This window comes from Mycolicibacterium novocastrense (assembly GCF_001570485.1).
Lineage (GTDB): Bacteria > Actinomycetota > Actinomycetes > Mycobacteriales > Mycobacteriaceae > Mycobacterium > Mycobacterium novocastrense.
Genome location: NZ_BCTA01000105.1, coordinates 1 through 57,671 on the forward strand (window position 1 = coordinate 1; position 57,671 = coordinate 57,671).

Consider the following 57,671-nt stretch of genomic DNA (forward strand, 5'->3'; position numbering starts at 1 on the left):
TCAATTTCCGCTGACGTGATGACGATCGCCACGTGACCGAAATATCAATCAGGAGTGGGCGATTGCGCTTTGGTTCATGTCGCCCCATTCGGCCCTGATCGGGGCGAGCCTGGGTGGCTAGTCGATGCGGGTGGCGACGACCGCCCACGCGGGCATGTGCACGACGTGGTTTTCCAGCATCGGCTCGATGACCGCAAGCCGTTCATGCACCGGCCTCAACCGCTCGGCGAATCCTGCATTCCCGGCGTTGGCGCCCATCGCTGCCAAATCCTTGGCGCTCATGTGGCTCTTGTAGGTGGTCGTTCCGAGGTAGTCGATGCGCCACCCGGCCGACGGCAGGACACGCTGGAAGTTTTCCGCGGTGAGCCCCATACCCGGGAGGCCATTGACGTTGTGCATTCCGAACTCGAACATGAACAGCCGCGCCCCGGGCCTGGTTGCGCGGTGCAACGCGTGTGCATAGGCGGACTGAATGTCCTCGCTGTCGCCGAAGACGTGATAGAAGGCACTGTCAACCACGGTGTCGAACCGGCCTTCCAGCCCATCGAGTTTCGTTGCGTCAGCGACCTGAAAGTCGACCGTGACGCCGGCACGCTCGGCGTTCAGTTGTGCGCGCTCGATGGCCGACGGTGACACGTCGATCCCGGTCGCCGAATATCCCTGCGATGCGTAGTAGATCGCGTTGTGACCCGGTCCGGTCCCGGGGTCGAGAACCTCACCGTTGACAGCGCCACACGCGACCAGGTGTTTCACCGCGGGCTGGGCCTCACCGATGTCCCACGGTGTCAGGGCAGGTAAACCGTCGGCGGTCTGCTTGTCGCTGTAGAGCTTCTCGAAGTTTGCACTGGGAGCACTGTTCGCCATGGGAGACCTCACTTTGTTCGGGGATGGCGGACGTCGCGGCCGGATTCACATATCTGCACCACCCACTAGGTACCGAGTACAGACTAACTATAGTAGTGTGTCAAGCATGAGCGGTGATTCCTCCGTCCACTCGGATCTCGTCGACGCTGCGTTGCGGGTTGCCAAAACCTCCGGGCGCGATGTGGCCGATGTGTCGTTGAACGCCATCGCACGCCAGGCCGGCATCTCCCGCAGCACGCTGCAACGCAGGCTGGGCGGATCCCGCAAGTCCCTCGACGACGCGGTCCGCGCTGCCGGCGTCGATCCCGGCGGCCGCCCACCCGTGCGCGAACGAGCAATCACCGCCGCCGCCACGTTGATCGACGAACACGGCCTCGCCGCCGTCACACTCGAGGCCGTCGCCATTGCGGCCGGATGCTCCGTGCCGAGCATGTACACCACATTTGGCGGGCGTTCCGAACTCCTCCTGGCCATCTTTGAGCGCTACAGCCCGGTCGTGGACACCGAGGACGTACTGGCCGCCTGCGACCATGACGACCTACGCGGCACCGTCCTGGCGCTCTACCGCGAGATGGCCCGCGTACTGTCACGAGAACCGCGCGTCACCCCCGCCATGATCGCCGAAGCCCTTGCGCGGCCACACGCATCCGACATCCAGGCCCTCATCGCGTATCAAACCCCGCGCGTATTCGGGGGCATCGGCGCATGGCTTACCGATCAAGTCGCCGCCGGTCGCCTGCGGGACCTGCCCATGCCGATCCTCCTGCACCAAATGATCGGCCCGTTGACACTGCACCTGCTGCTGCGTCCCGCCTTCAGTCACCTACCTCAGGTCGCCCTACCCGACATCGACCAAGCCTGCGAGATATTCGCCGACACGTTCGTCGCCGCCGTCGGCCAACGAGATAACGACCACGACAGCAGCATCGAATCGAAACCCGTGAATCAACAGACAGGAGCCGAAGCATGACTTTCGAACATCCCCGTGGCACACGGGGCATATCCAGAAACCCCTTGCTCACACCGATATCGAAGTGGTTCAACAAAATCATCGGCAGCCAGATCCGGCGGACCGGCAAGGCATTCGGCACCATGCCCTCACTCATCCTGACCACCATCGGCGCCAAGAGCGGCGCCGAGCGGACCAGCCCCGTCGCCTACTTCCCCGACCGAAACGGCAATTGGCTGATCGTGGCATCCAACGCCGGCGCGAAAACCAACCCCTCCTGGTACCACAACATCGCCGCGAATCCACAGCGTGTTCGCATCGAAGTCGACGGCCACACCCACAACGTCACCGCCGAAGAACTCCACGGCGCCGAACGGGAAGCAGCGTGGAAACGCATCGCCACGGAATCCACACGGTTCGCCGGGTATCAAGACAAGACCGACCGGCAGCTGCCGATCATCCGACTCACCGCGCTCCCGTAGTGGGCCCCAGCCCACACGATTCATTGGTTTCCGACACTGGGAACGACGCATTGCGCGGTCCGCATGCACGGGGTACGGGTAGTTCCCGACTGTGACCTCAAGTGGCGCAGGCCTTGCTGCCCACATGTCCTCCCGCTGTCGGCGTGGCGATAGCAGGCGGGAACCGTATCCATCGCAGCAAAAAATAAACGCTTGTACACTTTCACCGGAAGGCAGCATCGACTACGCGTCCAAGGAAACCATGTTGTCCACATGCCGGTTTTGGGCTGTGGCCGACACCTGTCTCGGCTGATCGCGGTTCTGGGCCCAGGACCGAGCTGGCTTCCACACCACGAAACAAACCGCCGGCTCTCCGTCGGGGCCAGAGAAAGGTTGACCCTACGATGGTTGCTGAACAAGTCGAGCTCAGCGCGACGGCCCATGCCGCATCGCGGTGGCCACACCTGTTGGCCAGATCAGTAACGGCGACGTTGGTCGTGGTGGTTATCGCCCAGTCCGCACTCGCCGGTAATTTTCTTGGTGGGCGCTACGACGCATTGATGTTGCATTCGGTGGGTGCCCGGGTCACCGAGGTGCTCGCCCTCCTACAGATCGTCGCGCTGGTCGCGCTACGTCGAGCCGGAGGCCCGAAATACCTGGTTCCCCTGGCCGTGAGCACCCTCGTCGTGGTGTTGGCGCAGTCAGCGACCGGACTCGAGCGGCTGACGGGCCTGCACATCCCGCTCGGAGTGATGCTGATTCTCGGCATCACTCAATTGACGTTGTCGGTATGGCGGTTGCCGCTACCCACGACCGAAGATCCTCAACGTTCGGTCATACAGCGATGAAACGACGAACCTTGTTGCAGCTGGGTGCTGCAGCGGTGGGAATCGGCGCTATCGGCGCCGGCTTTCCCCATCGGGTACTGGGTTCGGCGGAGCCGGGCCGGCTGCTGCGCAGCCAGGTGCACCTGCCACCGCCCTACCAGGTCCAGCTGCCCGTGCCGGCTGAGTTGCAGCCGGTGCGACAGGACGCCGCTGCTGACTACTACGAGGTGACGCAGAGCGTTGTCGAGCTGCAGATCTTGCCTGGTCTCACAACCCGGGCATGGACCTACGGCGGCAGTTTTCCCGGCCCCACGATTGTGTCGCGGTCTGGCCGACAGGCAGTTGTGCGACACCACAATGCGCTACCCGTTCCGGTCGCGGTGCACCTCCACGGAGGTCACACCCCGGCCGCCCACGATGGGTATCCGCTCGACCTGATCCTTCCGCACGAGGGGATGCCCAACGGAGACATGTCGCATTCCGGCATGTCGCATTCCGGCATGTCCGACCGAGAGATGATGCGCGATACCGTTGTCGGGCAACGCGATTACGTCTATCCGATGAACCAGCGAGCGTCGACATTGTGGTACCACGATCATCGTATGGACCACACCGGCGAATCCGTGTGGCGGGGCCTGGCCGGGTTTCACCTCATTCGTGACGCAGAGGAAGACGCCCTACCGCTGCCGCGGGGCCACCGTGATGTTCCTCTGATGATCGCCGACCGGTCATTTGCCGCCGACGGCTCGTTCCACTATCCGGTCGACAGCGACGGCCGGGTGCTCGCCGACTACATGAATGGTGTTCTGGGCGATGTCATCTTGGTCAACGGTGCGCCGTGGCCAGTCCTGCAGACCGACCCCGCACGGTACCGGCTCCGATTGCTCAATGCCTCCAATGCCCGCCGGTACCGACTCCAACTGGATCCGCCCCCGCCCGACGGCGCCGTGTTCACTCAGATCGGCAGCGATGGCGGACTTCTGGAGCGGCCCGTCCCACACAGTTCCATCGACATTGCCCCGGCCGAACGCTTCGACATCGTGATTGACTTTTCCCGCTACACACCAGGAACGCGCGTCCGCCTGGTCAATCGCCTGGGCGAGGGGCCAACCACCGAAGTGATGCGATTCGACATCGTCGGCCAGGACCGCAGCGACGACTCCTCGGTGCCGCAGCAACTCAGTTCCGGTGTGCAGCCATTACCCGTCGATCAGGTCACTACCACGCGCACCTTCAAGTTCGGCCTTGGCCCAGGTGGACTCTGGTCGATCAACGACGTGGCGTATCAACCGGGTCGGCCGTTGGCCCGACCCCGGTTGGGCGATGTCGAGATCTGGCGGTTCATCACTGATGTACATCATCCAATTCATGTCCACCTCAACCATTTTCAAGTACTATCGCGCAACAATCGCAGCCCGGGACCATACGACAGTGGCTGGAAGGACACCGTCGACGTGCAACCTTCGGAGGCGGTTGAAATCATTACCCGTTTTACCGATTACCACGGGACGTACTTGGTCCACTGCCACAACCTCGAGCATGAAGACATGGCCATGATGGCCGACTTCATCACGGCATGACACAGCCCACCCCGCGCCTGTCGCGGTGCAGCGCCCGGACGGACGAATCGCGCACGCGCGGCGGTGAACGTCACAGCGCGTGTCAGCATAGAAGCATGCGCCAGTTAGTCGATGAGCCGTTGGGTTACCTGCTGTACCGGTTGGTGGCGGTGTTGCGACCGCACCTTGCCGCTGAATTGAGTCCGCTGGGCATCAGCGTGCCTGAGTTCGTTTGCATGCGTATGTTATCCATGACCCCTGGGCTCACGAGTGCCGATATGGCACGCGGTACCAATGTGTCGGCGCAGGCGATGAACCAGGTACTCAACGGGCTTGAAGAACGCGGTGTGGTGACACGACCGCGGCCGACGTCGGCAGGCAAAGCGATGCCGGCGAAACTCACTCGTCAGGGGCAGGCATTGCTCAAGCAGGCGGAATCGGCCGCCCAGTTGGCAGACCAACGGGCCCTGAGCGGATTAGCTCCCGCTAAACAACGCCGGCTCAAACAGCTTCTCGTCGAGGTTGCGGATACCGCAGCGCAAGTGTCACCGTCGCGCAGGAGCACCTCGGCTCGTCAATGACCGCGCGTCGTGGGTTAATCACCTTGTTCCCAAGAAGTCTCAGGTCGACCTTCGCGTCCGGGCTTGGTGGAACTGGTGATCTACATGTGGGTGGCGGTGGCCGCGGGCTGCTGTGGACGAGCATTGATCGCCACGACGGAAACAAGCAAGCCCGCGAGGAAAAACACGGCCGATACCGCAAAGGCTGTGGTGTATCCGTCGGTCAGGGCACTGCTGGCTGACCGGATCAGCGCTGGGTCGTGCACCGCGAGTCCGCGGTAGAGCGCAGAAGCGGCATCGGGCATCCGGTGGTTGGCGACCGAGGTCGCAATGGTGGTCAGTATCGCCAAACCCAATGCACCGCCGACTTGTTGGGAGGTGTTGAGCAGTGCTGACGCAACTCCGGAATCTTGATCGCCCACCTTGCTCACGGCGCCCAGGGTCATCGGTACGAACACCAGCCCCAGCCCGGCCGCAATGACGAACATGGCCGGCATCAAGTGGGCGATGTAGCTTGACTCAGGCTGCAGGGTGCTCAGCCACGTCATTCCGCTCGCGGCGATCACGAGTCCGGTGCCGGCGAGGATCCGCGGTGCCACCCGCGCGACCAGTTTGGAGCTCACCGCGGCTGCGACGCCCATACCGATGCTGAACGGCAAGTACGCCAATCCGGTTCGGACCGGTGTGAGCCCGAGGATCTGTTGCATGTACAGCGACAGGAAGTAGAAGGTTGCGAACATCCCTCCGCCGATGCACAACATCGTGGCGTAGGAACCGGCACGGGACCGCTCACCGAACAACCGCAGCGGCAGCATCGGGTGCGTTGACTTTGTCTGCCACCACAGAAAGCCGCCGAGCAATACCGCTGCAGTGGCGAAACACCCCACCGTCAAGGCATCTGACCACCCATGCTGACCGCCTCGCGTGATGGCGTACACAAACGCCAGCAGGCCACCGGTTCCGGTGATCGCCCCGGGCAGGTCAAGACGTCCCTCATTGCGTCGGCCTTCGGCGAGGGTGACGGTGCCGGCCAAGACGAGCAGGCCGATCGGGATGTTGACGAAGAACACCCAGCGCCAGTTCAAATACTCGGTCAGCACTCCGCCCAGCAGGAGCCCGACTGTGGCACCGAGGCCGGCCATCGCGGCATATACCGCCATCGCCCGGTTCCGCGGCGCCCCTTCCGAGAAATTCACGGCGATCAGGGCGAGCGCGGTCGGCGCCGCGATCGCTCCTCCGATGCCCTGAATGACGCGCGCTGCGATCAGCCATTCCTGTCCGCTGGCACATCCCCCGAGCGTCGAGGCGATGACGAAAAGGGAGATACCGATGCGGAACATCCGCCGCCGGCCATAGAGGTCTCCCGACTTGCCGCCCAGCAGCAGCAACCCGCCGAACGCCAGGGCATACGCATTGACGATCCACGCAAGGTTGGCGGGTGCAACGCCCAGCTCAGTCTGAATACTGGGAAGGGCAATATTGACGATGGTGTTGTCCAACGTCACCATGAGTTGCGCCGCGGCGATGACGATCAACGCCAAGGCGGGATGGACGTTGGTGGCGTTCGCTCGTACCCGACCTGGCGCCATACTCGTGTCCACTGTTCCTACCTTCGAAAAGCTGCCTGATTCGTCAGGGAGCGACGAGACTGGAATGCCGTCGGATGTCGCAAGCTACTTGATACTGAGCAAGTGTGGGACACGGCCATGGCTCTGTGCAACTTCACCTGCCATGCGACTCAGAGCCGGCCACCGAACATCGAGGGACCGCGCGCTGACATCGACGGGCACCACCGGCGGCACGGATGCAATCGAGCGGCTGCGCGCGGGGGTCGGGCCGACACGATGAGAACGTGCCGGCCCGACCTGATGGTGGTATCTCTTCGCTGCGCGATGCAGCGAGTCTCAGTCCTCGGCCAAGACGCGGTGCAAGTCCTTCTTCGCCTCGGTGACGGCGTCCAGAATCTTGGTGCGCGCCTCAGCGAGCTCTGCCTTCTGCTCGTCGGTGCCGGACCAGACGATGGACCTGGCCAGGCCGGCCACCTCGAAGAGCTCCTTACGAATCTTGAACACATCGACGAACTGTGCGGCACGCTTGAAGAACACCGCTGCGGTTTCGCTGGTGACACCCCGCCAGGCCAGCAGATTGCGGCCCAATTCGGTCAACGTGGCCACACCGTCATCGACTGACACCAAGCCACGGGCAGCGAGCAATCCGATAGCGAGTTCAGCGATGTCCGCCGGAGGCGAAAACGCTCCTTCGGTCGCTTGCGACACACGGTCCACGATCTGAGCGGCGTTGGCCGGTCCTTCCAGGAGCACGACCGCCGTGCCGAATGCCGCACGCTTGAACCCCCATCCCGAACCAGGGCCGAAACCGGGCCCACCGAACCCCGGCCCCCCGGGGCCACCGAAACCGCCAAAGCCCGGCCCGCCAAAGCCCGGACCTCCCGGCCCACCGAATCCAGCCGAACCTCCGCATTCAGGTCCACCGAACCCACCAAACCCGGGGCCGCCGAATCCGCCGAATCCCGGCCCGCCAAAACCCGGCCCAGCCGGAAAACCTGCACCAAACATAGTTGTTTCCTTCCCATCGATCGATGCGACGGCCCGGTGCGGGCACGCCTACTCAACCATCAACTTCCTTGATACTTGTGGGAGTAGGTCGTGTCAACAATCGCGGTCCGCGGCGATGCCGCGCTCGAACGTGCGCAGGATCAGAGGTGCGGCAGTGTGCAGGGGCAACCCACATATGCTGACTTCTTGGCATCCGGCGAGAAGCAGTGTGAGAAGCCACCGCTGTACCCATCGAGGTGAGAAGTCCGAGTGGAACACCCCTTCGCGGTGGCCCCGTTGAATCAGGTGGGTCACCCGGCGATGGGTGGGCCGATCCCCAGGGGCGATGTTCTCCAACCCTTTCGGGGCGCCCAGCAGAAAGACAAGATGATCGCCCACGGGCACGAGTGCGAACACCAGCCGCCGCACAGCCTCCAGGGCCGGCCCTTGATCGGTAACCGCCTGGGCGACAACGTCGGTCACAACGGCGGCCGAGTTCATCGCGGCCGCGTGTAAGAGTCGGGTTCGGCTGGGAAAGTAGCGGTGCAACGTCGTGCGGCCGATGCCGGCAACGGCAGTGATCTCATCCAAGGTGGCCGTCGGGTTGGCGGCAAGAGCAGAAGCGGTCGCAGCGAGGATCGCCGCCCGTGTACGTGACCGCGCCGAGGACTCCACGCCGACCTGGCCTGACACGGCCCCCTGGCCGACGCTAGCTTCGCGTGGCCGTGACATATCCCATCACGTTGAACGCTTCCTTCGCATCACCTTCGACAGGTAGTGGAATATTCTGCGCAGCAATCAGTTCGGTGATACTCGTACCCGTAGTGCGCCATCCGCGGGCACTCAGGAAGTCGATGACATCGTTACGGTCACCGGGGTACCAGAGATCATCCATGTCGATGTCGAAACCGTGCCTGCGCCAGCTGTCGATGGCCTCACTCATGCGGCTCTGCAGCGTCGTCACGGTCTGAGCCGCGTTCGCGACATTCTCCGACGCCAGTCGACTGCCTGCGGCGCTCAGCTCGGTGATGTTGTCGAGCAGCTGATCTTGAGCTTGCGGCGGCAGGAACGGCAGCAGTCCCTCAGCGCTCCAGGCCACCGGAAGACTCGGATCGAAACCGGCCGATCGCAGAGCCGTCGGCCAGTCGTTTCGCAGGTCGACAGCGACGGCCCGACGGTCCGCTATCGGGACGGCACCCAGGTCATCGAGCGCCTTGGCTTTGAACTCGAGCACCCTGGGTTGGTCGATCTCGAACACGACAGTGCCCTGTGGCCACGGCAGCCGGTAGGCGCGGGCGTCGAGGCCCGACGCCAGGATGACCACCTGGCGGATCCCGTCGCGCACAGACTGCATGAAGAAGTCGTCGAAGAACCGGGTCCGGACCGCCATCATGTCCCGCATTCTGGCCATCCCGAATTCGACCCCGTCGTCAACGCTGGCCGGGTCGAGTTCACCAGTGGCCAAGCGCGTGAAGAAATCCACCCCGACTGCCCTGACAAGGGGCTCGGCGAACGGATCGTCGATCAGAGGATCCTCACCGCGGCTGGCGAGCGCGCGGCCGACAGCCACACCCGTGGCTGTCGCTCCCACGCTCGTGGCAAGGTCCCAACTGTCATTTTCTGTGCGAGCCATACTCCTCGCCTCCTGACCATTCTAGTTAGCCGGTATAACCAACCTGTCACCGACTGTACGCCTGCAACCTACGCAGTTGCTGGTGGCCGACTGCGCCGAGCGGGCGCGCCGGGATCGCGAACCGCAACGCAGTGGAGCCGGGACACGGTCCGCTATACCTGTTGACATACAGAGCTTTTCGTTATATCTGCGCTCCCTTGCCTCGACCCGACAGGTCCGCTATCGGTTGTCCAGCCTGCGAAAGTTAGGGGGCTCATACGGTGTGGTGTCGATGCCCCATGAACTGATCGTTTCCGGGACGATCTCGACCCACCGTGGCCCGAACCCGGGGGCCAGACGCTCGCCCCCTTCTTCATGGATGTGCGCCTTTCCGCGCACCGCTACGCCACGCGGAGTCCAATCCGGCTCGGTCGCGACATCGTCCACCACGAACGCCACGTACGGGTCCGCCGCGATATGCCTGAAGTAGAGGCGCCTTTGGCCGCGATCGGGCAGATTGTGCGCGCCGATCTCGAGTACCGACTTGCCGACGTCGAGGTGAAATCCGGTAGGGACCACGTGTGGGTGGCCGTGGCTGTCGACTGTCGCCAAACGTCCGAGCTGCTGGGCGTTGAGGTAAGCGATTTCCTTGTCGGTGAACGCTATTGCCTGCCGATCGGTCATCGTGGCTTGTGGGCTGTGAGCAGGAGTCCCGGAATCCTCAGGTGCCCCTCATCGTCTCGATCGACGTGGGCGGGAGGTGTTCCCGGGGCGCCCTGCAGATGTGCTTCGTTGGCATACAGTTTAGCCGGGCGGACGTCGTCAACCGCCCATACCTTCGAGACCGATTCGCGCAGTACGTCTTCGGTGAGTCCGGCAGGACCCGGTTGATCCGAGTGACCGAACGCTTCAGCAGAGAACGCAAGAATGAAGAGTGAGGCTCCGGGCGCCGCAGCGCGCAAGATGCACTGCAGGTAGTCCTGCCGCTTGTCCGGTGGCAATGCGTGGAACAACCCGCTGTCCATGATCGTGTTGAAGCGTGCGTCGTAACCGCCGAATGCGGTGACATCGGCCTGCGCGAAGGTCGTGGTGCGCAGCCCTCGCTGCTGGGCAGCCGACTCCGCGGCCGCGATAGCCGTCGCACTGGCATCCAGGCCAACGACCGTGTACCCACGGGCGGCCAATTCCAGGGAGAGTGCGGCATGACCACAGCCCGAATCCAGCACATCGCTGTGTACCTTGCCAGCGTCAATCAACGCAGCAAGCTCGGGTTGCGGCTGGCCAATACTCCACGGCGGCAGTGTTTCCTGCCGATAAAGACCGTCCCAGTCCATCGCGTCTCGACTCGGGTTCGTCATGGCGTCCTACCTCCTGATCGTTGTGTGGCCTCGCACCGGTCTGCATGGAGCCGACGCTCGAACTCGTCGACGGCGTCGTGAAGTTCATAGGTGCGCTGTATTTCCTCATCGAGGACCTGGAGAGCACTTGCCCGGTCACCCGCGGCGAGCAGCTCATAGAACGATGTCGTGAATGTCGCTGACAGCCCCGCCGGCTCAGGGCTCGCCGGGGCAGGCAGGCCGGCCACCCGGGTAATCCGGTCCCTGTCTGGCTGCCAATGGGCTCTGGAGTGGTGAGGCGTGAGCATATGCTCTACTCCCTTTCGAACGCTCATCGAGCGACGCCCTCGGGGTACCCAGTTTGGCGCGGCGTGCAATGCCCCCAGCGCAGCTCGGTCATCGTCAGCTCTTGTGCGCGAGGAGAAGGTAGCCCGGCATCATCAGCCGACCTTTGTCGTCGCGTTCTACGTCGGTCGTCGGAGCCGGCCCACCCGGCATCTGGACGTCGTTGGCGTAGAGCTTGGCCGGGCGCACCTCGTCGACGACCCACCGGGTGGCCACCGTGTCGCGAAGCTCCTCGGCGGTAAAGCCGTTGGGACCGGGACCGTCGCCGCCGAAGGTCCTTTTGGCGAACGCGAGGATGAACAGTCGCGCGCCCGGAGCCGCTGCCCGATGGATGGCTTCCACGTAGGCCTGACGACGCTCCACCGGCAACGCGTGCAGCAAGCCGCTGTCCATAACCGTGTTGAACCGGCCGTCATACCCCTGGAAGTCGGTGACGTCGGCCTGGGCGAAACTGGCGGTGGTCAAACCCCGTTCCGTTGCCGCCGCGTTCGCGGCGGCCACCGCGGTGGCACTGCCGTCGAGCCCCACGACGGCATAGCCCTGTTCGGCGAGCGCAAGTGAAAGAGCAGCTTCCCCGCACCCGGCGTCCAGGACCTCACTGCGGACCTTCCCCCGTTCGATCAGCGCAGCCAAATCTGGCTGCGGTTCACCAATGCTCCATGGTGGCCGGACTTCCTGTTGATAGACGCTGTCCCAATCCATACGTGGTTCTGTCACCGTCATCTCCTCCGATCGTGGGGTGGGTGCGCGAACGGCCACGTCTCGACCTACTGCCACTGTGCCCGAAATTGGCACCGCTTGTCTACTTTCTCCGACGAGTGGCATCATGACTCGAACCGCTACCGCGAAAGGCCTTTGGTGACAACCGCGCATCAGCTATCCACAACGGGTGCCGAACCGACATCCGCCGCCGAGCGGAAAGGACAACGCACCCGGCGGCGGATCCTCGAAACGGCCCGTTCCGTTTTCGCCGAAGTCGGCTACGAGCGCGCCACAATTCGCACTATCGCCGCGACGGCTGGGGTCGACAAGTCGTCGATCATCAAATACTTCGGCACCAAGCAGGACCTTTTTCACGAAGCCGTGTACTGGGAGATCCCAGCGGCCGACCTCACCACCGAGGACGCTGCCGGAACGGTCGAAAATTACGCGCGCGCAATGCTCACCGCATGGGCGGCCGATCCCAACAGCCCCATGGCCGTGCTGTTGCGGACCAGCATGACCAGCGAGGCGGCTGCCGACATCCTGCGCAAACACATCACGGCCCAGGCGATCGACACGCTGTCAGCCACTGTCGACGCTCCCGATGCACGGCTGCGCACCGCCCTGGTAGGGGCCGTTCTCATGGGAATAGCCAGCCAGCGGTTCATCCTGCACATGCCCGACTTGGTCGACGCCGACATCGAAGACATCCTGAAGCTGATCGCGCCGATGCTCAAATCGTTGATCACCCCGTAGTCGGCTGGCGAGCCCGGCCTCTAGTCGATACGGGTGGCGACGACTGCCCAGACCGGCCAGTGCAGAACGTTGTTCTCGAGTAGAGGTTCGATGACACCGAGACGCTTCCTGACCCGTTGCAGCCGTTCACCGTACGGGCCGCTCGGAGCGTCGGGTACGTGCGCGAAGGCCTCGGCGGTGAAATGGTGCTGGAATGAGGTTGTCCCCAGGTGATCAATGCGCCATCCGGCAGGGGCGAGCACGCGATCGAAGTTGTCAGCGGGCAGCCCCTCTCCGGGCACGCCGTTGAGGTTGAACTGGCCGAACTCGAACATGTACAGCCTCGCCCCCGGATTCGTCACCCGATGCAGCGCGGCCGCGTACGAGCTCTGGGCCGATTCGTCGTCTGCGAACACGTGATAGACCGCACTGTCCACCACAGTGTCGAAACGCTCGTCGAGCCCGTCCAGCGCCGTGATGTCACCTACCCGGAAGTCGACGTCCACCCCCGCACGGTCGGCGTTGAGCTTGGCCCGGTCGATCGCCGCCGGCGAGACGTCGATGCCGGTCACTTGAAATCCTTTGGAAGCGTAGAGGATAGCGTTATGTCCCGGACCTGTGCCGGGATCGAGCACGCGGCCACGCACGGCTCCGTAGGCCACGAGTAACTGCACGGCGGGCTGGGGCCCGCCGATATCCCACGGTGTGAGAGGAGGCAGGCCGTCCACAGTTCCTTCGTCGCGGTAAAGGGCGTCGAAATCTGTCCAGGCCGAGGTGTCGTCCGTCATCGAAGTGAGCTCCTTGTCTTCAATCCGCCAAAACCTGCGCGGCCGCGAGATCCGGGGCAGCCTCGTCAGCTCCGGCCGGTCAGACCGATGTCAATTGTGTTGGCTGAGGCCACGGTTGCGGGGTGGGACGAGTACGCACCATCTGCGGCCACCAGAACCACCTTCCGAGTAGCGCCGCGATGGAGGGAGTCATGAAGGCACGCACCACCAGTGTGTCGAACAGGAGGCCCAGACCGATGGTGGTGCCCACCTGGCTGAGCACTGTCAGCTCACTGACCGACATCCCCATCATGGTGAACGCGAACACCAGCCCGGCGGCGGTCACGACCGACCCGCTACCGCCCATCGTCCGGATGATCCCGGTTTTCACCCCGGCGTGGACCTCCTCCTTGAGCCGCGCTACGACCAGCAGGTTGTAGTCGGCTCCGACGGCCAACAAGATGATGACCGACATGGCCAGCACCATCCAGTGCAGCTCGATACCCAGGAGGTGCTGCCAGATGAGGATGGACAATCCGAAGGCGCTGCCCAGCGACAGCACCACGGTACCCACGATGACCACCGCGGCCACGACAGCTCTCGTGATGATGACCATGATGATGAAGATCAGGCTGAGCGCCGCGATCGCGGCGATCAGCAGATCGTAGCGATTGCCGTCCGACATGTCCTTGAACATTGATGCGGTGCCGGCCATGTAGATCCGGGAGCCTTCCAGCGGTGACCCCTTGATCGCCTTCGCGACGGCGTTCTCGATCGGCTCGACCCGCGAAATGCCTTCGGAAGACATCGGATCACCCTCGTGGGTAACCATAAACCGGATCGCATGTCCGTCGGGAGACAAGAACATGTCCATGCCGCGCTTGAACTCGGCGTTCTGGAAAGCCTCCGGCGGCAGATAGAACGAGTCGTCGTTGCGCGCCTCGTTGAATGCCTCTCCCATGGCGTTCTCGTCGTCCTGCATCGCCGCCTGCTGATCCTGCTGGCCCTTCTGGGTGGCGTACTGAGTCAACAGCATCGTCCGCTGGGTTTTCAGGTTCTCGATCATCGACGGCATCAACGTCACCATTTCCGGCATCAGCGCCGCAAGGCGATGCATGATCGGAGTGAGTTCTTTGAAATCGGCCGTCATCGTGTCGATACCGTCGAGAGTGTCGAACACCGATCGCAGCGCCCAGCACACCGGAATGTCGAAGCAGTGCGGTTCCCAATAGAGATAGTTACGGAACGGCCGGAAAAAGTCGTCGAAATCGGCTATCCCATCACGCAAGTCCTCGATGCTGCCCACCATGGTGTCCATCTTGGAAACCATCTCCTGCATGAGCCCAGCCATCTCAGTCGTGATGGCTGACATCCGCTCCATGTCGGCGATGTTCTTGTCCATATCCTGAGCCTGCTTGAGCGTGTTCGCCAGCAAATTCTCCTGGTACTTCTTGTTGAGCTGGCTGGACACGCCCTGCATGCCCATCTGGTAGGCGAGCGAGGTGTTCTCGATCGGGGTGCCCTGCGGACGGGTGATCGTCTGCACTCGCGCGACACCGTCGACGCCGAAGATCGCCTTTGCGATCCTTTCGATGACGAGGAAGTCGGCCGGATTGCGGAGATCCTGATCGCTTTCGACCATCACCAACTCCGGATTCAATCGGGCAGGGTCGAAATGACGTTCCGCCGCGGCGTACCCTTCGGCTGCCGGGATGTCCTTGGGCAGGTAATTGCGGTCGTTGTAGTTGGTTTCGTACCCCGGCAGGGTGAGCAGGCCGACCAATGCGAGCGCAATCGTGGCGATCAAGATAGGGCCGGGCCAGCGCACCACCGCGGCGCCGATCCTGCGCCATGCCCGCACCCGTAGCTTTCGCTTGGGCTCCAGCAAGCCAAAGCGGCTGGCTACCACCACCATTGCCGAACCCAGGGTCAAGGCCACGGCAACGATCACAACCATGCCGATCGACAGAGGCACAGCAAGCGTCTGGAAGTACGGCAGCCGGGTGAATTGCAGGCAGAACGTCGCACCCGCGATCGTGAGACCCGAACCCAGCACCACATGCGCGGTGCCGTGGAACATCGTGTAGTACGCCTGTTCTCTGCTCTGCCCGTAACCCCGGGCTTCCTGATAGCGGCCGATCAAGAAGATCGCGTAGTCCGTGGCGGCCGCGATACCGAGAGTCACCAGCAGGTTCGTCGCGAACACCGAGAGTCCGATGATCTGGTGGTAGCCGAGGAAAGCCACCACTCCCCGCGCCGCGAACAACGACCCGACGACCATGGCGATCACCAAGAACATCGTGACGATCGAGCGGAAGACAAGCATCAGCATCACGAAGATGATCGTGAACGTCACTGCCTCGATCAGCTTCAAGCTTCGGTCGGCGGCGATCTGCTGATCAGCCATCAGCGCCGCCGGCCCGGTCACATAGGCGGTCACCCCGTCCGGGGCCGGGACACCGGCCACGAGGTCCTGCACCGCCGCTATCGACTCGTTGGCTTCGGCCTCACCCTGGTTTCCCGCGGTATATACCTGAACATAGGCCGCTTTGCCGTCAGGGCTCTGGGCCCCGGTCGCGGTCAGTGGGTCACCCCAGAAGTCCTGCACATGCTCGACGTGTTGGGTGTCGGCCTCGAGCTTGTCAACGATCTCGCCGTAGAAGCGACGGGCTTCGTCACCGAGGGGCTGCTCGCCCTCCAGTACGATCATCGCCGAGCTGTCGGAATTGAATTCCTCGAATACCTTGCCGATGCGCTTCATGGCGATCATCGACGGTGCGTCCTCGGAGCTCATCGAGACCGACTGCTGCTGCCCGACAACTTCCAGCTGCGGCACGGTGATGTTCAGGATGGCGATGATGGCCAGCCAACCTAGGATGATGGGCACCGACAGTCGGCGGATCCACACCGCGAGCCGTCCACGTGCATCCTGTGGGGGTGCCGGCTCCGCATTCGTCCGCGCGCCGCTTACCGATGTGCTCATGCAGATTTCACCAAGCAGAAGGTCTGGGCGGCCATGCCGGTGTAGGTCCTCTCGTCTTTGACTTCCCCGTCAATGCTGACGCGGCAGGTGATGCTGTCCCCGTCGCCCTGCGCGATGATGTTCGGGAATGCTGACGGGTCAGTGGTTTTCAGTGTCAGCGTCCATGGCAGGGAAGCACCGTCCACGCGCTTAGGCCGACTTTCCAGATCCAGATAGTTGATGTCGGCATAGGTTCCGTTGCCGAACACCTCGTACGTCACAACCTTGGGATCGAAGGGCTCGGGATCATTGGCGAAGTTCACCGGCGTCACCCGGGTGCCCTCCGCGCCGAAGTAACCGCGGACTCGGTCGACCACCAACCCTGCGACAACCACCACCGCGACGATGAGCAGCGGAATCCACAACCTTCTCAACACCTTCACCGCAGTCCTCCTAAATTAGGCAACGCTCGTCATCGCGACGATCGGTACGTCCCCGACGACATTGGGGACTGCACCCCGGATCATGCCCAGCTCATCGAACCGGCAAGGCGCGGACCGGGTAGTTCAGCGTTCGCGGCCGCCTGTACGCCGCCTCGGCGTCCGCCGTTCGGGCCCAATGGAAATGGTCCTTTCACTGGCCGTCCACCACGTATGCGGAGTCGGAAGGCGTTCGCACGGTAAACATAGACAAATAAGTGGACCGGGTCAATCCACATAATGTGTGACCTACACTTCGCAGATGGACATCGGCCGACCTCCCCGGCGACCGCTGCGCAAAGACGCTGTCCTCAACCGGCAGCGCATCGTGGAAGCGGCACGCGAGTTGTTCGCAGTGCGTGGTCTAGAGGCCACGCGCAAAGAGGTCGCCCACTACGCCGGAGTAGGCGTGGGCACCGTCTACCGGCGCTTTCCCACCAAGCAATCGCTGGTCGATGCCATTTTCGAGGACGGGATCGACGAGATCACCGCACTGGGCGAAACTGCCCTGAGTATGCCTGACTCGTGGAACGGGTTGGTGTTCTTCGTCGAGGAGATGTGCCAATTGACGGCGCGGGACCAGGGACTCCGGGAGGCTGTGCTCAGTCGCGCCCACGGCGGCGACCGGGTGGAAGCGGCGCGGCTGCGCCTGGACCCGATGGTCGCCAAAGTCGTCGAAAAGGCCAGCGCCGCCGGCTATCTTCGCGCTGATATCGGCGACACCGATCTGCCCCTGGTATCCGTTATCGCCGGTGCTGTCACCGAGTTCGCCGGCGACAGTCGACCCGATTTGTGGCGCCGGTATGTGGCAATCTTCCTCGACGGCCTGCGATCACGGGTTGATCAAGCGCCACTCCCGGTGCCAGCGCTGACCACCGACCAGCATGAAGCGGCGATGCGCAGTTGGCATGCGACCCAACACCGTCCACTGCCTGAGCACCCGTATGACCGCGCGATAGACGAAACCGTTCCCCAACCCGGTGCTCAGCGCCCGGAATCCGTCGAAGATACCGAGTGAAACGTTCAAACGCTCGTTGAAAAGCACCGCCGGCCTGGGACTCGCCGTGGCTGAGGCATACCCGGGGCAGTTTCTGTAGCTGGCGCGCCGGTTCGCCCCTTTCGGTCGTCGGGTTCGACTTCTTTTGACCAGGCCAGAGCGTCCGGATATTGCCCGACCGGCGTGAGAGAAGGGACCGTCGCCTCACACCGGCCATGGCCCGATTTCTCAAGCCATCAGACGTTGGAACTCCAGCCCGCCAGAACTGCAGTGGACACCATGGTCGTCGCATGGTCTGTCGAGACAGCGATGTCCGACCAGGGTCCGACCATTTGCGACACGCCGACCGACCACGAGGGCCAAAACCGTACCCCCTTTGTAAAGATTTCGGTAAAGATTTGTAACCGAATCGAGAAGAGGTGGGAAGCAGGCGGTGCAGCTTCGCCTGTTCGTGAACACACCTGGAAGTTGATCCGGATTCGCCCCGACAACCCAATGATGTTCGTTCTCCCGAGCGGGCTGCCTGCGAGGTACGGCCGTTGCTGATCGCAGCCCCAATGGTTGCTCCGGTGGCGGCACCGGTGGCGGCATCACGGCGCCTCAGCACCGGACGGCGCACCCGCCCACCGTGTTCACGGCACGGCGACGCCGGCAGCGAGTCAGTCGAGCAGCTGCTTGTGTGCGAACAGGGGATTTATGCGAAAAGTGCAGGTCAGCCAGTCGAGCGATTGCTTGGCTGCCGTCGTGTCCACCACCGGCTTCGCACTGCGGCCGGGTACGTCGACGGTCACCGTAGCCCGCGCTAGCCTGCATCGTGGGTTGGGCGGCTGTAGTGAATAGCCCTGCAACACTTCGCCTTAACGACAGGATCAGCCCTGTCTATGGCAGGTTGGTTTGGCCCCGGTAGGACGGTTTGCGGTGGCCCCAGCTGCGGACTCGCCGGTGTGGTTGTGACGGTTTGATCTGGCCCCAGCCCAGTGTTGATCCATCGAACGCAGTTGCGATGGAAAGGGGCCAGGGGTGGAGGGTCGGGTGGAGCAGTTCGCAGCGATTCGCCGGGATTCCCGTGTGGAGGGGTTATCCATCCGGGAGTTGGCGGTCAAGTACCGGGTGCATCGCCGCACGGTGCGCCAAGCGTTGGCCAGTGCGGTGCCGCCGCCACGGAAGACCCCGGCCCGGTCGTCACCAAAGTTGGATCCGTTCAAGTTGGCGATCGATGCGATGTTGGTCGCCGATACGACCGCACCGCGCAAGCAGCGTCATACCGCGCGGCGGATCCTGCACCGGTTGATCGAGGAGTACGGCGCCACGGAGTTGTCGTATTCGACGGTGCGCGATTACGTGCGGGTGCGCCGCGCCCAGATCGATGTCGAGGCCGGTCGACGTGTCGAGGTGTTCGTGCCTCAGGAGCACCCGCCGGGTGCGGAGGCTGAGGTCGACTTCGGTGAGGTGTGGGTGATGCTGGCCGGGGTGAAGACCAAGTGCCACATGTTTGTGTTCTGGTTGGCGCACTCCGGCAAGGCCATCCACCGGGTGTATCCCACCCAGGGCCAAGAAGCGTTCCTGGAGGGCCACATCGAGGCGTTCACTGCGGTCGGCGGTATCCCAACCCGCCATATCCGCTACGACAACTTGACCAGTGCGGTCGCCGCGGTGCTGCATGGAACGACTGATCGGCGTCGCACCGAAAATCAACGTTGGGTTCTGTTCCGATCGCACTTCGGGTTCGACGCGTTCTATTGCCAGCCCGGTATCGCTGGCGCGCACGAAAAGGGCGGTGTGGAGGGGGAAGTGGGCCGGTTCCGGCGCAACCGGCTGACTCCGATGCCCGAAGTGGACTCACTCGCCGAGCTCAATGACCGCATCCGCGGCTGGGAAGCCGAGGACGATGGTCGCCGTATCGCTGACCGGACTCGCACCGTCGGTGAGGATTTCGCGGGTGGATCGCTCGTCGTTGATCACGGTGCGGATGGTCAAGTACTCGGTGCCGGCGTTTCATCGGCCGCAAGGTCCGGGTTTCTCTCAGAGCGAACCAGGTGGTGGTGTTTGACGGACGCACCCCGATCGCGACCCATCCGCGCATCGCCGCCCGCACCGGAAGCTGTGTGCAGCTGGATCACTACTTGGAGGTACTCAAGATCAAGCCCGGCGCGTTGCCCGGATCTACGGCGTTGGCCGCCGCACGGGCCACGGGGACGTTTACCTCGGCGCATGAGGCGTTCTGGGCTGCCGCTCGGCGGGTCAACGGCGATGCCGCGGGCACCCGCGAACTCATCGACGTGCTGCTGCTGCACGGCAGCATGACCGCCAGCGATGTGACCGCCGGCATCGCGGCGGCGTTGAAGGTCGGGGCGGTCAGCGCCGATGTAGTCACGCTTGAAGCTCGTCGGCATGCGGGCACCGGTGGGGCCAGTTCACACGGTCACCTTGCTGCTCACAGTGCCACGCCCGAGCATCGCGTTGTCAGTCTGCCCCAGCGCCGGTTGACCGATCCGGCCGCGGTCATCGCCGGCCTGCCGCCCGATACCCGACCGCTACCCAACGTGGGTGCCTACGACGAGCTGCTGGCCCGACGACGCAACCCCTCCGCCGAAGCGACCGCACCAGCTACCGCCCCAACGATCAGTGAAGAGAGCCACGTGTCATGAGCCGAAGCACCACGACCGTCACCACCACCTTGCGCCGGCAACGCGGTCTGACCGAGCCCGCGGCGCTGGCCGCGATCGACCAGGCCTGCCGACGCCTGCGCCTACCCACCATCCGCGGCGTCCTCGAAGAGGGCCTGGCTGCGGCCAACCGCGAGCAACTCTCGTACCAAGGATTTCTGGCCGAGTTGTTGCTGGCCGAATGCGACGACCGCGACCGGGCGCTCCACCGTGCGCCGTGTCAGAGCTGCCGGGTTCCCACGGCAGAAGTGGTTGGGCGACTTCGACTTCGACGCCAACCTCAACATCAACCCGGCCACCATCCACCAATTGGCCACCGGCGACTGGATCGCCAAAGGCCAACCGCTATGCCTGATCGGCGATTCTGGGACTGGCAAGTCCCATCTGCTCATCGCACTCGGAACTGCCGCGGCCGAGCGTGGCTTCCGGGTCCGCTACACCCTGGCCACCCGGCTGGTCAATGAGCTCGTCGAGGTCGCTGACGACAAGCAGCTCACCAAAACCATCAACCGCTACGGCCGTGTCGACCTGCTGCTGCTCGACGAACTGGGCTACATGGAGCTCGACAAACGCGGTGCCGAGCTGCTGTTTCAGGTGTTGACAGAGCGCGAGGAGAAGAACGCCATCGCCATCGCCAGCAATGAAGCCTTCTCTGGATGGACCAAGACCTTCACCGACCCGCGCTTGTGCGCCGCCATCGTCGACCGGCTGACGTTCGGGGGCACCATCATCGAGACCGGCACCCACTCCTACCGCCTTGCCCACACACGAGCTGCTATGTGATCGCAACAAACAGCCGATCACTGGTCACGATCTGCACACCGATCAAGCCCAGATCAGCCAGACGGTCATCGGTGACTTGGGACGTCGCGTCGGCCACGAGCGCGGTCCGATAGTCGCGTTCGGAAGCATCGAACAACGTCGCGCGCGGACAATCTGGCAAATTGCAGCCAGCAACGACAACGGTATTCACGTCGTACTGGCGAAGAACATCCTCAGCCACGGTGCGGTGAAACACCGACCAACGCGGCTTGAAGATGACGTACTCTCGGGGACCAATCTGCTGAGCCTGCGATGCGCGCAGTGCAGGCCAATCCAACGGCACTGGCCGTCCCAGAAGGCCTGCGACGATATCGGCGCCTACCGTGCCCGGGGCAACTAACCGTTGTCCAGCTTCGATCGACGCTCGCCGGATCAGGTCGACATCGCTACTGCCAGGCTCATAACAGCGCACCGCATGCACAACCGGTCGGTTTCGTTCCCGGAAAGCCTGGGCTACCCGCGCCATCACAGGAACCAACTCGGCAGTCCCCTCGACTGCGCCTGCACCCTCTACGAAGTCGTTCTGCACATCGATCAACACCAGAGCCGATCGATCCCAATCGGGTCGAAGATAGTCCACCGAATAAGTCACTGCGCCATCATCCAAGAGGCCAAACCAAGCGGGTGTTAGTTGGTGTCGTCGTGGAGTTGATCTACTCGTGAGACGCCGTCGATACTGGCCAAGAGGCGGCTGGCGTCGAAGACCCGCGATCCTGACAAGGTCATCGTGATTCCGACGTCGCCCGCTGTCTGCAGGGGCGGGCCGGGGTTTGCTGCGGTGTCGGTGGCCAGCGAGGTTAGGTGCCAGCCCTGGTGATCGCAGACCTCCAGAAGCGTGCGAAGGATTCCGCGGCCATCTTGGTAAATGACGTGTAGCTGAGCTGATCCCGGCATCCGGGTGGTGATCTTGCGTACCAACGGTGCGATCCCGATGACGATGGTGAGGTGCAGGACTGTCACCACGATCGCTAACAGCAGCAGCCCAGCGGCGGCGGCCATACCGATGGCGGCAGATTCCCATATGGCTGCTGCAGTGGTGAGTCCGATGACCGCGCCGCGGCGGGTGATGATGATGCCAGCGCCGAGGAATCCGATTCCGGAGACGATTTGGGCGGCGACTCGGGAAGGGTCGAGGATCACCGCACCAGCGGTGATCACGTCGGCGAACCCGTACTTGCTGACCAATAGGATCAGGGCTGCGGAGGTACCCACGATCGTTTGGGTACGTAAACCGGCACTCTTACCGCGAATTTCGCGTTCCAGTCCGATCAGAGCGGTCAGTCCGAAAGCTGCGACCAACTCGATGATTTGGTGGATTCCTTGTCCGGATCCAGTGAAAAAGCTATCAGCTAACCAGGTAGTCATAGCTTCGACGATAATCAGCAGCCCGCCAACCACAATCGTCGCAATCTTGCTGTGTCAATTCAAACCGCGCAGCGCACACACCCAGAACTACATCTGATGTCGGCCTTCCCGCACGCCGGAATTACCAGTGAACTCCAGCTACGGCGACAGATCACTCGGATTCACGTCTGCCGCCGCTTCACCAAGGATCTTCAACCGACCTCCGTCCAGAGCGACTGACAACTGCACTACAGGCCTGGTGACACCTCCCGGCGAGTCCGGAGGCTCCCGATCTTGGGAGGATCTGAGTCATGGGACGTCCGAGCAAGTATCCCGACGAGTTGCGTGAGCGTGCGGTGCGCATGGTCGCCGAGGTGCGTCCGCAATACCCGTCGCAGTGGGCGGCGATCACCGCGGTCGCCGGCATGTTGGGGATCGGCACACCCGAGACTCTGCGGACCTGGATTCGACGCTCGGAGGTCGACACCGGGCAGCGTCCCGGGGTGACGACACAGATGGCCGAGGAGAACAAGGCGCTGCGCAAAGAGATCGCCGAGCTGCGTCGGGCCAACGTTATCTTGGGCCGGACGGAACTTTTGGTGGCTTGACCTTTATTTTTGCGTCGTGGACGGTGTCTGTGACGGGGGTCGCGGCGATGCGGTTGGCGCGCAGTTGTCCGTGCAGGTGCGCGATCTGGTCGCGTAGGTGACGGTTGTCGTTGTCGAGTTCCCGGATGCGTTCGTGGGCCAGGCTGAGGCGTTGGCGCAGTGAGGCTTCGGAGCTGCGTTCGACTTGGGGGGCTGCGGGTTCGCTCGGATGGGGTGCGGCACTGAGTTGGCGGAGTTGGTCACGGAGTTCGGGTTGGGCATACAGCCAGGAGCGGGAGACGCCGGCGTGGGCGGCGATCTGGGTGACGGTGCGCTGTTGGCCGGTGTCACCGAGGTCTTGGAGGGCTCGGCGGGCGCGTTCAAGGGTCTCGTCCCGGCGGCGTTGGGCCGCGGCGATGAGGTGGTGGCTATTGTCAGGGCGCATCGGATGAGTCCTTCCCACAGCATGTTTGGCCGTCTGCCGCGGCGCATCGGCAGTCGGGGTGCTCGGTATTGAGGGTGGAGATGATGGTGAGCAGGTTGGTTTCGACGGTGCGGTTCATTTCGGCCAGGCGGGTGTGGCCGTCGGATTCGGCGCGGGCGATCAATGCGCGGGTGTCCTCGAGTTGGCGGCGGTGCTGCGGCAGGAATTCGGCGGTCGTGACAAACAGTGGGCAGGTCAAACACGCGTTGGCGTGTGGGCACGATTTCTGCAGCGGCAGCCCGCAATAGCCGTTGGGCAGCGTCATGGTCGCGCGGGCCAGGTTCTGCTTCATCCACTCACCATCGGCGAGCGGCCCATCGATCGTGATGTCGACGGGCTCACCGCGGATGTTGATCTTCTGGGCGCGTTCCCACTGGGCGCGGACGGTGCTGTCGGCCAGCCGGGCATACACCGCAGTCATGGTGTGGCTGGTGTGATCGAGCAGCCGCCGAACCACTTCTTGTGGCACGTCATGGTTGATCCACCGAGTCGCCGCGGTATGCCGGAACTGGTGGGCGGTGACATGGACTGGCTGGCCGAGTTCGTCTGTGAAGCCACATGTTTGCAGCCACTGGCCGAGCTGGAGGTGGAACGTCGCAGTCGGGATGGGCAGGCGGCCGTCGGGGTTGGCGCTACCGCGCGGCAACAGCACGGCGGTGGTGGGGAACCGTGTCCGGGTGCGCGTCTGCTGCGCCTGGATCAGGGTGGCCAGCTCGTCATCGATGGGCACGACCGCTTCGCGGCGCATCTTGTGGTTGCGGTAGCGCAGATAGACTGCGCCCTGCGGGTCGCGGATCAAACAGTCCAACGCCAACCGGGTGGCATCCCCGATGCGCAGTCCGGTGCGGATGAGGATCTCCACGAGCAGCCGGATCCGCGGGTCGCTGATCCGATCGAGGTTGGCCGGGCTTTCGAGTTGATGCATGACGAACTCGGGAATCGCCCGCGGTGCGGGTGTCTGGTCGCGGCGGGGCTGGTCGCTGGGATAGAGCTGCACGTCCGCGGGCAGCGACGCCCACCGGTGCTGGCGCACGGCGTGCAGGAAGCCGGTCACCGCGCCGATGTCGGTGCTACGGGTCTTGGGGTGCGCAATCTCGACGGCCAGCCGGGCCAGGTAGGCCTCCAGCGCTGCCCGGTCCAGCGTGCCCGGGCCGGCCGAGTTCGCCAACCCGGGCGTGAACCGCGAGAAGCGCACAATGGCGATACGGTCCTTGCGCAGCTGGCCCAGCCCGATCCCACACGACATGCGCCAGCGGCACCACCGCTTGGCCAAATCCCGCAACCAGACTGGTTGCACCGCAGTGAAATCCAGACAGGCGCCGTCGTGGCCGGCGATTCCGAGGCGGCGCAACAGCCACACGTTACGTTGGTATTCGCTGTCCCAGCCTGTCCCGTCACGCAGGTCGAGCAGGCAGTCGATCGCGTAGCTCAGAAACGCACGGGGGCTGTGCAGGGCGGCTCCTGCGGGCAGCCCGGCCAGCCATTCAGTCAGCGGACGCTCCAACAGCGACTCGGCGCCGCTGGCGGCCAGATGATCCAGCAGCGGCTTGATGGAACGCGGCGTGGTGCGGGTCCGCTTGGCATCGACCCGGCATTGCAGTCCGTAGCCGATCTCCAGCCGCAGCGCCGGCGGTAGCGCCCGCAAGTCGAAACGGTCCTCGCCGTAGCTGGCGCAGTACGCGATGAACTCGGCGGTCGGCGGGCGGCCCCGCAGCCGCCACCGAACGTGGTGCGACCGGCACCAGCCCCCATCCAGTTCCGCCCACAACACACACCCCGGTAGCGCACACACCGGCGTCGGTGCCTCGGCAAGCACCGGGCGCCACTGATCCAGTGGTGGCCGACCGCACTTGTCCCAAAGTTGGGAATGCTTGTAGCACAACTGATATCGGTGCTGACCGAACCCACACTCAGCCGCCAGACAAGGTTGAAGCGGTCGATGACCCATCACCGCGGGATCCGCGGTCTGCGCCCACTCCCGCCGGTCCGGGCGACCGGCCTGTTTCCAGCGGGCCAGGTGCGCCAAACACAGCCCGCCGTATCGGCTGGAGTGCACACACCCGGGCACCGCACACGCAGGCGACCCGAGGATGGGATCACCCACTGCGGGCACCAACACCGCGGCCCGGAACTCCGGACGCACCACCGTATCCAGGCGCTCGACCAGCGTCGACCCGGGTGCGCCGGCCAGCGCCCCGACGCTCACCGCAGCTCGTCCTGATCCGTCAGCCACCCCGCGGCCACCAACGCACGGCGAGCGTCATACGAGTGCCGAAAAGTATGTGGCCCGAACGAGATTGCGGTCCGTTCCCGAATCCGGCATACCAGGTCATAGACACTGGCACACGTCAGCGGATGCCCGGTCGGTCCCGACCACAGGTTGACGAACACGTAGTCACTGTCCAGGTCGCCGTACTCGGTGTGCAGATAATCGGCGTAGAGCCGGATCACCCCGGCCCCCACCGGCACCCGCCGACCACCCACCCCCTTGGCCCGCGCACCGTTGGCGTTGCGCCGCGGGACCACTGACACCAACCGGGCGGCGGCGTCGATATCGCTGTGCCGCAACCCCAGCGCCTCACCAATCCGCAACCCCGACGCAGCCAGCACAGAGAACAGGAACTGGTCACGCAGCCGATCACAGGCCGCTACGATCGTCGCGATCTGCTCGGCATCCAACGTTTCAGGGATGCGCCGATCGGCTCGTAGCCGGATCCGACGGCTGCGTTCCGGTCGAGCTCCCAAGTGCGCCAACAGCGGACGCCACGATCCACCACGTGTTCCGCGCCGCTGCCAGGTCGTCAACAGATCACCCAAGTCCACCCCGTGACGTTGATGAAACTCGTAGAACGCCGAGATCGCCGACAGCTTCCGGTTCACCGTCGCCTCCGTGCAGACACTGTCCGCCGTCGGCAGCGCCGCGACGTTACCCAGCCGTGCGCCGCCCGGCAGCCGCAGCCACGCCACGAACCGGCCCACGTCCTCCAGCCGCACCTGCGACCACACCAGGCCACGCTGGTCGAGGAACTCAAACCAGTCCCGCAGGTCATGCGCATACGCCTTGACCGTGTTCGGTGAGCGCTCCACGGCATGCAGATGCGACAAGAACGCCTCGGCCGGCTCGACCACCACAAAATCGCGATCGAGCAGCGTCCACGACTGACGATCACCAAACGGCATCACCACCGGCTGCACCCGCAGCCCAGGACACGTCATAGACACCGAAGATAACCAGTCCACCACGCATTTCCCGACACCTCAGCCAGCGTGTCGTCTACATCGTGGACAGTCTGCTCAGGCCCTCAGATAACCAATGAGATCTTGAAAGCAGCGGCGATTTTCTTCGGGGCCGAGCTCGACCGGCCCGGGAGACGGTGATCCGGTTCATCGCCGAACACAAGGACCAGCAGGTGGCCGGCCCCGACGGCGGGGCCGGGTTGCGCTGGGGTGTCGAGCCCATGTGTGCCGTGCTGTCTGAGCATGGCGTGCCGATCAGCCCGTCGACCTACTACGAGTGGATCGCCAAGACACCGACGCGGCGGGAGCTGCGTGACGCCGAGTTGGTCGAGATCATCACCGCAGCAAGGGAAGACAAGAAGAAGGGTCGGTTCGTCCAGACGTTGGGATCACGCAAGGTGTGGATCTGGCTACGCGGCCAGGGCCACGACGTCGCCCGCTGCACCGTGGAGCGGCTCATGCGCGACAACGGTTGGGAGGGCGCACGGTACGGGTCCAAACACAAGACCACCGTCGCCGACGACAGCCATGTCCGGTATCCGGATCTGGTGGACCGCCGGTTCTATGCTTCGGCGCCAAATCGGTTGTGGGTAGCCGATTTCACGTATGTGGCCACGTGGATGGGGTTCGTCTACGTGGCGTTCGTCATCGACGCCTACAGTCGCCGGATCGTGGGCTGGCGGGCGGCCCGGTCAATGACCACCGACCTGGTCCTCGACGCCGTCGAACACGCGTTCTTCACCCGCACCCAGGACGGCACCAGCCTGCGCGGGCTGATCGCACATTCGGACGCGGGCAGCCAGTACACCTCGGTGGCCTTCACCCAACGCCTCATCGATGAAGGTGTGGATCCCTCGGTCGGCTCGGTCGGCGATGCCCTGGACAACGCGTTGGCCGAGACCACCGTCGGATCGTTCAAGAACGAGGTCATCCGCCGCCAGGGCCCGTGGCGGGACGTCAACCAGGTCGAACTGGCCACCGCCGAATGGGTGATGTGGTTCAACACCGAGCGCCCGCACGAGTACCTCGACGACTTCACCCCCGAGGCCGTCGAGAAGCTCCACTACGATCACAAACGCACCCCACCAAAGGCAGGGTGATTCAACGAATGCAGCCTCCGGACTCGCCGGGAGGGGTCATGGGGCCACTTCAACCCGCCCAACCGGGGCCAACTCGGCTTGACACAGCCACAGCCCTGTGGCCAGCAGAGGTGGTCGAGCGATTCAGCGTGTCTGTGAGGGGACGCGTCACGTGGTCGCCCAAACTCGACGTGTCGCAGGAGCACCGTGACGCCGGCGGAACGACTGTTGTGTCGCCTCGCTCGTGTGCGATTCCCACCCCTGGCGCTAATTCTGTGGATCAATTCTGTCGAAAGACACAGCGGTATAGGTGGTTTTGATGTTGCCGCCCGGGGTGGTTTCGGTTTTCATGACCGCTTCCACGCGAATGCGTTCGCCAACAGCCAAGCCTCGCGTCTGGCTGGGGTCGATGCGGCCGAGCTTGACAGTGATGGCATCACCATCGTCTTGCTGGATCACCCATGCACTCACGGCTGAGACAGTGAGGTATTCGCCGACGATAAGCACGGGCTGTTCGGCGAGATTGGCGTGTTCGACCACGAAGGCCATGTGCCCGGCCGTCTGGGCGGTGACCGTGACTCTTCGCGTCGTCCGTGCCGGTTGCTTCCAGTCGATGTCGATGTCGAATGCGGCGCGCTCCAACGTTTTCGCCAGATCACGCACTGCTGAAGCGGTGCGAGGACCCATGTCACCAAGCTGGTGGACGAAGGCCGATTCCTCGGGTGCTGGCCCGATGTCGTTGCCGGCTGCGAACACCTCGATAGCCGCTCCGACAGCCGTGTCGAGCATCTGCTCGTCGGATTCGAATTCACTAAGCATGCCTGGAGCATCTGGATACTCATCAATGGGTGTGAGGGCTGGAGTGACCGTCAAGACGATCGACCCGGGAGCGGGCGCCGCGGTGAGCAACAGATCGGTGCGGCGCCTCACATCGGCATTAGCCCTCTTCCCCAGGGCCTTGTCCCCGGTTTGTGCCGCGCCGACCGCGGTAGCCAGGCGTTGGAAGCCGGTCATGACGCGGGCCACCTCGTTGACTTTGGCCGAGCAGTCGGTGACACCATCGCCGGTGATACGAATGTTTCCGTGAGAAGCGAGGGTTCGCCCCAAGGGGTCCGCGTCGATCAGCGCCTCAAACCCGATGCGGGCCAGGTCATCAGCAGTGTTCCAGTCAGGCACTCGCTCATCGATGTCCGGTTCGCTCATCGCGGCCACGAGCGCTGCTTGCATTTTGTCGAGTTCGTCGTCAGAAATAGCCATCGATGACCACCTCCACATAGCCGCGCCGCGGCACGGCGTCCTCACGCCCCAGCGACGCCCCGCGCGGACCGGAGGGGACACGTTGGAGCACGTCGTCGAATTCTCCGCGCCGCGTCGTGTATTGCGCGAAGTACTCATCGCGGTCATGCATATCTGGTTGGCAGTGCCATGCCACTAAAGCAGTGTCCACCTTGACACCGACAACACGCTGGAGCTGGCCGGGTAACGCATAGGCGCGCAACACTTTCGCCACCACAGGATCCAGACGCGCCTTGCCAAGCTCGTGGTCTTCGGCCCAGTAGACACACTGCACCACCGCGGGGTCCTTGACGTCGGACAGGAACGACCCGTACAACCAGGCGGCGTTGACGCAGACATGGCGTCCCAGCATTTTGGTTGTCACCTCCCAGTCCCGCCACAGTGCGGCGCGACCCTGGCCACGGCCGTCAACGAATCGGGTGCGTATCTCATCTTGAGTCACCCGGTAACGCCCAGGCGGCAACATCCCATCAGGTCCCAACTCCGGCAACACTTCTACCCCCAACTAGCGAACGCCCCATCCCCCAGGGGCTGTGAAGCTCAGCCGACGACACTCACCTCCGACGCTGTCCCATCAGCTGGGGGCCAGCCTCGGTCACCGGACGGATCCTCCGCATCATCATCTCCTGCAGCGAACATCGACAGGGTGGCTTGATCAATTGCGGCGATCACCGCGCGGGCGGCCACAACGACTGAGTCGTCGACTGCACCGTCACCGGCGATCGCCGCCTCCAACTGATCCCGCGCCGAGAGCAGTGCACCGAACCCCGGCATCGCAGCCGGAGCCTGCGGAACGACAAACGCGCGCAGCAATTCATCGAGGGCCCGCCGCTGACGGGTATCCATCCGCTGCGCTTCGACGGGCAACTGGTACTGCACGCTCATGGGAGGCCGCACTCCCACCGCGGCGAACGCCACCGTTTCAGGCACCTCGGCCAGATAAGCGATAGCACGGATCGACGCATCGGTCGGCTGAGATGCGTAAGCGCCTTGCCGCAGACGGTTCAGGGTCGCATGGGAAATATCGTGACCCGCCTGCTGTGCGATGTCGGCCAAACGCCGCCCGGAGGCGCCGTTGTGCCGTGTGACCGCGATTTCGATCAGGTCCCTCAACGATTTGCTGGTCTTGGACACCACCACACCTGCCTTACATCTGCGCCAGAGTTGCGCGTCTGCGTGTTTCCTTATTGTTCTGCCGCGCGTCACACGAGTCAAGCGCAACACACGGCTCAGCCTCACGCGTAAACGCTTCCACTTTTTGTATCGTGACACACGTGGCAAGTGTCAGTGAGTCGAACTGGGTGTTACGTCCCTGCTGGAGACTGTGGCCACAGTGGTCGCCCGAGGGCGTGTTCCAGCTTGGCCAGTGTCCCGATGTCGCACAGAACTGTGCCGGCCAGGATGCGGCCGATGGTGGTGTGGGCAACCCCGGTGGCCGCGGCCAACGCCCGCTGGCCGGTGCCAGTCTCGACCATCGCCAGATGCAGTTCGCGGGCCAGATGCAGCGCCGCCGACGCCGACGGCGGCGCATCGGCAATGAGATGTCCGTCAGGCCACACTCCGGCCTCCAAGTAGGCAACCGGCGGCTGATCGCCGTGACCGCGCGACATGAGCCGACGATAGCGCCACTGCGCCATGTCGGCATCTGTGCCGAGTGTCACCTCCACGAGTTTGGTGCATATACGCACCACGTGGGAGGGTGCCGCCATCACAAGCCAGCTTCTGATCGGGGATGCCAACCATGAGCGGGCAGTTGATGCTGCCGTTGCCGTGGGGGCCCGCCATGGCTGAGGGAAGCTTGGCGGTCGCCGTGGACACCGTGGTCGCCGCATGGGCCGTCGACGGGACCATGTCCGAGCAGACTCTGGATAAGTTCGCTCTGCTGGCCCGCCGGTTCTCTCGGTTCGCCGATGCCCACGCTGTGACCACTCTGGACGGCGCGGATGTGGACCTTGTCACCAAATTCGTTGCTGCCAAGGGCCGAACGCGCCACGGTGTCGTCGGACCGGCAGCCGTGGCGACCATGCATAACCGGCGTGCGGCGCTGCGAGCCTTCTTTCGCACAGCTCGGCGGCTTGGTCTGACGCTGGATGATCCGACCATCGATATCACGGTGCCGGATCGTGAAGCGTCCGCGGTTCGGCCGCTGCATGACGACGAAGCCGCGTTGGTGCGGTTGTTCTCCGAGCACGCCACCCCGACCCGTCACGGCGCCACTACGGCACTCTTGTTGGCCGGCGCCCACACCAGCGAACTCGGCTACATCCGCATCGGCGACATCGACGCCACCGCCCACACCGCGTGGGCGCATGGCTCCACCAAACACCGCGCCCGCAGCGTGCCCTTGGACACGTGGGCTCGCCGGGTGATCTACCAACGCATCGCCCACCGCACCGAACTGGGTGCGTGTGCCGACGCCATCATCTGCACCGGCTCAGACGGGTCGGATGCCCAACGCCAAGCGCGGGTCTGCGTGACGGTCCGTGATGTCCTGACCCGCGCGGGGCTGACCGGGTCTGCCGGGGTCAAGCCTTCGTCGTTGACCGCTCACGCTGCGCGACAGGTCTTCGAACACACCGGCCGCATTGAGGCCGCGGCTCAGCTCACCGGTTCGAGCTCCCTTGACGGCACTGCCGCACTTATCGGCTACCGGTGGACCGAGGACATCTAACCGGCTATGCCGTCCGAGCAGCGCTCCTCACCTCGGCGTCCCAGCGCCGAGCGCGCGCATGGTGCCGGACGCATCAACCAGCGCACTGTTCACTCCCGGCCAACGCCTGGTGACGAAAACACGCCACTGGAGATCGACAAGGTCCGGGCCGTCGCGTCGTACTCGGCCTTGTACTCGATCAGTGAACTGATCCCCGACCGCCCGCCCAACACACCCGGCCGCCCGGCCCACTACCCGGCGTGGGTGTCGGTCATCCACAAGGTTCTGCATGGCGCATTCGGCAGTGCCAATCACGCGAGCCGCATCATGGCCAACCCCGAGTACTGGGACATCATCTGCCGCCACGCCGCGACCCACGGCAAGACCGCTCGCCCCAAGCCGCCACGGCGTCACCACCACACCTACGCCCAAGATCGCCTCGACGCTCACGTCGACGATCTGCACCGAGGTCTGCTCGACACGGCCGCGACACTCGCCCGCCAGCTCGGCTGCCTCAACCCCGACGCCCCCGTGTCACGCACCAACCCCACCCGCGGACAGTTCATCGTCGGCGACGGCACCGTCGTGGCCGCGCCCGAACGCAAATCCACCATCGAAAAGAAAGCTGCCGACGGCAAATCCACTGTCAACGCTCACCTCGAAGTCCAAAACGGTGATGACAAACCAGAATTCCGCTACGGCACCAAGTTCGCCATCATGAGCACGCGCCCCGACAACACTCGCAACTTGCGCGTCGTCCTCGACACCGCGCCCGTGCCTCCCGGCAAAGGCTACAAGGGCGAAGCCGGCGTCGCCTTGGCCATGCTCGACCGACTCACCGCTCGACCGCAGCTGCGCATCGATGGCATCTGCTACGACGGCGCCTTTCGCGGCACCCACATCGACCACGCCATGAAGGCCGGACTGACCGTCCTGGTCCCACCGCACGCCGGCACAGCCAAACCCACTCCACTGACCACCATCGACTGCGGCTGCGGCGATACCCACGCGCTATGGACCGACGAAGGACGCCTGCACGAACGCGCCATCCTCGACACCGGCGAAGCCCACCTGCAACCCCTGCCGATCGCCAAGGTCTACGCCCGACGAAACAGCAAGGGCAGCTACCGGTGGTACATCGACTTCGCCACCACCTGCGGCACTGTTCAGACCGAGCGAATCGACATCACACCCCAAGACCGCGACAAGGGCTACAACCGCGCCGAACACCTTCGCCAACACACAAAGACCGAAGACGGCAACAGCGTTTACGACCGCTGCTACGGCTGGCGCGAAGACGCCGAATCACTCAACAACACCCTCGACCGCACCCTCTACGGCGGACGCATGACCGCCCACACCGCCACCCGCCAACACGGCGTGATGATCGGATTTGCCCTGGGCCGCAACGCAATCGCCGCATTCATCCACCGACGACACCAACAGTCCGCAGCAGCCTGAGCACAGCCAAGGGGACACCCCCTGCCCGTTGACCAGTCACACACACCCCACACAGCTCATGAGACGCCCCCGCAACACAAACACCAGCCCGCGAGAGCCCCGATGCCACCGATTCAGCGCTTGGCGTCTAGCATGAATCGTCCCTATGGGTTTTCGACACCTATTTCGATAGGTCCCCACGGACACGCCACCCAACAAGGGTACGGGCGACTCATCGCGCTGCTGCTCGACACCGTGCACCAGCGTGAGCGCGACGCCGAACAGCACAGTGAGCGTGACCTACAGTGGGCACAGTCGCTGCGCGAGACCTCCGCGCGTCGTGCAGGACCCGGAGGCCTGCACCTCTGACCGGCCCCGCCTACCCGTGGCGGCCGTCGAGCGCCGTGGACTCACAGCCGTCCCCCGGCCGAGGCAGATAGTAGGTCGCCCCGCACTCGTTGCACTGCGCCGTGCGGTGCAGAATCCCGCACCGACAGTGGCACACCCCGATCGTCACGCGATACGGACCCAGCTCGTGCCCGTTAGCGCACACCGCCGGATACCGTGGCTCCGACCAACTCCCATCACGATTGCGGCGCAACGGAACACCACCGAAAGCGACCACCGCGGCGCCGGTCTCACCCGAGCCCCCACTCCATGCCGCAGTGCTGCTGGTGTCCGCGCTCACATCCCGCATCCTGCCACACTCGTTGGGTGGATTTAGCCACCCAGGCAGGGGTAGGATCAGCACAACAGGTCTACCTCATCGACCCGAAGGAACCCACACCCATGCCCGCCACCGCGACCGGCGCCAAGTCCAGCCCCGACACCTCGGTGGCCGAGCGCGTCCTTCCCATCGTGGGAGCCAACATCGTGGCCCGCCGCGACAAGCTGGGCATGTCACAGCGCGCACTGGCGGACAAGGCCGGTGTCGACCGGGTGTTCCTGCGCGACGTCGAGCGGGGCAAAGGCTCGGCCACCCTCGTGTTCCTCGCCAAACTCGCCGCCGCCCTCGACACCACCATCGAAAAGCTCACCCACGGCGTCTGACCGGCGGATGTGTCAGAGGCTGCTGGTAAAGATCGACTATGCACAGCAGCACACCGACCCGCCGGCACGACGCGCCGCACACACCGGGGCGCGGCATCGACCCGCTGAGGCCATGAACCCGTTCGACTACATCCCACCCGAGTCCCAGCAGGCCCCCGCCAGCGACGAGGTGTACGTCGCCGCAGTCAAGCCTTACGCCGCGGTCTCCCCGTCCGACCGTCAGCCCTTGGCCCGGGTCCGCTACACCAACGGCAAGACCTTCGTCGGCCACCATGTGATGCGCCACATCGACCTGCATCGCGAAACCGGCCGGCCCGTGGACTACTGGCTGGCGATCGACCGCGTTGCACACGAGGTGGTCGCCCAGATCGGCACCCTGGTCAACCAGGGCACCATCCGCCAAGTCACCTGTTTCACCGAACTGCGCTCCCAGATCGACGCCGACGCCGGATGGTCCCCCGAGGTCGACGCCCTCCCCAAGGAGGACTGGGCCGCGGTGCAGTGGCGCGTCACCGACATCCTGCGCACCGGATAGCTCTGACCGGCCCAAACCCCGCCCCTCGCCGCCTACACACCCACTCAAGGCTTCTTCCCCGCCCCAAGCCAAAGTCCTGCCTCGCGGGCCGCGCCCTGCTGGGCGGTGATGTGAGGGGCGGTCTGCACCGAGGCCCGCCGCGCTGCGCCGCCGCGATGCACACGCTGCGCTGCGGGTCGTGCCCCGATCGCAGAACGTGTGCCTCGACGCGAGGAATACCGTCGAAGGCAGTGATGGCCGAAGCCAGGCCGGGCGGCCGGGGTGAAAAAGTCAGAACAGGGAGTCGCCGTTGGCCTGCGCCCACAGCGTCTCGAACGAGGGACGTTGCTTGTCGTCGACCACCGCCGGAGCGACGACGAAGAGGTGCTCACAGTTCGCCGCCGCCGCAAGCCGGTGGCGCACGATGCGATCAGCACCGACATCGCGGCGGCCAGGAAGCTCGGCCAGGCGGGCATTCATCTCGGCTTGTGACCCGCACGCCAGGCGGCGCACCGACCGCGCCGTGACTCCCCTACGGCCCTCACGACCAGCCGGGGTGACCCGGCGCACCTCATACACTGCGAACTCGGTCTCATCCATCAGCCGCTGGAAGGCCACCTCGACCTCGACCAGTCCGGCCTCGGAGATCATCTGGGCGACACTGCTTCCCGCGATGAGGGTCTGGCGTTCGTTGAGTCGACGCGACACCGCCTCCATGAACATCGCCTGCGCGCCGGCCAGCGGCTCCCGGCGGTAGCGCTGCACCATATTCTCCCGACCCGCGGCCGTCGACATGGCATACACACAGAACGTGCAGCAGCTCTTGAACCAGGACGTCCCCAGTTTGGCCCGCACATACGCAGCGCACGCCTGACGATCCATCCCCAGCTCGATCAACGGATACCAGCCTGTGCGGCGTGAATTGTTGTACAGCCGGTCCTTGTCCGCCCGTCGCTGCTCACCGGCCTCGAAACCGATGACGTGCCGGTAGGGCTGCCCACCGGTGACCATGCTGATCACCGGATCCAGCGCCCACCCCTTCGCGTGAACCGAGCACTTGCGGGCTCCGCCGAGCTGAGGAACCGTGCCAGCAGTGATCATCTCGGTCGACAGGCGGTAGGCCCCGTCGATGTGCAGACGCTGCGGGCAGCTCGAGTCGTCCAGGATCACCACCCCGTCCCCACTGGTCGTGGTGGTCCGCTCGGACCGCGCACATTGGATGTAGCGAATCCCGAGGCGGCGAAAGATCGGCAACATGTAGGTCTCGACATCCTGTGCAGTCGATGCGAATTCGTCACCGGTCATCGCGGTCACGACCACCATGTCGGCCAGGTCGAAGTCGCGGGTCTGCGGCTCGGTCAACCACCGCAGCAACAGGCACGTGCTGTCCAACCCAAGCCCGTAGGACACCACCACCGACGGACGCCCAGCGTCGTCGCCGATCCCTGGAATCTGCAACTCCGCTGCCTGTGTGCCGGACACCGGTACCTCCAAAATCTTCCTTAGTGGGTGGCTTTAGCCTACCATTGATGGTAGGCTAAAGCCACCCACTAAGGAAGGATCGACAGCCCGCCATGACCGCCACCATCGAGGGCCACCAGGCAACCGTCACCGCCGCTGACGCGCCCGACTTGTGTTGCTACGACATCATCTTGGTCAACTCCAGCGCCGGAAAGGACTCCCAGGCCAGCCTCGATGTGGTAGTCGCCGCGGCTCGCCAGGCCGAAGTCCTGGACCGCGTCGTAGTGGTGCACGCCGATCTGGGCGAGGCCGAGTGGGACGGTGTGCCCGACCTCGCCGCCGAGCACGCCGCCCACTACGGCCTGCGATTCGAACTGGCGCGCCGCGAACGCGACGGATCTCTGTACACGATTCTCGACCACGTTCAGCGACGCGGACTTTGGCCCAGCGCGTCCCAGCGTTGGTGCACATCGGATTTCAAGCGTGGTCCGATCCGCAAGGTGATGACCAAGCTGGTCGCCGAGCTGCGCGAGGGCGGCCAGATCACCGGCCGCCCCGTGCACCTGCTCAACGTCATGGGCCTTCGCGCCGAGGAGAGCAGCGCCCGCGCCCGCCGACTGGCCTACTCCCCCAACACCTCGGCCTCCAACGGGCGACGCCGCGTTGATGACTGGTACCCCATCCATCACTGGTCCACCAGCCAGGTCTGGGAACGGATCCGCGCCGCGGGCACCCGTCCCCACCGGGCCTACGTCGAAGGCATGTCGCGCCTGTCGTGCCGGTTCTGCGTCTTGGCCTCCCGCGCCGACCTGGTGTGCTCAGCGCGCCTGAACCCCACGCTGGCCCGCCGCTACGCCGACGTCGAAGCCCAGACCGGTCACCGATTCCGCGCCGACCTGTCGATGGCCGACATCATCGCCGAATCCCACGCCGGTCAACAGGGTGCCTTCATCGCACTCGCGGACCTGCATCCCATCCGGGCATGACCGCACCCAGACAGGAGCTGCCATGCCCGCGAACATCATTCACCCACCACGAGAAGGAGACACCCAATCATGAGCAACCACATCGAACACGGACACGCCCGCGGCGCCCTCTACACCCTGCGCCAAGCCGACATCCACGAAGCCGGCGACTACCACGAGCAACAGCACCGGCCCGACGAACGAACCTGCGCGCCGGTGTTCGTCCTCGACCTCACCAACGAAAGCGGCGACGGCCTATCCCTCACCGGCAGCCGCCGCGAACTCGTCGAATACCTCGAACTCGTTACCACCCACGTCAAACGTGAAACCGACCCTCTGCCCGCGCTCGACCGCGCGCTGGCGCAACTGGCTGCGCTGCGCGCACAGCGAGCCGCCGCCTTGCTCACCGCCGACGAGACAGCCCTCGACCACCTCGACGACCAGCGCGCCCGACTCCTCGAGGACGTCGCGGCTGCCGCCGAAGCCGTCAACGACTGAGCCCGCCGAAGGAGCCCACCATGACCACCCCCGCCCCAGTCCTGCCTGCCATCCCCGATGACACCCTGCGCGAGCTGCTCGGCGCCTACTTCGTCGCCCGCGACGACCTCTACGAAGCCGAGGCCAGAGCCGGGCACGACGATCTCAATCCCGCCATCAGTCGACAGGCCGTCATCGACCTCGCCGACGAGCTGGTCGCCCACTTCGTCCCCGACGTCGCCGCCCGCTGCGCCCTGACCGGCGAGGACCCCACCGACCTGGCCTACACCGGCCCGACGCTGCCCAGCCCTGGCGACCCCATCTCGGCCATCCAGCCCGGTGTTGGCCGCCTCGCCGGCACCGTCGAGGCCGTCACCGATCGCGGTGTCCTCGTGCAGTGGCACTACACCAACCTGCTGCCCATCACCTACCCGCGCCGCCAGGTCGTGCCCACCGCATTGGGATGGCACATTCGCCGCACCTGAGACCACGCCGACACGCAGCAAGCCCAAACACCCAACCGCACAAAGGAACCCACACCATGGCCATCTCCGACCGCTTCGCCGACAGCGTGCGCCACCACTTCAGCAACCCGCCGCACGACTGGTCCGTCTGCAAGCTCGCCACCCGCCGATGGGCGATCGTCAACACCGCCGACGACGTCATCAGCACCCACCCCACCCGCACCGCCGCCGAGCAGAACCGCACCGCCGGCCCCTACGTGCGGATCTGGACCGACCGCACCGCCTGGTACCTGGGCACCAGCACCGATCCACGCTGCCGCGCACTGACACCGGACGAACTGCGCATCATCGCCACCGTGCTCATCGACCTCGACCACCCCGACGCGCCGGCCGCCTGCCACCGCGCCTGGCCCGACGCCGAGTTCTGCGACCTGTGCGACCTACCCCTCCGTGGGCACAACCGGCTCTGCCCCCGCTGCGATCACTGTGCCACCCGCGGCTGCACCAACCCGCTCGACGACGGAGAAGGATTCGACGGCTACTGCGGAGACTGCGCCGACCGCCGCGACCACCTCTACACCTGACCTCGCCATCACCGCGCTGACACACGGCGGGACGTATACGCCGGTTCACCCACGCCCCACGCCCGACGTACTCGACCACGACACCGAGGCCCGTTTTGGCCAGGCCATGTCCGTTCCACCGCCAACGGGAAGGGGCGGTGCTGCACCCAGGCCCAGCCGACCGACCATGTTGGCCGCGCCGGGCGAACTCGCGACGCGCGATTGCGCATCGAGAGGCACCACAAGGCCGAGGTGAACACGAGGTGGTAGCGAATTGTCGCTGCCCTCCGTTCCCGAGGGGGTGACCGAAGTCGAGGCATTGAGAGCAACGGTGGCCAGGCTGACGACGGCCGTGAACCCGGACACCCCATCCGGGCCGGGAACGCGACGATTCCACGCCCTGCGCACGCGACGCACATCCACGGCAACCCTCCGTGATTCCTCCCCCGGACAATCCCAAACATTTCTGGCGTACAGACGATTTCCCCCGCCAACTGGGTGGCTAAACCCTCCCGTTCGGTGGTAGGCTATAGCCATCCACTCCGCGAGAGGAACCCCGATGCCCGAACCGCAACCGCTCACCCGCACCGTGGCGGCCTACCACGACCACGGGCGCCTGCTGTGCCCGACATGTACCCAGGCGGCGATCCTGCCGATCACCGAAGGCGCGGAGTACGACGACACCGAGCACGTCCTCGATGTCGTTGCCCAGGAGCGCCGCATCGACCGCGCCGCAGTGGCCAGTGCCGTTTTCCCGACACCGATTCCGGCCGCCGAAGCCCTCAATCAGACCTGCACCGAGTGTGAGGCGCGGCTACTGGAGGGCGACTACTGGACGCTCTACCACGCGGCCCTGGACGCCATCGCCGCCGAAGCCGACTCCGTTGAGGCGCTCATTGCCGTGCTCAACCACTTCTACCGGCCCGAGTCCGGAGCGGCGTTTCACCCCGGCGGCGCGGACCGCGATCTGTGGAATGTCCTGCGCTGGGAGCGCAGCGACTGGACGACGGCCTGGTCCAAGGCCAGCTACTGGTACGCGATGCGCGACAGCCAGGGCAACACCTTCACCTTCACCGAAGGCGACATCGATCGAGGGTCGCAGCCGTGATCGACACCGAAAGCACCCACCTCAACGAGCAAGACGGAGAAACCGCGATGACCATCACCCTCTACACCAAGCCCGGATGTGTGCAATGCCGCGCCACCGCCCGTCAGTTCGACAAAGCCGACGTGCGCATCGACACCATCGACGTCTCCGCCGACACCGCCGCCGCACAACTGCTGGCAGACCTCGGCTACCGCAGCGTGCCCGTGGTCATCGCCGACGGGCAGTCCTGGGCCGGTCACCGGCCCGACCGCGTGGACGCGGTGATCCGCCAGCTGGCACAGGCAATGTCATGCCCGCACCTCTGAGCGCAGAGCAGCGCCATCTCATCGCCTTCGTTGCACGCTCCAACGGAACCATGCTGCTGGAGGCCATGATCGACGACCGCGCGATGCGGGCTCTACTCGCCAGGGCCGGAGGAGCCTCGGGACCCACCGCCCCCGACGGCGCCCCGGACTGGATGACCAGCTATTGGACCGTCGCCGACAAATTCGTCAGCCCCGGCCAAGACAACGTTCGCGTCAGAGTCACCGCCGCCCAGGTCCGCAACCTCGGCCGCAGCCTGCCCCCCGGCCTGCACGCTGAGATTCGCCAGTGTCTCGACGCCCACAGCGCCGAGCGCGCGCGCACCCACCAATGGTGCTACTGCCCCTACGCGCACACCGCCCCCAACGCCCACAGCGGGCCCTGCACCCGCCACCACCCCAGCGACGACGAGGACGCCGAGCACCGCCGCCGCGCCGCCGAACTGCGCACCTGGTCGCAAACACTGCTGCGCCAAGCCCTCCACCCCGCTACTGCCGTCCAGCTCGATCTGTTCGCCAACCTCCGCTGATAACCACTGCCACCAAAGGACACACTGCGATGACAACCACCCCTTGCCAACAGCCGCCCACCACCGTCGAAATCGACTCCGGCGCTGGCGTTCCGGTCACCGTCGACCTCGGCACCGCAAACGAATACGGCGACTTCGACGAAGCCGCATACGAAGGCAACCTCTATCTGACCATCAACGGGCGCCTGTACGGCTCGCTCTACATCCGCCACGACGCGGACGCCGGGCACCCCACCATCACCCTCGGCCAGTACGACCCAGCCGCCCAGCAGTGGGAGCCCCGAAACGAGATCGGCCCGGAGGCATCCGACGATGCCACGCCGGTCGTCACCGCCACCGATGCGGCGGTGAACCGATGAGCGCGACCGCTGAGCACCGGCCCGCCACCCAGCGCCGCCGGTTCGCACACGACGACCTGATCGCAGTCGACCTGTTTTCCGGGTTCGGCGGTTTCACCCAAGGCGCCAAGCGGGCCGGTTTCACCACGATCATGGCCGCCAACCACAACCGCTACAAGGTCGAGGTCCACGAGGCCAACCACCCCGACGCCGAGCACTGGATCGCAGACCTCGTGGACCCCGAGTCCTCGAACTACCATTCCGCCCGGGAGTTGCCCGCTGCCGACCTCCTGCTCGCCGGCGTCAGTTGTGTCAACCACTCCCAGGCCAACACCCAAAAGGCATACGAGCAAGGCCTGTCACTGTTCGACCTCGACGACCCCGAGTTCGATGCCAGCGTCACCCGATCCGAGCGTGACCGCGCGACAGCCAACTGTGTGCTGCACTACGCCGCGCAGCACCACCCACGCCTGATCCTCGTCGAGTGCACCACCGAACTCACGTCCTGGGGACCGGCGATCCCAGGCAAGCGCAATATCGGCGACGGGTCCACCTACCGCTGGTGGCTCAAACAGTTCGAGAACCTGGGCTACAAGTACCGAGTCCTCTACCTCAACAGCATGTTCTTCGGTGTGCCGCAGTCGCGAGACCGCCTGTACATCGCGATGTGGGACCGACGATTGCCCACACCAGACCTCGACCACCGCCCGGCCGCGTGGTGCACGCTCTGCGACGGTGTGGTCGAGGCAGTGTGGACCTGGCGCACCGGGGTGCCTCCCACCGGCTCAGTGCGTTACGGCAAGCAATACGACTACCGGTGCGAGCGGTGCCGCGCCGTGGTGACTCCGCCGATGACGCCGTCGCTGGCCGCGCTCGATCTGACCGACCTTGGCACCCGTATCGGTGAACGTAAGAAGCCGTTGGCCCCGGCCACGATGGCTCGTGCCGAGCGGTGCCGCCAACGGTTCGCCGAGTTCCCGGCGGTCCTCATGCCAGCCAAGGCCGTGCACGGATCCGAACGTCACCCGTGGCAGCCACTGGCCACCCAGACAAGCCAGCAAGAAACCGCCGTCCTGTCGACCGGTGCCCTCATGGCCGCCGCTGGCAACACCTACGAACACCCAGGATCAGACTGCCGCAGTCGCGATCTCAGTCAACCGTTGTGGGCGCAGACCGCGACCAACACCACCGGGCTGCTCACGCCACCGGTCGCGGTTACTGGCCAGACGCTCGCCGCGCACCGCCACAACGGCGACGGCAAGCACATCACCCAGCCGATGGACACCGTCACCAGCACCCACGAAAAAGCCGTCCTGCTCGGTGTCGCCAACTTCCAGGGCATCGCCCGCGGTGCCAACGAGCCCCTGCCCACCCAAGGCGGCTCCGAGACACTGGGCATGGTCTCCAGCGGCGTCCTGCCCTTCCGCCGCAACACCGTGCCCACCGCACACGCCGAACCGATGCCCACCATGACCTCTGACCAGATCCCAGGCGTCCTCACCGCAGCCGGTGTCATCAAGAACAACGGCTCGATCGACGAGGCCAAGTACCGCGCACACCCGATCAGCGATCCGCTCGGCACCACCGTGGGATCGGCTGTCACGCAGGGTGTGTTGTTCTCGGGCTGGTACAAGCAGAACGGCAGCCACGGCACCGAGACCGCCCCACACCCGGTAACAGATCCCTTCGGCACCCTCACCTCGCGCGACACCACCGCCGTGCTCACCGCCCAGTGGCGCGCAGTCCTCGCCGACCTGACGCTCGAGGACTGCTACTTCCGGATGATGGCCGCCCACGAGATCGGACGAGGCTGCGGCTTCGACGTCGACTTCGCCGACTACCAAGGCACCTTCGTGGTCTGGGGAAGCGCCCGCAACCAGGTCGACGGATACGGCAACGCCGTCTCCCCACCAGTCGGAGAATGGATCGGCACACGATTGCGCGCCGCACTCCACAGCGAGGCCGCCGCCTGAAGCCACCCGGCCGGGTGGGGGTGTGCTCCCCCCACACCCCCACCCTCATCGCCCACTGCAGGAAACCGAAAGACCAAGCGCCATGAAGTACTTCGACGTCGCAACCAGTGAGGCGCGCCCTGGCCCGGCCCTGGGCCAACGGTGCGCGGTTCATACCCCACGCCCGTCTGGGCGCCCCGCACGCTTCCCGCGCGCGCTCACCGGACGGGCGCTGGACTCCCCGGCGGATTCACCGAACTGTCGATGCACCGCCAATGGCGCACCGGCGCACGCGACGGCCGCGTCGCCCTGGCGGGCGCCGGATGCCCGCCTGGCGGCGGGCGCGTCCGTAGCCCCTCACCCCCTCACCTGTCAGCAGGGGCGCCCAGCCTAATCGGTCGGGGCCCCCGACCGGTCAACCCACGCCCACACCGGGCTACGCGGGGCCGAGTGACCTTTTCGGCCCTATCGACCCGCCGAGATGCAGTACGCCGGCTACTACTTCGCCGACGCGGAAGCGATCATCGCCCAAACCGGCGCAGATCCCGACGCCTGACCAACCCGCCGAGCTGGCCCGTCCCCACCAAGGGGCGGGCCAGCTCACTTCTTGTCCGGCCACCCAGCCGTCAAGAATCGAGCCACGAAGAAGCGACGGGTGCGGATTCAAACTCCGCACCCGTCGCTGAAAAGCCGTTCGGGCTCACCACAACCGTGGCTGCGTCCCGAGCATCGCCGCCTCCACCGCGGCCGCATCCCACCCCGACCGCACCGCCGCCCGCAGTGCCAGAGCCCGTTCGCGTCGCGCTCTTACACCCGCGCCCCGCGCGATCACCGTCGGCCGGCCACCACCGCGGCCCCGCGCCGCCATCTGCTCCATGTTCTCCTGCTGAGTGCCCGCCATCACGTGTGCTCGCACCCCGCCACGAATCTCCTCGGCGGTCACCACCCGCACGCACAAAGTCACGTCGCACTCGTGCAGCGCACGCACATCCCCCTGTAGCGGTTCCCCCGCCTGCGCGGACGCCAGCGCATAGCGCGGTGGCCGTACCATCACCGGGTGCCGCCAGCCGCTGCGCCGCAACGCGAAACGCCCGTATCCATCTGTTCCGATGGCCCCGGTCCACAGCCAGCAGTCCTGCCGCCCAGGACCGCGCACCACGTGTGCAAAAAACTGCGCGATCTCGCTGGCATGACGCACCGGGTCGACCACTAACTCGCGGCCCTGCCTCATCCGAGTCGTCAGGCGCTCAGTGCCTCGGTGGCTGGATCCACCGCGGCAGCCTCTTCGCTCACCGGCGACGGATCACCAACCGGCGCTGCGCTATCCGCGCCGCTGCCCGCGCCTGTCGCATCCTCACCCTGCCCGCCGGCCTCGTCCTGTCCGCTGTCGGCCAGACGCAACAGTTCTCGCACCCGCGCTTGGGTCTGACCACTCTGCGCTGCGATACCGGCGATCGTTTCGCCATTGGTCCGCAGCACCTTCGCCGCAGCCCCGGCCGCCCGCCGAATCGTCGTCGCCTTCTCCTGCGCGCTGCGCCGAACCCGCTCCAGCCGTTCGTTCAACTCGCGCTCGATCCGAGCGATCTGCTCGGCGGCCCTGGCCAGCGCCGCCTCTTCATCCTTGGCTGCGGACTGCTCGATGTGCTCCAGCTTGTCCAGCTCGTCCAGGAACTCCTTGAGCGACTGGACAATCGCCCGCTCACGCGCCTCCCGCTCAGCATTCGCCCGGCGCCGCGCCTCCAAAGCCCGTTGCAGATTCCCTGATTTCTTCGTTGCATTTCTCATGCTTGCGGACTGTAACCAGCCCTGCTGACGTAATCACCCTCCCAACTCCCCCTCCCACCATCACCTTCCGTCACCGCCCAAATCCCAGCCCGCACCCCTTCCCACCAGCACCTCCACCTATCAGCCCTGGTTTTGTCCCACACACCTCTTGCACTGAGGTCACGAAACGGTAACGCCGGTTGGGCGGCAGGGGGTGTCGCAGGCTTGGGATCGTCATCACCGCTGCCTAGCGTCCGAGCCGTGATGGGCATTCACAAGTTGACTGCCGGCACCGGATACTTGTATCTGGTGCGGCAGGTGGCTGCCCATGACCGCACCCACACCGGACCCGACTCCCTCGGGGACTACTACTCCTCCAAGGGCGAGACACCGGGCCGCTGGGCGGGGCGCGGGCTGGCCGGATTGGCCGCCGCGATGGAGCATCGCGCTCACACCGACCAAGGCGCCCAACTATGGAACGTCGAGGCCGGGTCCGAGGTCACCGAGGACCAGATGAAGAATCTTTTCGGCCTCGGCGTCCACCCCAACGCGACCCCGCTGGCGCGGCACCTGATGGCTCAAGGCGCGACCCGCAACGGTGCGCTGGCCGCGGTCAAACTCGGCCGCCCCTTCCACGTCAACGCCGGGGAAACCGCTCTGCAGCAACGGCTTGCCGTGGCCTTCCGCGACCACAACATCAGTCAGGGCAAGCACTGGAACGCCCCCATCGATGAAGAACTGCGGGCCGCGATGCGCACTCGTATCGCCACCGAAATGTTCGAAGAAGACCACGCCCGACCCCCCGCCGACGAACGCGAGCTGACCGGATACATCGCCCGCGGCACCCGCCAGCTCACCACCTCAGTTGCCGGCTACGACATGACCTACACCCCGGTCAAAAGTGTGTCCGCGCTCTACGCGCTGGCCCCGCTGCACATCGCCGAGATCATCGAGAAGTGCCACACGCGCGCCGTCGAAGACGCGCAGAACTTTCTGCAGGACCACGCCGCATACACGCGCATCGGCGCGCAAGGCGTTGCGCAGATCGACACAGATGGCTTCATAGCCGCCCACTTCCTGCACCGTGACACCCGAGCCGCCGACCCCGGACTGCACACCCACGTCGCAGTGTCGAACAAGGTTCGCGCACAAGGAACCGACGGAATCTGGCGCTGGTATGCCCTCGACGGCCGCCCCCTCTACGCCTCCACCGTCGCCGCCTCAGAGCTGTACAACACCCGCATTGAGGCATACCTCGGCGCCGAACTGGGGATGCGGTTCGCCTCCCGCGCACACACCCCCGACGGCAAACGCGAAGTCCGCGAAGTCGTCGGAGTCAATCCCGAACTGCTCGAACTGTGGTCCTCTCGGCGGGCCGCGATCGACGCCGAATACGCCGTGTTGGCCAAGAAGTTCCAAACCGAGCACGGCCGCGAACCGACCACACCCGAGTCGATCGCGCTGTTCCAACAGGCCACCCTTTCCACCCGCGCCGCCAAGCACGAACCCCGTTCGCTGGCCGAACAGCGGCAGGAATGGCGCGCCCAAGCGATCGGACTTCTCGGTGACGAGCAGGCACTCAACGCGATGCTCGGGCGCTGCCTCAGCGGCCGCGCCCGCACCGCTGCAACCATCACCTCCGACTGGCTCACCACCCAGGCCCAGCGCGTCATCGCCGTCGTTTCCCAGTCACGCTCGACCTGGCAACGCACCCACATTCTGGCCGAAGCACTGCGTCTGACCCGGTCCACCGAGCACGCCAACACAGACGGATTAGCCGAACAGATCGCCGACATCGCACTGTCGGAACCGTTGAGTATCCGCCACGCCAGCAGCCCCGACACCGACCTTGGCGAACCGGCAGTGCTGCGCCGCAAAGACGGCACCAGCGTCTACCGGCTGGCGGGCAGCCAGACCTACACCAGCGCCGAAATCCTGGCCGCCGAAACACGCATCCTGGCTGCCGCCACCCTCACCGACGGCCGTCAAGTCGATCCCATCGAGGTCGAAATGGCGCTGCTGTCCGAGGCCGCGCACCGCCGCGAACTCAACGCCGGCCAAGCCGAACTGGTCCGCCAGATGGCCAGCCGCGGTCAGCGAGTCATGCTCGCGCTGGCCCCGGCAGGGGCCGGGAAAACCACCGCGATGTCGGCGTTGGCGCGGGCATGGGAGAGCACCGGTGGCACCGTGATCGGGCTGTCCCCCAGCGCAAGTGCAGCCCAAATCCTGCGCGACGAAATCGACATCGACGTCGCCGACACCGTGGACAAGTTCAACTGGCTGCACAACAACCCGCACGCCGATGCAGGCGATCCCGCCCGCGAATGGTTCGACCGTATCGACCACACAACCCTTCTCATCATCGACGAAGCGGGCAAGGCCGGCACCCTCGCACTCGATGCGGTGATCTCAGCAGCGCTGGCCCGAGGTGCGTCGGTGCGGCTGATCGGAGACGACAAACAGCTGGCGTCGATCAGCGCCGGCGGCGTGTTGCGCGACCTCGCCCACAGCAGTGAAGCCATCACCTTGTCGCAGGTGATGCGGTTCGCCTCCCCCGCCGAGGCCCAGGCCGGGCTGGCGATGCGCGAGGGCGACCCCTCGGGCATCGCCTTCTACATCGACCACCAGCGAGTCCATGTCGGCACCGACGCGATGGCCCTCGACATGGCGTTCGACGCCTGGCGCGAGGACAACGAACAGGGCCACCACTCCCTGCTGTTGGCGCCCACCCACGACCTGGTGACCGAACTCAACGAGCGTGCCCGACTGCACCGACTGACCACACTGGGCGACCAAGCACCCACCAGGGAAGCCGGATTGGCCGGTGGTTCGCGCGCCAGCGTGGGCGACATCGTGTTCACCAAGAAGAACGCGCGGATGCTCACCGTCGGCTCCAACGACTTCGTTCGCAACGGCTATCGGTGGGAAGTCAGCGCCGTGGAACCCGACGGATCACTGACCGTGACCCACCTGGAATCCGGAGCCCACCGCCACCTTCCCGGCGACTACGTGCGGGCTCACGTCACCCTCGGATACGCCGCCACCATCGACAGCGCACAGGGCGCCACGGCCCGCCACCGCTGCCACACCGTCGGTTCTGACCGGCTCAGCCGCCAGCAGATCTACACCGCGCTGACCCGCGGTGTGCGCGAAAACCACATCTACTTCTCCACAGCGGAAAACGATCCCCACCGCATCCTGACCCCGAAGGCAACCCACCCCGACACAGCCGTGGACGTGCTCACACGTGCCCTTGGCCGCGACGCCGCCCAGGTGTCGGCCACCTCACTGCAGCGCGAAACCGCCGACCCGCGCCGCCGACTCTCAGCCGCCGCGCACATGTACAACCACGCCGTCGGGTCGGGGGCCGAGCAGCTGCTCACCCCCGCCGAGCATGCCGCGCTCGACCGGCACGCCGAGGAGACTCTGCCCGGACTGACCACGGCCGCTGCGTGGCCGGTGCTGCGCCAACACCTGTCGCTGATCGCCGCCAACGGCTACAACCCGCTCAAGCGGCTCACCGCTGTGGTGCGCGCCGGCGGCTTCGATGACGCCGCCGATCCCGCCGCAGTGATCGACTGGCGACTCGATCCATCCGGTTCGCATTCCGGGGGCACCGGGCCGCTGCCGTGGCTTCCGGCCATCCCCTCACGGCTGCGCGATGACCCCCGCTGGGGCCCGTATCTGAGCCGCCGCGCCGAACTGATCTGCGACCTCGACACCGCCGTGCGCGACGACGTGGCGGCCTGGACAGCGGCCACCGCACCCCGCTGGGCGCGACCCATCGTCGGCCCCGACGCCACGCTGGCCGCCGATCTGGCCGTCTACCGGGCCGCCACCGACGTCGATGACGCCGACACCCGCATCGCCGGAGCCGAGCAGTATCCGGCCCGTCTGCGCGCCGCCCAACACCGCCTCGAGAAGCGGGCCGCCACCGTCGTCGGCGCCCAGATCGGCCACCGCCGCTACAACGAACTGGTCGACTCCATCAACCCCCACATCCGAAAAGACCCGTTCTGGCCACAGCTGGCCACCCACCTCGCCGAGGCCTCCCGCACCGGAGTCAACGTCCAACAACTCGTCCTCACCGCCGCCGGCGAACGCCCACTGCCCGACGACCTTCCCGCCGCGGCCCTGTGGTGGCGGCTGTGCGGAACACTGTCGCCGGCCATCGTCGAGACGGCCCACAACGGGCTGCGCCCAGCCTGGCTGCCCGAACTGCACACCGTGTTCGGCAGCGCCCTGGCCGAGACCATCGCCGCCGACCCAGCATTCCCCGCACTGGTGTCGGCCATCGCGGCCGCAGACCCTCAGCGGTGGCAACCGCTGGATCTGCTGCAGGTCGCCGCCGAGCACCTCGCCGACGCTGACGCCGCACTGACACATCACCTTCGACCCGACGAGTACGCCCGCCTGCTCACCTACTCCATCGACCTGTTCACCACCGACACCCCCTACGACCACGACATCCCAACACCCGAGCACCCTCCGCTCAGCGACGAGGAATACGAAGAACTCCAACACCTGCACCCCGACCCCGAACGCCCCCACCCGGCCGCCGATCCCCTTGTGCTGACCGACGCGCTGTCCGACCCAGACGTGCTTGCCGCCGCACTCGGCTTCCATGACGACCTGCCCGCCGACCCCCACCAGGACCTGTCGCTGGCCCCGCCCGACGATGAGTACGCCGCTCCCGAGGACTACATCGACTTCGATTCTCTGTCCACCACGAGACCCGCTCCGGCCGCCGCACTGGCCGCCGCACAGGTCGATGTGCGCGCCCTGCGCGAGCGGTACGAAGCGGCCCTGGCCGACTACGAGACCCTCGCCACCCAGGTGAGATCCACCACCGGAGGCCCCGCCATCGAGGCCGCAGGCACCCGGATCACGGCGATGCGGGCCCGCGCCGACGCCGACCGGCCCTACCTGGCAGAGATTGAATCCGTCCTCGACCGCTGGCACGACGACGACGAGACCTACACCAGCAGCCTGGCGTTGATCGACGCCGCCCAACGCGACTACGACACACTGCGCACCGACGCCGACAGCGACCCGCTCGACGTGGCCTCGGCCGCCCAGCACCTCAACTGGCTCAAAGAGACAGTGCTGCCCAAGCACACACCCGCCCAACGTTGGTACCCGGCGCTGCGGGAAGTCACCGAACGCCGCGAGGCCGCCGCAGGCGGCGCAGACAACATCATCACCCACGCCGACGTGGATGCGCTGCTGGCGCAATGCCGCGCCGAGGACGACAGACTCCTCGGCGCCCGACGTGCCGAACTGCGCCGCCAGCTCGACCAACTACTGACCGCCGAATCCGCCGCTTCGCGCGCCTTCGCCGAGGCCCAGATGCGCACCGCCGATCACATCATCGAACAACTACCCCGCATCACCACCGAACTGCGGGTGCTCGCCGCCGCCGGCCACAACACCTTCCAACCCCCCCTGCGCCTCGACCGCGAAGCACTGGCCAAGCTGTCGGCCGGCCCCGCGTTAGCGTCCGTGGCGGCCAACCCCTTCGCCGTCACCGCCGTCACCGCGACCGACCGCGCCGAACTCATCCCCCAGATGGCCGTCCTAGCCGACGCCGCCGCGGCCAACAACCGCCACATCATCTGGTCGGCTCCCCACGACGTCCTCAACGACCCGCACACCGCAGCGCTGCACCCCGAGACGGTCGACGCCGCCACACTTCGCTTCGAGCCCGCCACCACAACACCGGGCACCATCGCCGTCGTCGACCACGCCCAACGGTTGACGCCCACCGAGATTGCCGACCTCGCCGAGAGTGCAGTGAGCGCAGACGTCCGCCTGGTGCTCATCGACACCGACACCCGCCAATGGTCGGCCGCACCGTCGGCGCCGCTGCTGCGCCTGCTCAATAAAGACCTGCCCTGGTCGCGCACTCTCAGCGCCGACCACACCATCCGCAACCACCCCGTCCCATCCGAGTCCCCCGACCTGCAAGCCGCCCTCACCCAGGCCAGCGACCTGGACCCACAGCAACACACCCCCGAGATCACCGCCGCGCTGACCGAATACGAACGCCTCATACAGACCCACCGCAGCGCCCACGGAGTACACGACCGACTGCAAAGCATGAGCGGCGACACCGACCGCGCACTCGGCCGCAGCCGTGCCCAGTGACACGTACGGCCTTTTTCCTTGCGGGGGCTGAGCTGCGTAAACATGGCGAAAGCGGGCAGCGGCGTCGGGCGCGCCTGCCGGGTGGTGTGGGTAGGGCTGGCTTAGTATCCGGCTATGGCGACGCGGGTTCGGTTGGGTCGGATGCTTGCTCAGAGTGTCGTCCAAGGGGACGCCGCCGACCTTTTACCCGGGCTGCCGCCCGGCAGCGTAGACCTGTTCTTTACGTCGCCGCCGTACGCCGACGCCCGCGCCTATAGTCGGATCCACCCGGACCACTACGTGGAGTGGTTTCTGCCCTACGCCGAGAAAATGCTCACCGCGACAGCGGAAACGGGCAGCCTGATCGTCAACATCAAGAACCGCGTGGCTAATCGCGGGCCGTTGCGCGGCCAGCGGCACCCGTATGTCTATCAGCTCGTGCTGTCGCTGCAACAGATGGGCTGGCGCTGGATAGAGACCTACATCTGGGCCAAACCCAACGCCGTACCGGGCCGCTTCGGACCGCGCACCAAGGACTCGTTCGAGTACGTCTATCACTTCGCACGCGGGCCGCGCCCGTACTTCGATCTGGACGCCGTGCGCGTGCCGTACAAGGCCGACGCAGCCGAGATTGCCCGCCGCGACAGAGACCTGAACGGGCGGCGCAACACCGCAGCCGGATTTGGCAGAGACCGCACGAAAACCTATCTGCGCGGCGGTGCCGATCCGGGCAACGTCGTCTCGGTTCCGCAGACGTACAACCAGCACAAGGGCGTAGCGCACACCGCCGCCATGCCAGAGGGACTGGCAGAGTTTTTCATCCGCTGCGCAAGTCCGAAGGGCGGCCTAGTCGTTGACCCCTTCGCCGGTAGCGGGACGACCGTGGTCGTCGCACGCCGCTACGACCGGCAGGCGCTCGGTTTTGAACTGCACAAAGAGTTCGCCGTAGAGGCGCGTCGTCGCATTGCCGCCGACGTTGCCGACGACCCGCCCGCTGTGCTGCACGCAGTGGGCCAGTGACCGCGATAGACGACACGGTTGCGGCGGTCGCTGCTGCCGACACGTGGGACAAGCGCGTCAACGAAATTCGGCGCATTCCCGAGCGGCACGGCACCCAAGAGCATCAGCGCATCTACGCCGATATTGCGCGCGCGCTATACGTGCCGCACCTAACGCCGGACTTCGCTTACGTCCATGACGCGCCCTTCTACGACGATTCGTACTTCGATGAGGTCTATGTCGCGACGGTGGCCGCCACGGACGGATTCACCAAGGTGAGCGCGGACGAGCTCCGCGGCGTGCTGCTGGCCGACGCGCGCACGCTGCTCGTGTTACGCACGATTACCGGGCTCGTGCGCAACGAGTTCGCCGAAGCAGCGGCCATCATCGCGGCGCGACTCGACATGCCTACTGCCGCGATTGCGGGCGGCAAGGTGGACTCTGCCGAGCGCAGCGGCACCCCGTTGACAGCAGAACAGGCGACGGTCGTTGCCGCGACTATTGACGCGCTGGTGCGCCGCGAACTGTTCGCCGAACCGCCGCCCGGACTGCACAGCAAGCAAGACAAGTTCGACACTCGCGACGGCTGGGCGAGCGTTCACGGCCTGGCGACTGACGGCGTGCCGTATCAACGTCTGCTGCATCAGCGTCACTACGGCGGCATGTTCCGGCAAGTGCTGGACGCAACATCAACGCTGCGCGGTGATCTGCTGGAGGACGCCAACGAGGCACTGTTGCGGGACGTCGGGGTGCCCTACATCCGCACCGGCAGTCACAACCAAGGCGACATTGAGGCGCGATTCCAGCTCACCGTCAGACCCGCGCCTGACTTCGTAGTGTTCGACAAGTCCAACTCACTCAAGGCCGTGATCGAGTGCAAAGGGGCCAACGACGGCGGCACGGCCCGCGACAAGGCCGCGCGGTTCCAGCGGTTGCGCGCCGAGGGTACGCGGTTGGGCGGCGTGCCGGTGTTCGCGCTGCTGAGCGGGATCGGCTGGAATCGCGTTAACGACACCCTGGGGCCGGTGCTGCGCGACACGGATGGGCGCGTGTTCACGCTGGAGACACTGCCCGAGATGTTGGACGTTTCGCCGTTTCCGACGCTGCGCGGTTTGGTCACACCCGAATAGCTCCCCGTGTATCGGCGCAACTGGCTAGGGGTGTCTTACCGCATGGACGCGCTGACCCCACACTTAAAGGCACCGTCTGACCCTCGAACATCAGTGTTCGGTGTGTGTCCCACCCCGAACTCACGACGCGTGCACCACCGGAACGGTCGCGCCGACGAGGTTTCCTTTGCTGATCGCTTCCGCCAATAGTGCCGGCGCGCCCTGCGACGCGTCGTCCTGGAGGCCGACGTCGCCCGCGAAGATCCACACCGCACCGACATCGAAGGCCGCCTGTGTCCAGTCGGGCAAGTTGTCGGGCAGATGGTCGAGCAGCACCAACTGTTGGCCAGGATGGGCCTTGTCGTTGAGCAGTACCCGGCCCCGGCCGGCGGTGTCGAGTTCGATCGCGCACGTATTCACGACAGGGCAGGGCTGGCCCGTTTCCAACAGGAGGTCGAAGCCCTGCTCAAGAAGCAGCTGTGTCCAGAGGTCTTCGACGTCACCGGTACGGTGCAAAGCAGTCACACCGCTAGAGCGGTCGATCACCAGCCCCGCGCTATAGCCGGAGGGAGTCGGCCACAACAGCTGCAGGCTGGTGACGTCCTCGCCGCGCTCCCAGTCGGTGCGCGCGGAAATCGGCAGGGTCGTCGAAATGACCTGCGACTGCATGCAACGGCCGTGGGCAAACTTGATCACCGGCGGTCCGTCGCCGGTCACCACGACGACGTTGGTGCGCTCCCGCGTCGCCTTTCCCGGTTGACCACAGCTGAAACAGTTGTAGTCCTTCGACGTACGGCTCACCGTCATGATCGCGTCGCGGCCGAGGAAGTCCGCGACGTCGCGCGACCACTTGACGAACGTGCTCACGGCAGCGCGCCGCGCGGCCCCCGTCGACCCGCCCCCGTCTCTTCTCGCTCACGCTGTTGTTCTCCCACCACGACAACCACTGAAGCAGACCGGCCCGACAAAATCCTGCCCAACTTCGCCTCCCCTTCGAGCTCGCCGCCGCAGGCGATGCAACATTTCATAGTGGCACCTACGCCGTGAGTTGCTGCTGCACGTCACGCACCATGCACACACACACGCAACACACAATGTGTCCTACAAGTCGAAGGCAACTCGACGCGCCCACCCCCAGGCTTAAACCCGGGGTCTCGATTCCGATTCGGAGTACCTTACCGAGGTCGGATGTACTCCCACTCCACCCGACGTGGCCCCAGGCTGATGGCTCGCACCACGCCCTCGCCGGCGAGGCTTCTCAGATGGCGGTAGATGCCTGCTCCGGAGTCCTGGGAGGAGCGCGGGCGACGCACAACGTGCCAGTTGCCGTGGCACTCAACCACTTCCAACGTTCTTGTGCGGCGTGGGGCCAGGCAGACCAGTTCGCAGCCGAGGTCCAATCGCTCGGTGTGCCACGGCAGCATTCTGGCCAGCGTCGCGCTGCTGATCGGTTGGCCAGCCTCCCGCAGCAGTTCGAGCAGCTGAGCCCGCAGTTGGTAGGTCTCGGCCCGCGTCACGACGTCTCCTTGCCAACCGTGGCGGCCGCGACGTCGAACAGCGGCTGCTGGATCGGTGGCGGCCGGTTCGACCACAGCAGCACCGGATGCCCGGACTGGACGGTCAGCGCGGCCTGTGCCCAGCCGGGCGGTGCCGTCATCTCGACTTCGGTGTGGTCCACTCGGACCACCGCTGCCGCTTTGGTTTTGGACAGCGCCGACAGCAGAACGTCGGGTCCGGGGCGAAAGGCCGCACCGGGGTCGGCGCCTTGGGCGTCGTACAGGTTCGCCCGCAGATCGGCGTAGAAGCACACACCGCGGTGGCCGCCGAGTGCTTCAACGACCTTGACCGCAGGCAGGCATTCCAACGTGACTTCCCTCATGCGCTGCGCCAGCGCCTCGATGTCAGTGTGCTGTCGACCGCGTCGTATCCCTCGCCATTGTGGGCGCAATCGTGCAGACCCGTCGGCGCTTTGGCTCAGCCGCACCCACACCCGGCGGGCTTTCTCAAGGTCGTCGATGCCAAGGTGGGAACCGCTACCGCGGGCGGTGTCGAACTCGATGCGGCTGACCGGGGTCAATGCGCACGCGCGCCGCAGATCGTCGGGGCGGTCGCGCAACACCCTCCAAAACGTCACGATGTCCAGGCTGGTGTCGTTGATGGTTTCGGCAGGGCTGGGGGGTTTGTGCAGCAGCACCTCCAATCCCCCCGACTGCAGCTGCACGTAGTGGGTGTGGGTGGGCAGCATCCCGGCGATCCGGGCGCCGGCCTCCTGAGCGCCCGCGCTCCGTTCGGCCAGCGGGGAGACCACTGCGGTGTCTGCTCTCATTGGGCGACGGCACTGTCGACGGCGGCCTCAGCACAGTCCAGTGCTACTCCGGGTCGGGGCTGACGTCGTTCGTCGGTGTTCTGCCGCATCGGAATCAGCAGTGCAAGACCACGCCGAATGCTGCCGTCCTTACGCTTGCCGGTGGGGGTGCTCAGCCGTCGCAGCCACCCTCCCGGGCTGGGCTTCTCGTCGTCGATGAGCGCCGCGAGCGCGACCACCAGTGCCATGAGTTCGTAGCGGTCGGTCTGCTGCAGGCTGTGCCACAGCTCGTCAGGGCTCCGATCATGAACATCCCCCACGACCCCCAAGGCTTTGCGGTACAGCCGGTGGCACTGGTTGATCCGCGCATCGCTGAGCGAGTACACCAGCGGCACCGTCCCCTGCCCCAGCAGGTGGCGTAGTTGGTCGGCAACAGTAGACCGATCCAGCAGCAGCCCCGCACGCACCACCGCCTCGTCGGGCCAGTAGTCGAAGCGGCGCCGATGCGGATCGCTTTGGCGCCAGCCGTCGGATTCGAACTCCTCACGGTGTCGGCGCAGCACAGTCAGTACCGCCCGAGGGTGCACACCGTAGAAGCTGGCGACATCAGCCAAGTGGTGTGGCCGGGGACGGTGTTGCGGGGCAACGTCATCGAGTACGTCTACGATCCGGCTCAACATGTCCCGTTTGTTTCGGTCGCGTTCCTTCTGGTGGTACTTGGCCTGCAGTAAGCGGTCGGCCTCGGTGCGCAGCGGCCCGCCACGGTCGCAGCCGTAGTCGTGGTCGTCGTCCATCACACCTTCCCCTCTCGTGTGCTGCGATACACCTTCGGATTGATCAGTGCCGACCAGGAAACCTGTTGCAGGCCAACGAACCCGCGTGCCCCACCGCGCCACGGCCGGCGGGCCAACCGGACCGGTGATTCGAACACCCAGTGATACAACTGCCGGGTCTTGCGGGTGTTGCCCCACGGGGCGCAGCAGCCACGGGCTCGGTGAACGTCAACGAGCACCGCGGCGCCCAGCCAGCCCTGCTGGGAGGCGTGGAAGTCCATACACTGCAAGCCGTGTCGCCCTCCCAGCTCGACCCCGGCGTGATCGAGGCGAGCCCCTGCGTAGATCAGAACCGGGCCTCGGTAGGAGGTGGTGTCGGTGCGGTTCTCGACGTTCTTGCCGCCGGCCGGCGGGGGGACCATCAGCATCGACGCCCACGGTCGGCGCAGCGTCAACCCCATCGCATGACCCGGCTGACCCACCGGGTCCTCGGGGGCCTGTGCGTAATCACAGAGCACGTTGCCGATGCCGCCGGAATCAGCCATCCCGCAGGAGCATCCGGGGCCGTGACCCCCGCAGCGGTCACGAAGGGTCAGCAATTCCTCGCTGCGACCGGCCAGACGCACCGCAAAGTGCACGGCGGCAGCCCAGCGCTGCCCGGCGGTGCGGTGGTGGTCCTGCCCCGTCCCGGCCAACAAGTCGCCAGCGTCGAGGGCGCGGGCGATCTGGCGAAACGTCGCAGCGTGGTCCTCAGCCCAGGGGCTGTCATCGCAGGCCAGACTGATCGGCCCGCGCGCCATGTTCATGATGGTCATCGCGGTCCCCCGAGCGGCAGGCGGATCGTGCGCGTCGTAGCCTGATGCGCCGAGATCAGAGCAGCCAGTTGGGCGACGTGTCCGCTCATCACAGTCAGCAGATGCGCCAGTGTGTCCGCGGTCGTCCCCATGCCCCGCCGCCGGCGAAACGCCGTCGGGCTGGTAGCGCCGGGCGTGACGGCGTCAAAGCCCTCGGCGTGGACATCGGTGATCTGCCATCCGTAATCGTCGGTCAGGGTCACCGCCGACCAGTACGCCCGCCGCACCTCGGCGCAGGGCTGCTCACCCACCACCGACGGCAGATGCCAGGGCTGGATCGCATCGTCGGGGTGCGCTCTGCCAGCGGGCATGTGCAGCCGCAGGCTCGCATCGACCTGACGAAGGACGGCGGCACGGTCGTCGGGCGGCAGGTTGACCAGCTCGGCCAACAGCCCGCCGACGTGGACCTCCAGGACGGGTTGTCTGCCACCGCCGTCACGCTCGGCTCGCACTGTGTGCAGTCGGCCCCGCTCATCGCGGACAGACCATCCGTCTGGGCCGAACTGTTCGACCAGCCATCCGTGATTGACCAGCCTCGACATCGCCCAGTAAAGGCGATCCGTGAGACGGTTCGATTCGCCCGTCGCAGCGCGGCAGTCGCCGTCGATCAGTTGCGCGGTGTGCGTCACGGTGGTCCCCTCTCTGTCTAGCTGCGGTGTCTCAGGACGTTGGTGAGGGCAGATCCGGCATGTCTTCGTCGG

At 65.5% G+C, this 57,671-nt stretch carries 54 protein-coding genes and 4 pseudogenes (1 of these 58 running past the window's edge); 27 read left to right on the forward strand and 31 right to left on the reverse strand.

Translation table 11 applies throughout. The features are described 5' to 3' along the window. Positions 1-117 precede the first annotated feature (117 nt). Positions 118-864 (reverse strand): class I SAM-dependent methyltransferase, encoded by a 747-nt coding sequence (locus tag RMCN_RS30210; protein ID WP_067396902.1) that lies wholly within the window; start codon positions 862-864, stop codon positions 118-120. Between the two features lie 106 nt (positions 865-970). On the opposite strand from RMCN_RS30210, the gene RMCN_RS30215 reads away from it, so the two are divergent. The 5 genes from RMCN_RS30215 (at position 971) to RMCN_RS30235 (ending at position 5,241) form a co-directional block, all read left to right on the forward strand. Continuing rightward, a complete protein-coding gene (locus RMCN_RS30215) occupies positions 971-1,834 on the forward strand; it encodes a TetR/AcrR family transcriptional regulator (RefSeq protein ID WP_067396904.1) in 864 nt (287 codons plus the stop codon). A gap of 44 nt (positions 1,835-1,878) precedes the next feature. Beyond that, positions 1,879-2,295 carry a nitroreductase family deazaflavin-dependent oxidoreductase gene (locus RMCN_RS30220; RefSeq protein ID WP_308206371.1) on the forward strand — a complete coding sequence of 139 codons (417 nt, stop codon included), beginning with the start codon at positions 1,879-1,881 and terminating at the stop codon, positions 2,293-2,295. A gap of 383 nt (positions 2,296-2,678) precedes the next feature. Continuing rightward, positions 2,679-3,122, forward strand: a complete 444-nt coding sequence (locus RMCN_RS30225) for a hypothetical protein (RefSeq protein ID WP_084377898.1) — start codon at positions 2,679-2,681, stop codon at positions 3,120-3,122. Positions 3,123-3,133: 11 nt separating this feature from the next. After that, complete coding sequence (locus RMCN_RS30230; RefSeq protein ID WP_234787845.1) at positions 3,134-4,681, forward strand: multicopper oxidase family protein; 1,548 nt, start codon at positions 3,134-3,136, stop codon at positions 4,679-4,681. A 95-nt stretch (positions 4,682-4,776) separates the two neighbouring features. After that, the gene (locus tag RMCN_RS30235) at positions 4,777-5,241 is read left to right on the forward strand and encodes a MarR family winged helix-turn-helix transcriptional regulator (protein ID WP_067396909.1); all 465 of its coding nucleotides are present in this window, start codon (positions 4,777-4,779) and stop codon (positions 5,239-5,241) included. A gap of 80 nt (positions 5,242-5,321) precedes the next feature. Here the strand turns inward: RMCN_RS30235 and RMCN_RS30240 are convergent, their stop codons facing one another. From RMCN_RS30240 to RMCN_RS30270, 7 genes are all read right to left on the reverse strand, one after another. Then, positions 5,322-6,821, reverse strand: coding sequence for an MFS transporter (locus RMCN_RS30240; RefSeq protein ID WP_201029017.1), 1,500 nt, complete (start codon positions 6,819-6,821; stop codon positions 5,322-5,324). A 303-nt stretch (positions 6,822-7,124) separates the two neighbouring features. Next, a complete protein-coding gene (locus RMCN_RS32195) occupies positions 7,125-7,796 on the reverse strand; it encodes a hypothetical protein (RefSeq protein ID WP_067396912.1) in 672 nt (223 codons plus the stop codon). Positions 7,797-7,889: 93 nt separating this feature from the next. Beyond that, positions 7,890-8,468, reverse strand: coding sequence for a TetR/AcrR family transcriptional regulator (locus RMCN_RS30250; RefSeq protein WP_234787847.1), 579 nt, complete (start codon positions 8,466-8,468; stop codon positions 7,890-7,892). Between the two features lie 16 nt (positions 8,469-8,484). After that, positions 8,485-9,408 carry a class I SAM-dependent methyltransferase gene (locus tag RMCN_RS30255; RefSeq protein WP_067396913.1) on the reverse strand — a complete coding sequence of 308 codons (924 nt, stop codon included), beginning with the start codon at positions 9,406-9,408 and terminating at the stop codon, positions 8,485-8,487. Positions 9,409-9,627: 219 nt separating this feature from the next. After that, a complete protein-coding gene (locus RMCN_RS30260; protein WP_067396915.1) occupies positions 9,628-10,071 on the reverse strand; it encodes a PPOX class F420-dependent oxidoreductase in 444 nt (147 codons plus the stop codon). Further along, positions 10,068-10,745 carry a class I SAM-dependent methyltransferase gene (locus RMCN_RS30265; protein WP_067396917.1) on the reverse strand — a complete coding sequence of 226 codons (678 nt, stop codon included), beginning with the start codon at positions 10,743-10,745 and terminating at the stop codon, positions 10,068-10,070. Before RMCN_RS30265 ends, RMCN_RS30260 begins: the two co-directional genes overlap by 4 nt. Positions 10,746-11,126: 381 nt before the next feature. Then, positions 11,127-11,786 (reverse strand): class I SAM-dependent methyltransferase, encoded by a 660-nt coding sequence (locus RMCN_RS30270; protein ID WP_067396976.1) that lies wholly within the window; start codon positions 11,784-11,786, stop codon positions 11,127-11,129. Between the two features lie 141 nt (positions 11,787-11,927). Between RMCN_RS30270 and RMCN_RS30275 the strand changes: the two genes are divergently transcribed. Further along, positions 11,928-12,527 carry a TetR/AcrR family transcriptional regulator gene (locus RMCN_RS30275; protein WP_067396919.1) on the forward strand — a complete coding sequence of 200 codons (600 nt, stop codon included), beginning with the start codon at positions 11,928-11,930 and terminating at the stop codon, positions 12,525-12,527. Positions 12,528-12,547: 20 nt separating this feature from the next. On the opposite strand, the gene RMCN_RS30280 is transcribed toward RMCN_RS30275, so the two are convergent. The 3 genes from RMCN_RS30280 to RMCN_RS30290 form a co-directional block, all read right to left on the reverse strand. Continuing rightward, positions 12,548-13,294: a class I SAM-dependent methyltransferase gene (locus RMCN_RS30280; RefSeq protein WP_067396920.1), complete on the reverse strand. Its 747-nt coding sequence runs from the start codon at positions 13,292-13,294 to the stop codon at positions 12,548-12,550. A 79-nt stretch (positions 13,295-13,373) separates the two neighbouring features. Continuing rightward, a complete protein-coding gene (locus tag RMCN_RS30285) occupies positions 13,374-16,256 on the reverse strand; it encodes an MMPL/RND family transporter (RefSeq protein WP_067396922.1) in 2,883 nt (960 codons plus the stop codon). Beyond that, positions 16,253-16,678: an MmpS family transport accessory protein gene (locus RMCN_RS30290; protein WP_067396924.1), complete on the reverse strand. Its 426-nt coding sequence runs from the start codon at positions 16,676-16,678 to the stop codon at positions 16,253-16,255. The genes RMCN_RS30285 and RMCN_RS30290 overlap by 4 nt, the downstream gene beginning before the upstream one ends. Before the next feature lie 298 nt (positions 16,679-16,976). On the opposite strand from RMCN_RS30290, the gene RMCN_RS30295 reads away from it, so the two are divergent. After that, positions 16,977-17,732 (forward strand): TetR/AcrR family transcriptional regulator, encoded by a 756-nt coding sequence (locus RMCN_RS30295; RefSeq protein WP_067396926.1) that lies wholly within the window; start codon positions 16,977-16,979, stop codon positions 17,730-17,732. A 638-nt stretch (positions 17,733-18,370) separates the two neighbouring features. Here the strand turns inward: RMCN_RS30295 and RMCN_RS31945 are convergent. After that, a complete protein-coding gene (locus RMCN_RS31945) occupies positions 18,371-18,502 on the reverse strand; it encodes a hypothetical protein (RefSeq protein ID WP_263987653.1) in 132 nt (43 codons plus the stop codon). A 229-nt stretch (positions 18,503-18,731) separates the two neighbouring features. On the opposite strand from RMCN_RS31945, the pseudogene istA reads away from it, so the two are divergent. Beyond that, positions 18,732-20,359, forward strand: a pseudogene (istA, locus tag RMCN_RS30300) (IS21 family transposase). Continuing rightward, positions 20,356-21,160: pseudogene (gene istB, locus RMCN_RS30305) on the forward strand (IS21-like element helper ATPase IstB). Before istA ends, istB begins: the two co-directional pseudogenes overlap by 4 nt. On the opposite strand, the gene RMCN_RS30310 reads toward istB, so the two are convergent. Both RMCN_RS30310 and RMCN_RS30315 read right to left on the reverse strand, forming a co-directional pair. Continuing rightward, positions 21,153-21,791 (reverse strand): cysteine hydrolase family protein, encoded by a 639-nt coding sequence (locus RMCN_RS30310; RefSeq protein WP_234787848.1) that lies wholly within the window; start codon positions 21,789-21,791, stop codon positions 21,153-21,155. The pseudogene istB and the gene RMCN_RS30310 sit on opposite strands and share 8 nt — an antisense overlap. A 35-nt stretch (positions 21,792-21,826) precedes the next feature. After that, a complete protein-coding gene (locus RMCN_RS30315) occupies positions 21,827-22,564 on the reverse strand; it encodes an MgtC/SapB family protein (protein ID WP_067396929.1) in 738 nt (245 codons plus the stop codon). Positions 22,565-22,854: 290 nt separating this feature from the next. On the opposite strand from RMCN_RS30315, the pseudogene RMCN_RS30320 reads away from it, so the two are divergent. Continuing rightward, a pseudogene (locus tag RMCN_RS30320) lies at positions 22,855-23,124 on the forward strand (transposase); the annotation flags it as partial. Here RMCN_RS30320 and RMCN_RS30325 read toward each other — a convergent pair. The 3 genes from RMCN_RS30325 to RMCN_RS30335 are packed head-to-tail and all read right to left on the reverse strand — an operon-like array spanning position 23,117 to position 26,830. Beyond that, positions 23,117-23,575 (reverse strand): DUF6262 family protein, encoded by a 459-nt coding sequence (locus tag RMCN_RS30325; protein ID WP_067396932.1) that lies wholly within the window; start codon positions 23,573-23,575, stop codon positions 23,117-23,119. The pseudogene RMCN_RS30320 and the gene RMCN_RS30325 sit on opposite strands and share 8 nt — an antisense overlap. Beyond that, the gene (locus tag RMCN_RS30330; protein ID WP_067396934.1) at positions 23,565-25,820 is read right to left on the reverse strand and encodes a tyrosine-type recombinase/integrase; all 2,256 of its coding nucleotides are present in this window, start codon (positions 25,818-25,820) and stop codon (positions 23,565-23,567) included. Before RMCN_RS30330 ends, RMCN_RS30325 begins: the two co-directional genes overlap by 11 nt. Continuing rightward, a complete protein-coding gene (locus RMCN_RS30335; protein WP_084377902.1) occupies positions 25,817-26,830 on the reverse strand; it encodes a site-specific integrase in 1,014 nt (337 codons plus the stop codon). Before RMCN_RS30335 ends, RMCN_RS30330 begins: the two co-directional genes overlap by 4 nt. Positions 26,831-26,926: 96 nt before the next feature. On the opposite strand from RMCN_RS30335, the pseudogene RMCN_RS30340 reads away from it, so the two are divergent. Next, a pseudogene (locus RMCN_RS30340) lies at positions 26,927-27,951 on the forward strand (IS3 family transposase); the annotation flags it as partial. A gap of 246 nt (positions 27,952-28,197) precedes the next feature. Here RMCN_RS30340 and RMCN_RS30345 read toward each other — a convergent pair. The 4 genes from RMCN_RS30345 to RMCN_RS31780 all read right to left on the reverse strand — a co-directional run bounded on the left by RMCN_RS30345 (position 28,198) and on the right by RMCN_RS31780 (position 30,887). Then, positions 28,198-29,187, reverse strand: a complete 990-nt coding sequence (locus RMCN_RS30345) for a hypothetical protein (protein WP_165604505.1) — start codon at positions 29,185-29,187, stop codon at positions 28,198-28,200. Beyond that, entirely contained in the window at positions 29,174-29,719 is a 546-nt protein-coding gene (locus RMCN_RS30350; RefSeq protein WP_067396937.1) for a DUF6932 family protein, read from the reverse strand. The genes RMCN_RS30345 and RMCN_RS30350 overlap by 14 nt, the downstream gene beginning before the upstream one ends. A gap of 47 nt (positions 29,720-29,766) precedes the next feature. After that, positions 29,767-30,465 (reverse strand): hypothetical protein, encoded by a 699-nt coding sequence (locus RMCN_RS30355; RefSeq protein ID WP_234787850.1) that lies wholly within the window; start codon positions 30,463-30,465, stop codon positions 29,767-29,769. Positions 30,466-30,530: 65 nt separating this feature from the next. Continuing rightward, a complete protein-coding gene (locus tag RMCN_RS31780) occupies positions 30,531-30,887 on the reverse strand; it encodes a helix-turn-helix domain-containing protein (protein ID WP_234787851.1) in 357 nt (118 codons plus the stop codon). Between the two features lie 80 nt (positions 30,888-30,967). On the opposite strand from RMCN_RS31780, the gene RMCN_RS30365 reads away from it, so the two are divergent. From RMCN_RS30365 to RMCN_RS30395, 4 genes are all read left to right on the forward strand, one after another. Further along, entirely contained in the window at positions 30,968-31,897 is a 930-nt protein-coding gene (locus RMCN_RS30365) for a tyrosine-type recombinase/integrase (protein ID WP_234787852.1), read from the forward strand. Between the two features lie 6 nt (positions 31,898-31,903). After that, on the forward strand, positions 31,904-33,337 hold the full coding sequence (locus RMCN_RS31290; RefSeq protein ID WP_201029019.1) for a hypothetical protein: 1,434 nt from the start codon (positions 31,904-31,906) through the stop codon (positions 33,335-33,337). 693 nt (positions 33,338-34,030) lie between these two features. After that, positions 34,031-34,366, forward strand: a complete 336-nt coding sequence (locus RMCN_RS30390; protein ID WP_234787853.1) for a helix-turn-helix domain-containing protein — start codon at positions 34,031-34,033, stop codon at positions 34,364-34,366. 112 nt (positions 34,367-34,478) lie between these two features. After that, positions 34,479-34,901 (forward strand): hypothetical protein, encoded by a 423-nt coding sequence (locus RMCN_RS30395; protein WP_067396988.1) that lies wholly within the window; start codon positions 34,479-34,481, stop codon positions 34,899-34,901. Between the two features lie 270 nt (positions 34,902-35,171). Here the strand turns inward: RMCN_RS30395 and RMCN_RS30400 are convergent, their stop codons facing one another. Continuing rightward, positions 35,172-36,362, reverse strand: a complete 1,191-nt coding sequence (locus RMCN_RS30400; protein WP_084377908.1) for a hypothetical protein — start codon at positions 36,360-36,362, stop codon at positions 35,172-35,174. A gap of 92 nt (positions 36,363-36,454) precedes the next feature. Here RMCN_RS30400 and RMCN_RS30405 point away from each other — a divergent pair, with 92 nt between their 5' ends. The 9 genes from RMCN_RS30405 to RMCN_RS30445 all read left to right on the forward strand — a co-directional run bounded on the left by RMCN_RS30405 (position 36,455) and on the right by RMCN_RS30445 (position 43,061). Further along, complete coding sequence (locus RMCN_RS30405; RefSeq protein ID WP_006246293.1) at positions 36,455-37,327, forward strand: phosphoadenosine phosphosulfate reductase domain-containing protein; 873 nt, start codon at positions 36,455-36,457, stop codon at positions 37,325-37,327. Positions 37,328-37,396: 69 nt separating this feature from the next. After that, positions 37,397-37,804: a hypothetical protein gene (locus tag RMCN_RS30410; protein WP_006246294.1), complete on the forward strand. Its 408-nt coding sequence runs from the start codon at positions 37,397-37,399 to the stop codon at positions 37,802-37,804. A 20-nt stretch (positions 37,805-37,824) separates the two neighbouring features. Beyond that, positions 37,825-38,268 (forward strand): hypothetical protein, encoded by a 444-nt coding sequence (locus RMCN_RS30415; RefSeq protein ID WP_006246295.1) that lies wholly within the window; start codon positions 37,825-37,827, stop codon positions 38,266-38,268. A 56-nt stretch (positions 38,269-38,324) separates the two neighbouring features. Continuing rightward, positions 38,325-38,831 (forward strand): hypothetical protein, encoded by a 507-nt coding sequence (locus RMCN_RS30420; protein ID WP_067396943.1) that lies wholly within the window; start codon positions 38,325-38,327, stop codon positions 38,829-38,831. A gap of 538 nt (positions 38,832-39,369) precedes the next feature. Next, positions 39,370-39,918 carry a hypothetical protein gene (locus RMCN_RS30425; protein WP_067396945.1) on the forward strand — a complete coding sequence of 183 codons (549 nt, stop codon included), beginning with the start codon at positions 39,370-39,372 and terminating at the stop codon, positions 39,916-39,918. Then, positions 39,915-40,223 carry a glutaredoxin family protein gene (locus tag RMCN_RS30430; protein WP_005148588.1) on the forward strand — a complete coding sequence of 103 codons (309 nt, stop codon included), beginning with the start codon at positions 39,915-39,917 and terminating at the stop codon, positions 40,221-40,223. Before RMCN_RS30425 ends, RMCN_RS30430 begins: the two co-directional genes overlap by 4 nt. Continuing rightward, positions 40,208-40,750 carry a hypothetical protein gene (locus RMCN_RS30435; protein WP_067396946.1) on the forward strand — a complete coding sequence of 181 codons (543 nt, stop codon included), beginning with the start codon at positions 40,208-40,210 and terminating at the stop codon, positions 40,748-40,750. Before RMCN_RS30430 ends, RMCN_RS30435 begins: the two co-directional genes overlap by 16 nt. Before the next feature lie 29 nt (positions 40,751-40,779). After that, entirely contained in the window at positions 40,780-41,109 is a 330-nt protein-coding gene (locus RMCN_RS30440; protein WP_005148586.1) for a hypothetical protein, read from the forward strand. Next, positions 41,106-43,061 (forward strand): DNA cytosine methyltransferase, encoded by a 1,956-nt coding sequence (locus RMCN_RS30445; RefSeq protein WP_067396948.1) that lies wholly within the window; start codon positions 41,106-41,108, stop codon positions 43,059-43,061. Before RMCN_RS30440 ends, RMCN_RS30445 begins: the two co-directional genes overlap by 4 nt. Before the next feature lie 679 nt (positions 43,062-43,740). Here the strand turns inward: RMCN_RS30445 and RMCN_RS30450 are convergent. Both RMCN_RS30450 and RMCN_RS30455 read right to left on the reverse strand, forming a co-directional pair. Further along, on the reverse strand, positions 43,741-44,271 hold the full coding sequence (locus RMCN_RS30450; protein ID WP_005148583.1) for a hypothetical protein: 531 nt from the start codon (positions 44,269-44,271) through the stop codon (positions 43,741-43,743). Between the two features lie 8 nt (positions 44,272-44,279). Next, positions 44,280-44,825: a hypothetical protein gene (locus RMCN_RS30455; RefSeq protein WP_050950698.1), complete on the reverse strand. Its 546-nt coding sequence runs from the start codon at positions 44,823-44,825 to the stop codon at positions 44,280-44,282. Between the two features lie 243 nt (positions 44,826-45,068). On the opposite strand from RMCN_RS30455, the gene mobF reads away from it, so the two are divergent. The 3 genes from mobF to RMCN_RS30470 all read left to right on the forward strand — a co-directional run bounded on the left by mobF (position 45,069) and on the right by RMCN_RS30470 (position 53,059). Further along, a complete protein-coding gene (mobF, locus tag RMCN_RS30460; RefSeq protein WP_067396950.1) occupies positions 45,069-50,951 on the forward strand; it encodes a MobF family relaxase in 5,883 nt (1,960 codons plus the stop codon). Between the two features lie 114 nt (positions 50,952-51,065). After that, positions 51,066-51,950 carry a DNA-methyltransferase gene (locus RMCN_RS30465; RefSeq protein WP_050950697.1) on the forward strand — a complete coding sequence of 295 codons (885 nt, stop codon included), beginning with the start codon at positions 51,066-51,068 and terminating at the stop codon, positions 51,948-51,950. Further along, positions 51,947-53,059 (forward strand): hypothetical protein, encoded by a 1,113-nt coding sequence (locus RMCN_RS30470; protein WP_067396952.1) that lies wholly within the window; start codon positions 51,947-51,949, stop codon positions 53,057-53,059. The genes RMCN_RS30465 and RMCN_RS30470 overlap by 4 nt, the downstream gene beginning before the upstream one ends. 120 nt (positions 53,060-53,179) lie before the next feature. Here the strand turns inward: RMCN_RS30470 and RMCN_RS30475 are convergent, their stop codons facing one another. The 7 genes from RMCN_RS30475 to RMCN_RS30505 all read right to left on the reverse strand — a co-directional run. Further along, positions 53,180-53,755 carry a hypothetical protein gene (locus RMCN_RS30475; RefSeq protein WP_234787854.1) on the reverse strand — a complete coding sequence of 192 codons (576 nt, stop codon included), beginning with the start codon at positions 53,753-53,755 and terminating at the stop codon, positions 53,180-53,182. Between the two features lie 458 nt (positions 53,756-54,213). Continuing rightward, positions 54,214-54,555 (reverse strand): hypothetical protein, encoded by a 342-nt coding sequence (locus RMCN_RS30480; protein WP_005148577.1) that lies wholly within the window; start codon positions 54,553-54,555, stop codon positions 54,214-54,216. After that, a complete protein-coding gene (locus RMCN_RS30485) occupies positions 54,552-55,364 on the reverse strand; it encodes a DNA adenine methylase (protein WP_005148576.1) in 813 nt (270 codons plus the stop codon). Before RMCN_RS30485 ends, RMCN_RS30480 begins: the two co-directional genes overlap by 4 nt. After that, a complete protein-coding gene (locus tag RMCN_RS30490; RefSeq protein WP_005148575.1) occupies positions 55,361-56,137 on the reverse strand; it encodes a hypothetical protein in 777 nt (258 codons plus the stop codon). Before RMCN_RS30490 ends, RMCN_RS30485 begins: the two co-directional genes overlap by 4 nt. Beyond that, complete coding sequence (locus RMCN_RS30495) at positions 56,137-56,931, reverse strand: ASCH domain-containing protein (RefSeq protein WP_005148574.1); 795 nt, start codon at positions 56,929-56,931, stop codon at positions 56,137-56,139. The genes RMCN_RS30490 and RMCN_RS30495 overlap by 1 nt, the downstream gene beginning before the upstream one ends. Then, complete coding sequence (locus tag RMCN_RS30500; RefSeq protein WP_005148573.1) at positions 56,928-57,599, reverse strand: hypothetical protein; 672 nt, start codon at positions 57,597-57,599, stop codon at positions 56,928-56,930. Before RMCN_RS30500 ends, RMCN_RS30495 begins: the two co-directional genes overlap by 4 nt. Before the next feature lie 31 nt (positions 57,600-57,630). Next, a protein-coding gene (locus RMCN_RS30505) for a DUF1173 family protein (RefSeq protein WP_005148572.1) crosses the window boundary here: on the reverse strand, positions 57,631-57,671 show its 3' end. 1,162 nt of this gene lie beyond the right edge of the window; 41 of the gene's 1,203 nt are visible here — the last part of the coding sequence; the start codon falls outside the window, past its right edge; its stop codon occupies positions 57,631-57,633.

Excerpts from the sequence above, each read along its gene's own strand:
- RMCN_RS30210 (WP_067396902.1), bottom strand. The coding sequence starts at position 864 with ATGGCGAACAGTGCTCCCAGTGCAAACTTCGAGAAGCTCTACAGCGAC.
- RMCN_RS30215 (WP_067396904.1), top strand. The coding sequence starts at position 971 with ATGAGCGGTGATTCCTCCGTCCACTCGGATCTCGTCGACGCTGCGTTG.
- RMCN_RS30225 (WP_084377898.1), top strand. The coding sequence starts at position 2,679 with ATGGTTGCTGAACAAGTCGAGCTCAGCGCGACGGCCCATGCCGCATCG.
- RMCN_RS30235 (WP_067396909.1), top strand. The coding sequence starts at position 4,777 with ATGCGCCAGTTAGTCGATGAGCCGTTGGGTTACCTGCTGTACCGGTTG.
- RMCN_RS32195 (WP_067396912.1), bottom strand. The coding sequence starts at position 7,796 with ATGTTTGGTGCAGGTTTTCCGGCTGGGCCGGGTTTTGGCGGGCCGGGA.
- RMCN_RS30255 (WP_067396913.1), bottom strand. The coding sequence starts at position 9,408 with ATGGCTCGCACAGAAAATGACAGTTGGGACCTTGCCACGAGCGTGGGA.
- RMCN_RS30260 (WP_067396915.1), bottom strand. The coding sequence starts at position 10,071 with ATGACCGATCGGCAGGCAATAGCGTTCACCGACAAGGAAATCGCTTAC.
- RMCN_RS30265 (WP_067396917.1), bottom strand. The coding sequence starts at position 10,745 with ATGACGAACCCGAGTCGAGACGCGATGGACTGGGACGGTCTTTATCGG.
- RMCN_RS30280 (WP_067396920.1), bottom strand. The coding sequence starts at position 13,294 with ATGACGGACGACACCTCGGCCTGGACAGATTTCGACGCCCTTTACCGC.
- RMCN_RS30285 (WP_067396922.1), bottom strand. The coding sequence starts at position 16,256 with ATGAGCACATCGGTAAGCGGCGCGCGGACGAATGCGGAGCCGGCACCC.
- RMCN_RS30295 (WP_067396926.1), top strand. The coding sequence starts at position 16,977 with ATGGACATCGGCCGACCTCCCCGGCGACCGCTGCGCAAAGACGCTGTC.
- RMCN_RS30315 (WP_067396929.1), bottom strand. The coding sequence starts at position 22,564 with ATGACTACCTGGTTAGCTGATAGCTTTTTCACTGGATCCGGACAAGGA.
- RMCN_RS30325 (WP_067396932.1), bottom strand. The coding sequence starts at position 23,575 with ATGCGCCCTGACAATAGCCACCACCTCATCGCCGCGGCCCAACGCCGC.
- RMCN_RS30335 (WP_084377902.1), bottom strand. The coding sequence starts at position 26,830 with ATGACGTGTCCTGGGCTGCGGGTGCAGCCGGTGGTGATGCCGTTTGGT.
- RMCN_RS30345 (WP_165604505.1), bottom strand. The coding sequence starts at position 29,187 with ATGGCTATTTCTGACGACGAACTCGACAAAATGCAAGCAGCGCTCGTG.
- RMCN_RS30365 (WP_234787852.1), top strand. The coding sequence starts at position 30,968 with ATGAGCGGGCAGTTGATGCTGCCGTTGCCGTGGGGGCCCGCCATGGCT.
- RMCN_RS31290 (WP_201029019.1), top strand. The coding sequence starts at position 31,904 with ATGCCGTCCGAGCAGCGCTCCTCACCTCGGCGTCCCAGCGCCGAGCGC.
- RMCN_RS30395 (WP_067396988.1), top strand. The coding sequence starts at position 34,479 with ATGAACCCGTTCGACTACATCCCACCCGAGTCCCAGCAGGCCCCCGCC.
- RMCN_RS30405 (WP_006246293.1), top strand. The coding sequence starts at position 36,455 with ATGACCGCCACCATCGAGGGCCACCAGGCAACCGTCACCGCCGCTGAC.
- RMCN_RS30410 (WP_006246294.1), top strand. The coding sequence starts at position 37,397 with ATGAGCAACCACATCGAACACGGACACGCCCGCGGCGCCCTCTACACC.
- RMCN_RS30415 (WP_006246295.1), top strand. The coding sequence starts at position 37,825 with ATGACCACCCCCGCCCCAGTCCTGCCTGCCATCCCCGATGACACCCTG.
- RMCN_RS30420 (WP_067396943.1), top strand. The coding sequence starts at position 38,325 with ATGGCCATCTCCGACCGCTTCGCCGACAGCGTGCGCCACCACTTCAGC.
- RMCN_RS30425 (WP_067396945.1), top strand. The coding sequence starts at position 39,370 with ATGCCCGAACCGCAACCGCTCACCCGCACCGTGGCGGCCTACCACGAC.
- RMCN_RS30435 (WP_067396946.1), top strand. The coding sequence starts at position 40,208 with ATGCCCGCACCTCTGAGCGCAGAGCAGCGCCATCTCATCGCCTTCGTT.
- RMCN_RS30440 (WP_005148586.1), top strand. The coding sequence starts at position 40,780 with ATGACAACCACCCCTTGCCAACAGCCGCCCACCACCGTCGAAATCGAC.
- RMCN_RS30445 (WP_067396948.1), top strand. The coding sequence starts at position 41,106 with ATGAGCGCGACCGCTGAGCACCGGCCCGCCACCCAGCGCCGCCGGTTC.
- RMCN_RS30450 (WP_005148583.1), bottom strand. The coding sequence starts at position 44,271 with ATGAGGCAGGGCCGCGAGTTAGTGGTCGACCCGGTGCGTCATGCCAGC.
- RMCN_RS30455 (WP_050950698.1), bottom strand. The coding sequence starts at position 44,825 with ATGAGAAATGCAACGAAGAAATCAGGGAATCTGCAACGGGCTTTGGAG.
- mobF (WP_067396950.1), top strand. The coding sequence starts at position 45,069 with ATGGGCATTCACAAGTTGACTGCCGGCACCGGATACTTGTATCTGGTG.
- RMCN_RS30465 (WP_050950697.1), top strand. The coding sequence starts at position 51,066 with ATGGCGACGCGGGTTCGGTTGGGTCGGATGCTTGCTCAGAGTGTCGTC.
- RMCN_RS30485 (WP_005148576.1), bottom strand. The coding sequence starts at position 55,364 with ATGAGAGCAGACACCGCAGTGGTCTCCCCGCTGGCCGAACGGAGCGCG.
- RMCN_RS30490 (WP_005148575.1), bottom strand. The coding sequence starts at position 56,137 with ATGGACGACGACCACGACTACGGCTGCGACCGTGGCGGGCCGCTGCGC.
- RMCN_RS30495 (WP_005148574.1), bottom strand. The coding sequence starts at position 56,931 with ATGACCATCATGAACATGGCGCGCGGGCCGATCAGTCTGGCCTGCGAT.